Origin of the sequence: Proteus hauseri, from assembly GCF_040139125.1 — a bacterium.
Taxonomy (GTDB): Bacteria; Pseudomonadota; Gammaproteobacteria; order Enterobacterales; family Enterobacteriaceae; genus Proteus; species Proteus hauseri_B.
In genome coordinates this window covers 230687-288357 of sequence record NZ_JBEEUB010000002.1, presented here as the reverse complement: position 1 = coordinate 288357, position 57671 = coordinate 230687, and the positions used below count along the sequence as shown (strand labels likewise).

44 protein-coding genes (1 of these 44 cut by a window edge) are annotated in these 57671 nt (G+C 38.2%); 10 read left to right on the top strand and 34 right to left on the bottom strand.

What is annotated here, in order from left to right; all coding sequences use genetic code 11:
* The 3 genes from sbcD to ABN099_RS04305 all read left to right on the top strand — a co-directional run.
* On the top strand, positions 1–692 hold the 3' portion of the coding sequence (gene sbcD, locus ABN099_RS04315) for an exonuclease subunit SbcD (protein ID WP_349462460.1). The gene continues 541 nt to the left of window position 1, outside the view; the window shows 692 of its 1233 coding nt (coding positions 542–1233); the start codon falls outside the window, past its left edge; it ends in the stop codon at positions 690–692.
* Complete coding sequence (locus ABN099_RS04310) at positions 692–4420, top strand: AAA family ATPase (RefSeq protein ID WP_349462459.1); 3729 nt, start codon at positions 692–694, stop codon at positions 4418–4420. Before sbcD ends, ABN099_RS04310 begins: the two co-directional genes overlap by 1 nt.
* A 131-nt stretch (positions 4421–4551) precedes the next feature.
* Positions 4552–5151 carry a nitroreductase family protein gene (locus ABN099_RS04305; protein ID WP_349462458.1) on the top strand — a complete coding sequence of 200 codons (600 nt, stop codon included), beginning with the start codon at positions 4552–4554 and terminating at the stop codon, positions 5149–5151.
* Between the two features lie 125 nt (positions 5152–5276).
* Here the strand turns inward: ABN099_RS04305 and ABN099_RS04300 are convergent, their stop codons facing one another.
* The 6 genes from ABN099_RS04300 to ABN099_RS04275 all read right to left on the bottom strand — a co-directional run bounded on the left by ABN099_RS04300 (position 5277) and on the right by ABN099_RS04275 (position 11879).
* Positions 5277–5603: a type II toxin-antitoxin system RelE/ParE family toxin gene (locus ABN099_RS04300; protein WP_349462457.1), complete on the bottom strand. Its 327-nt coding sequence runs from the start codon at positions 5601–5603 to the stop codon at positions 5277–5279.
* Positions 5578–5808 carry a ParD-like family protein gene (locus ABN099_RS04295; protein WP_004245167.1) on the bottom strand — a complete coding sequence of 77 codons (231 nt, stop codon included), beginning with the start codon at positions 5806–5808 and terminating at the stop codon, positions 5578–5580. The genes ABN099_RS04300 and ABN099_RS04295 overlap by 26 nt, the downstream gene beginning before the upstream one ends.
* A 327-nt stretch (positions 5809–6135) precedes the next feature.
* Complete coding sequence (locus ABN099_RS04290; protein ID WP_349462456.1) at positions 6136–7758, bottom strand: bifunctional metallophosphatase/5'-nucleotidase; 1623 nt, start codon at positions 7756–7758, stop codon at positions 6136–6138.
* Between the two features lie 19 nt (positions 7759–7777).
* Positions 7778–8554, bottom strand: a complete 777-nt coding sequence (locus tag ABN099_RS04285; RefSeq protein WP_349462455.1) for a ribonuclease T2 family protein — start codon at positions 8552–8554, stop codon at positions 7778–7780.
* 84 nt (positions 8555–8638) lie between these two features.
* The gene (locus ABN099_RS04280) at positions 8639–10594 is read right to left on the bottom strand and encodes a bifunctional 2',3'-cyclic-nucleotide 2'-phosphodiesterase/3'-nucleotidase (RefSeq protein WP_349462454.1); all 1956 of its coding nucleotides are present in this window, start codon (positions 10592–10594) and stop codon (positions 8639–8641) included.
* A gap of 91 nt (positions 10595–10685) precedes the next feature.
* The gene (locus ABN099_RS04275; RefSeq protein WP_349462453.1) at positions 10686–11879 is read right to left on the bottom strand and encodes a porin; all 1194 of its coding nucleotides are present in this window, start codon (positions 11877–11879) and stop codon (positions 10686–10688) included.
* A gap of 1363 nt (positions 11880–13242) precedes the next feature.
* Between ABN099_RS04275 and rdgC the strand changes: the two genes are divergently transcribed.
* Positions 13243–14151, top strand: a complete 909-nt coding sequence (rdgC, locus tag ABN099_RS04270; protein WP_349462452.1) for a recombination-associated protein RdgC — start codon at positions 13243–13245, stop codon at positions 14149–14151.
* 225 nt (positions 14152–14376) lie between these two features.
* Here the strand turns inward: rdgC and ABN099_RS04265 are convergent, their stop codons facing one another.
* Complete coding sequence (locus ABN099_RS04265; protein ID WP_349462451.1) at positions 14377–15078, bottom strand: DAPG hydrolase family protein; 702 nt, start codon at positions 15076–15078, stop codon at positions 14377–14379.
* 93 nt (positions 15079–15171) lie between these two features.
* Between ABN099_RS04265 and ABN099_RS04260 the strand changes: the two genes are divergently transcribed.
* Positions 15172–15810 carry a TetR/AcrR family transcriptional regulator gene (locus tag ABN099_RS04260; RefSeq protein WP_349462450.1) on the top strand — a complete coding sequence of 213 codons (639 nt, stop codon included), beginning with the start codon at positions 15172–15174 and terminating at the stop codon, positions 15808–15810.
* Positions 15811–15884: 74 nt separating this feature from the next.
* Here ABN099_RS04260 and yedF read toward each other — a convergent pair whose 3' ends face one another.
* The 14 genes from yedF to exbB form a co-directional block, all read right to left on the bottom strand.
* Positions 15885–16127, bottom strand: coding sequence for a sulfurtransferase-like selenium metabolism protein YedF (yedF, locus tag ABN099_RS04255; RefSeq protein ID WP_064718982.1), 243 nt, complete (start codon positions 16125–16127; stop codon positions 15885–15887).
* Entirely contained in the window at positions 16124–17350 is a 1227-nt protein-coding gene (yedE, locus tag ABN099_RS04250) for a selenium metabolism membrane protein YedE/FdhT (protein WP_349462449.1), read from the bottom strand. The genes yedF and yedE overlap by 4 nt, the downstream gene beginning before the upstream one ends.
* A 209-nt stretch (positions 17351–17559) precedes the next feature.
* On the bottom strand, positions 17560–18579 hold the full coding sequence (gene hypE, locus ABN099_RS04245; RefSeq protein ID WP_349462448.1) for a hydrogenase expression/formation protein HypE: 1020 nt from the start codon (positions 18577–18579) through the stop codon (positions 17560–17562).
* On the bottom strand, positions 18576–19712 hold the full coding sequence (hypD, locus tag ABN099_RS04240; RefSeq protein WP_349462718.1) for a hydrogenase formation protein HypD: 1137 nt from the start codon (positions 19710–19712) through the stop codon (positions 18576–18578). Before hypD ends, hypE begins: the two co-directional genes overlap by 4 nt.
* Complete coding sequence (gene hybG, locus ABN099_RS04235; protein WP_349462447.1) at positions 19699–19965, bottom strand: hydrogenase maturation factor HybG; 267 nt, start codon at positions 19963–19965, stop codon at positions 19699–19701. The genes hypD and hybG overlap by 14 nt, the downstream gene beginning before the upstream one ends.
* Positions 19956–21185 (bottom strand): hydrogenase nickel incorporation protein HypB, encoded by a 1230-nt coding sequence (hypB, locus tag ABN099_RS04230; RefSeq protein ID WP_349462446.1) that lies wholly within the window; start codon positions 21183–21185, stop codon positions 19956–19958. Before hypB ends, hybG begins: the two co-directional genes overlap by 10 nt.
* 61 nt (positions 21186–21246) lie before the next feature.
* On the bottom strand, positions 21247–21747 hold the full coding sequence (gene hybE, locus ABN099_RS04225) for a hydrogenase-2 assembly chaperone (protein WP_349462445.1): 501 nt from the start codon (positions 21745–21747) through the stop codon (positions 21247–21249).
* Positions 21744–22232, bottom strand: a complete 489-nt coding sequence (locus ABN099_RS04220; RefSeq protein ID WP_349462444.1) for a HyaD/HybD family hydrogenase maturation endopeptidase — start codon at positions 22230–22232, stop codon at positions 21744–21746. The genes hybE and ABN099_RS04220 overlap by 4 nt, the downstream gene beginning before the upstream one ends.
* Positions 22232–23935: a hydrogenase 2 large subunit gene (hybC, locus tag ABN099_RS04215; RefSeq protein WP_349462443.1), complete on the bottom strand. Its 1704-nt coding sequence runs from the start codon at positions 23933–23935 to the stop codon at positions 22232–22234. The genes ABN099_RS04220 and hybC overlap by 1 nt, the downstream gene beginning before the upstream one ends.
* Positions 23932–25113, bottom strand: coding sequence for a Ni/Fe-hydrogenase cytochrome b subunit (hybB, locus tag ABN099_RS04210; protein WP_349462442.1), 1182 nt, complete (start codon positions 25111–25113; stop codon positions 23932–23934). The genes hybC and hybB overlap by 4 nt, the downstream gene beginning before the upstream one ends.
* A complete protein-coding gene (hybA, locus tag ABN099_RS04205; RefSeq protein WP_349462441.1) occupies positions 25100–26113 on the bottom strand; it encodes a hydrogenase 2 operon protein HybA in 1014 nt (337 codons plus the stop codon). The genes hybB and hybA overlap by 14 nt, the downstream gene beginning before the upstream one ends.
* Entirely contained in the window at positions 26110–27234 is a 1125-nt protein-coding gene (gene hybO / locus ABN099_RS04200; protein ID WP_349462440.1) for a hydrogenase 2 small subunit, read from the bottom strand. Before hybO ends, hybA begins: the two co-directional genes overlap by 4 nt.
* A gap of 1921 nt (positions 27235–29155) precedes the next feature.
* The gene (gene exbD / locus ABN099_RS04195; RefSeq protein ID WP_349462439.1) at positions 29156–29584 is read right to left on the bottom strand and encodes a TonB system transport protein ExbD; all 429 of its coding nucleotides are present in this window, start codon (positions 29582–29584) and stop codon (positions 29156–29158) included.
* Between the two features lie 6 nt (positions 29585–29590).
* On the bottom strand, positions 29591–30604 hold the full coding sequence (gene exbB / locus ABN099_RS04190; RefSeq protein WP_349462438.1) for a tonB-system energizer ExbB: 1014 nt from the start codon (positions 30602–30604) through the stop codon (positions 29591–29593).
* A gap of 330 nt (positions 30605–30934) precedes the next feature.
* On the opposite strand from exbB, the gene metC reads away from it, so the two are divergent.
* Positions 30935–32128: a cystathionine beta-lyase gene (metC, locus tag ABN099_RS04185; protein WP_349462437.1), complete on the top strand. Its 1194-nt coding sequence runs from the start codon at positions 30935–30937 to the stop codon at positions 32126–32128.
* Positions 32129–32249: 121 nt separating this feature from the next.
* A complete protein-coding gene (locus ABN099_RS04180; RefSeq protein WP_349462436.1) occupies positions 32250–32912 on the top strand; it encodes a DedA family protein in 663 nt (220 codons plus the stop codon).
* Between the two features lie 107 nt (positions 32913–33019).
* Here the strand turns inward: ABN099_RS04180 and ABN099_RS04175 are convergent, their stop codons facing one another.
* Entirely contained in the window at positions 33020–33277 is a 258-nt protein-coding gene (locus ABN099_RS04175; RefSeq protein ID WP_349462435.1) for a hypothetical protein, read from the bottom strand.
* Between the two features lie 369 nt (positions 33278–33646).
* Complete coding sequence (locus ABN099_RS04170; RefSeq protein WP_349462434.1) at positions 33647–34429, bottom strand: class I SAM-dependent methyltransferase; 783 nt, start codon at positions 34427–34429, stop codon at positions 33647–33649.
* Between the two features lie 190 nt (positions 34430–34619).
* Here ABN099_RS04170 and ABN099_RS04165 point away from each other — a divergent pair, with 190 nt between their 5' ends.
* The 3 genes from ABN099_RS04165 (at position 34620) to ABN099_RS04155 (ending at position 44054) form a co-directional block, all read left to right on the top strand.
* The gene (locus ABN099_RS04165) at positions 34620–35777 is read left to right on the top strand and encodes an iron-containing alcohol dehydrogenase (protein ID WP_349462433.1); all 1158 of its coding nucleotides are present in this window, start codon (positions 34620–34622) and stop codon (positions 35775–35777) included.
* A gap of 25 nt (positions 35778–35802) precedes the next feature.
* On the top strand, positions 35803–36633 hold the full coding sequence (gene dkgA / locus ABN099_RS04160; RefSeq protein WP_349462432.1) for a 2,5-didehydrogluconate reductase DkgA: 831 nt from the start codon (positions 35803–35805) through the stop codon (positions 36631–36633).
* 302 nt (positions 36634–36935) lie between these two features.
* Entirely contained in the window at positions 36936–44054 is a 7119-nt protein-coding gene (locus tag ABN099_RS04155; RefSeq protein WP_349462431.1) for an Ig-like domain-containing protein, read from the top strand.
* A gap of 269 nt (positions 44055–44323) precedes the next feature.
* Here the strand turns inward: ABN099_RS04155 and ABN099_RS04150 are convergent, their stop codons facing one another.
* From ABN099_RS04150 to fkpB, 11 genes are all read right to left on the bottom strand, one after another.
* A complete protein-coding gene (locus ABN099_RS04150; RefSeq protein WP_349462430.1) occupies positions 44324–45967 on the bottom strand; it encodes an ABC transporter ATP-binding protein in 1644 nt (547 codons plus the stop codon).
* Positions 45957–46391 (bottom strand): ABC transporter ATP-binding protein, encoded by a 435-nt coding sequence (locus tag ABN099_RS04145; protein ID WP_349462429.1) that lies wholly within the window; start codon positions 46389–46391, stop codon positions 45957–45959. The genes ABN099_RS04150 and ABN099_RS04145 overlap by 11 nt, the downstream gene beginning before the upstream one ends.
* Positions 46349–47650 carry an ABC transporter ATP-binding protein gene (locus ABN099_RS04140; RefSeq protein ID WP_349462428.1) on the bottom strand — a complete coding sequence of 434 codons (1302 nt, stop codon included), beginning with the start codon at positions 47648–47650 and terminating at the stop codon, positions 46349–46351. The genes ABN099_RS04145 and ABN099_RS04140 overlap by 43 nt, the downstream gene beginning before the upstream one ends.
* Before the next feature lie 201 nt (positions 47651–47851).
* Positions 47852–48745, bottom strand: a complete 894-nt coding sequence (locus tag ABN099_RS04135; RefSeq protein ID WP_349462427.1) for an AraC family transcriptional regulator — start codon at positions 48743–48745, stop codon at positions 47852–47854.
* Positions 48746–48918: 173 nt separating this feature from the next.
* Positions 48919–49062 carry a Hok/Gef family protein gene (locus ABN099_RS04130; RefSeq protein WP_349462426.1) on the bottom strand — a complete coding sequence of 48 codons (144 nt, stop codon included), beginning with the start codon at positions 49060–49062 and terminating at the stop codon, positions 48919–48921.
* Between the two features lie 636 nt (positions 49063–49698).
* Positions 49699–49842, bottom strand: coding sequence for a Hok/Gef family protein (locus ABN099_RS04125; RefSeq protein ID WP_349462425.1), 144 nt, complete (start codon positions 49840–49842; stop codon positions 49699–49701).
* A gap of 482 nt (positions 49843–50324) precedes the next feature.
* Complete coding sequence (carB, locus tag ABN099_RS04120) at positions 50325–53552, bottom strand: carbamoyl-phosphate synthase large subunit (RefSeq protein WP_349462424.1); 3228 nt, start codon at positions 53550–53552, stop codon at positions 50325–50327.
* Positions 53553–53569: 17 nt separating this feature from the next.
* Entirely contained in the window at positions 53570–54733 is a 1164-nt protein-coding gene (gene carA / locus ABN099_RS04115) for a glutamine-hydrolyzing carbamoyl-phosphate synthase small subunit (RefSeq protein WP_349462423.1), read from the bottom strand.
* Between the two features lie 434 nt (positions 54734–55167).
* Positions 55168–55989 carry a 4-hydroxy-tetrahydrodipicolinate reductase gene (gene dapB / locus ABN099_RS04110; RefSeq protein ID WP_349462422.1) on the bottom strand — a complete coding sequence of 274 codons (822 nt, stop codon included), beginning with the start codon at positions 55987–55989 and terminating at the stop codon, positions 55168–55170.
* 245 nt (positions 55990–56234) lie between these two features.
* Positions 56235–57188: a 4-hydroxy-3-methylbut-2-enyl diphosphate reductase gene (ispH, locus tag ABN099_RS04105; RefSeq protein WP_349462421.1), complete on the bottom strand. Its 954-nt coding sequence runs from the start codon at positions 57186–57188 to the stop codon at positions 56235–56237.
* On the bottom strand, positions 57169–57639 hold the full coding sequence (fkpB, locus tag ABN099_RS04100; RefSeq protein WP_349462420.1) for an FKBP-type peptidyl-prolyl cis-trans isomerase: 471 nt from the start codon (positions 57637–57639) through the stop codon (positions 57169–57171). Before fkpB ends, ispH begins: the two co-directional genes overlap by 20 nt.
* Between the last annotated feature and the right edge of the window lie 32 nt (positions 57640–57671).

Here is a 57671-nt window from a genome sequence, read left to right as displayed (position 1 = left end):
TCGCTATTCCGATTATCGCAACTGGGCATCTCACAACAGTAGGCGCCAGTGTTAGCGATTCTACTCGTGAAATTTATATTGGTACTTTAGATGCCTTTTCTGCGACATTATTTCCTGAATTTGATTATATTGCACTGGGGCATATTCACCGCCCTCAAGTCGTCAATAAATCAGAACATATTCGTTATAGTGGTGCGCCTATTCCATTAAGTTTTGATGAGAGCGGGCAACAAAAAAGTATCTGCCTTATCGATTTTGAACAGGGCAAATTATCCCAATTGACGCTGTTACCTATTCCTGAGTTTCAAATTTTACGCACCATAGCGGGCTCACTTGAAGAGATAGCCACACAATTAACCAAACTGAGTAAGCAGTATCAAGGGCAAAACACCACAATTTGGCTGGATATTGAAGTAGCTACACAAGACTACCTCAGCGATATTCAAAGCCGTATTCAAGCGCTAACAGATAACCCACTCTTTGATGTAGTTTTATTAAGAAGAGCCAAACAACAACGCAGCGCACTCACTCAAGATGAAAAAGAGACACTCTCAGAACTCTCAGTGTATGACGTTTTTGACAGACGCTTAGCGCAATATGACATTGAAGATCCGCAAAAAAAACAGCAGTTAAAAACGCTGTTTAAGCAAGCCGTTGAGATGGCAGAACAAGAGGATAATAAAGAAGCATAATGAAAATCTTAAGTCTGCGTTTTAAAAATATAAACTCGCTAAAAGGCGAGTGGAAAATCGATTTTTGCCAAGAGCCTTTTGTCAGCAATGGCTTATTTGCTATTACAGGTCCTACTGGGGCGGGTAAAACAACCCTACTCGATGTGATTAGCTTGGCACTTTATCACCGAACACCGCGTTTAGATAAAGTCACGCAATCACAAAATGAGTTAATGACTCGTCACACCGCCGAATGTTTGGCTGAAGTTGAATTTGAAGTAAAAGGCGTGCCCTATCGTGCATTTTGGGAACAGCGTCGAGCTAACTATAAAGAAGATGGCAATCTTCAAGCCCCACAAGCAGAGCTCGTTAAAATAGATACCACAGGTGGTGACGATAAAATATTGGCAACAAAAGTAAGCCAAGTAAAAGAGATGATCATCAGTATTACGGGGCTTGATTTTGAGCGTTTTACTAAATCAATGCTGCTTTCTCAGGGACAATTTGCTGCATTTTTAAATGCTGATGATAAATCTCGTGCTGAATTACTTGAAGAACTAACAGGCACTGATATTTATCGCCATATTTCACGCACGATTTTCGAGCATTGGCGAGAAGAAGAAAAAACCTTAAGCGCATTAAAACAGCAAGCTCAGATGATGGCATTGCTCGATGAAACAGCGCGCCAAGAGCTATTAACCCAGCAAACACAGTTACACACGCAAGAGACTCAATTACAAAAAGAGCAATTGGAATATCAAACAACCAAACAGTGGCAAGAAAAAGAAGCTGACTTAAAGCTGCAACAAAATGCGGCTCTAATTGGCGTCAATGCGGCACAAGATGCCCTAATTGCAGCACAACCTGATATTCAACGTCTCGAAAATAGCGAACCTGCCGAAAAACTTCGCCCTCTTTTTGATGAAAAGAATCGGCTATTACAAGAACAGAGTTATATCGAAAAACAGTTATTAACGATAAATAATGAAAAACAGGCTCTTGAGCAACAAAGCCTGCCTGTTAATGAAAAACTAGCACTATCACGTGATAACCAGAAAAAACATGAGGAGCAAAAGCAGCAAACACTGCAACTCATTCGTGAAAAAATCACGCCACTGGATAACCAATTAGCACTGTTACAGCAAGACGTTTCAACAAAAACACAGCAAAAAAATAGCTTAGAAAAAATAGCTTCAGATGCTTTAGAACAGATTGCTCAAATGCAGCAGAATTGGGCATCATCACAAGAAAAAGCAGATCAGTTAAATGATTATTTAATTAAACATGCTGCTTATGCTCAATTAGTAGAAAACTTACCTTTATGGCAACATTATTTTGAACAATATGATGACGTTACCGCCAAATACCAAGCAAGCCAACTAAGTGAAAAAAACGAACAAGCAAAAGTATTATCGTTAGCAACATCACTACAAAAAGCCACCAAAACGTTAGATGAACAACAAACTCGCCTCAATTTACAACAGCAACAATTACAAACACACCAGTCTCAGCTTGAAGCACAAGCTAAAGCAGATGTAATTTTTGATATTCAACCTCGTATACAACAGATAAATCAGCAAAGAAACGTGCTGGCAAAATTGGTGGGATTACAAACCCAACTACAGCGTAATACAAAAATAACGCATCAATATCATCAGACACTAACAGATAATCAGCAGAAAATAGCCACACTGACAGAAACAATCAGCAAGAATGAAATGGTGTTAAAAGAGAAAGAACAGCATTTTAATGACTTAAGTGATAAATATCTTCTCGAACGAAAAGTGATTGAATATGAAGAAGAGAGAAAACATTTAATTAAAGATAAGCCGTGTCCACTTTGCGGTTCACTGCAACATCCTTATGTTGAGCAATATGCTGAAATAAAGCCTGATGAAACAAAACAACGATTAGCACAGTTAAAACAACACGTACACACGTTAACCGTGGAACTTGTCGAGCAAAAAACACAATGCTCAGGCTATCAAATACAAAATAAAAAATTAGCAGAAGAGATAAACCAACTTGCTCAAGAAACGACGAATTTAGAAAAACAGTGGCATGAATTAGCAAAAACATACGCATTACCACTTGCTGATTGTACTGAAAACAGCTTGCTTGAATTGGATCAAAAATTAGAGCAAAACGCCAAACAATTGACAGAAAAACAAGAGAGTTATAAGGCGTTAGAAACACAAATAAACCAAGAATATACATTATTATCAAATGAAAAAGAGCGATTTAATCAGCTGCAACAATCCGTCATTCGCCAACAAAGTGACCTAGCGCATCTACAAAAAACTATCGCTTATCAACATCAACAAACCGCTGAACTGCTCCAACAGCAAACAGAGTTAGCACAAGAGATCCAATCTCGCGTTGAACAACAAGGCTATGTGCTGTGCCAATTTGAAGGAAGAACACAGTGGCTCACTGAACGCAAAACAGAAAGCCAACAATATCAATCCACATTAAAAACACATCAAGAATTACAACAGACACTGCGAGAATTACAACTCGCACTTAAAGAGAAACAGCGTTATCTAGCTGAAACTCAAAAAGAGCACGGTGCTCTTTTAACTGACTTACAACAAAAGCTTAAGCAGCAAGAAAAAATCCAGGCAGAACGTCAAACCTTATTTGGCACACAAATTGCCGAAGATGTCAGAAATAAATTAGATAAACAGAGTCATTTATTACAACAGCAGATTGAACAATACAGTAATGAAAAAAGTCAGCTAGAAATTCGACTTAATCAGCTTATCGGGCAATACCAAGAAAATAATAAATCACTTCAGCGCGTTAAATTGCAACTACAGCAAGCAACAGAACAATATCAGCAAGCATTAGCAAATAGCTTGTTTGCAAATGAGAGTGAATTTATTGGCGCACTGTTATCACCTGAAGAGAAAACCCATTTACAGCAGCAACAAAAACAGCGTTTAGATAAATTATTACAAGAGAAAACTCGCTTAGAAACACAAGAAAAATCGTATCAACACCATTTATTGCAGCAGCCATTATTATCAACACAGCAAAATCTTGAACAAATAACAGCGCATTTATTATTGTTAGAAGCACAAGGAAAGCGCTTACAAGAGACAAAATTTCGTATTCAAGAACAGCTTCGCAATGATGAAGAAAAGCGCCAACAACAGAGAAGTTTGCTCACACAGATTGCAGAGCAGCAATCTCATTTTGATGATTGGAGTTACCTAAATGAACTTGTGGGTTCTGCAAATGGCGATAAATTCAGCCGTTTTGCACAAGGCTTAACCTTGGATCATCTGATTTATTTGGCTAACCGTCGTTTAGAAAAACTGCATGGTCGCTATTTTTTACAACGTAAAAACCCTGCAAGTCTTGAATTACAAATCGCAGATACTTGGCAAGCAGATGCACTGCGCGATACTCGCACACTTTCTGGTGGCGAAAGCTTTTTAGTGAGTTTATCACTCGCGCTAGCGCTTTCTGATTTAGTCAGTAATAAAACCCAAATTGAATCACTATTCTTAGATGAAGGCTTTGGCACGCTGGATCCTGATACGCTGGATATTGCACTAGATGCACTTGATAGCCTAAATGCATCAGGCAAGACTATTGGGGTAATTAGCCATGTTGAAGCCATGAAAGAACGCATTCCCGTGCAGATAAAAGTGAAGAAAGCGGGAGGTTTGGGGATAAGCCAGCTTGCTGCTGAGTTTAAATATGAAGATAAAAAGAAATTAAATCAAACCGTTAAAAACTAGGTCGAATATTTTGACGTAACTGATTAAATTTTTTATATATCAATAAATCACTAATAGCACCTATAGTATGTCCATAGATTAGCTCAACAGGCTATACGCATTAAGTGCTCAATATTATCAAGGAGACAACGATGTCTAACGCATTTACTGATTTAATGAAAAAACGTAGAACAATTTATCATTTAGGTAACCAACTTCCTATTAGCGAAGACAGAGTCACTGCGATTATTAAAGAAGCCGTAAAAGAGAGCCCAACCGCATTTAACTCACAAACTTCTCGTGTTGTTGTTCTGTTTGGTGAACAACATCATGCACTGTGGAATATTGTTAAAAACACGCTGAAGAAATTAGTACCAGCAGAAGCATTTAGCGCAACAGAAGCTAAAATTGATAGTTTTGCAGCAGGTGCTGGCTCAATTCTTTATTTTGAAGATACTGACATTGTTAAAGGTCTTCAAGAGCAGTTCCCACTGTATGCGGATAACTTCCCTGTGTGGTCAGAACAAGCGAGTGGTATGGCTCAGCTTTCTGTTTGGACTGCATTAGCAGCAGAAAACGTGGGTGCGTCATTACAACACTACAACCCAATTATTGATGATGAAGTTCATGCAACTTGGGCACTGCCAAAAACGTGGAAATTAAGAGCGCAAATGGTCTTCGGTTCTATTGAACAAGAAGCTGGCGAGAAAAATTACATCGAAGATGACTCACGTTTTAAAGTATTCAAATAAAACATCTTACTAAATTACCCTACAGCATTACCCTCTTTACTTTCATTCCTTTGCCCACAGCCACTGTGGGCTTTTTTTATTACATGCTCACAAAACAAGAGTGGTGACCTTATGCCACCACCCTCTTATGATTTAATCCGTTTCAGATCGGTCTTTCGCTGTTTTTTCTGAGCATCATAGAAATTTTCATGGGATCCTATATGCAGTAGATACAGCTCAACTTTGTTAGCTACCCATGAATAACCTAGTAGTACAATTGATTCATTAAGCCTAAATTTGTGAACTCTAAGGTGAGCAAGATCGCCTTTTTTCTGTTCTCCAATCAATGGATTATCAATTATTTGATCAATTTCATCTTCAATAATTTTCACATCTGATTCAGGCAACTTTTTCATTGCCTTTTCAAATCGAGCTGACTGGTAAACATCAATCTCTTTTTGTGGTTCGGACATATCGAGAAACCTTTTTGTTTTCGACTTCCGCCTGTGCCAGTAACAATTCTTCGATAAAGCTATATGGCAGATCAGGGTTATCTTCAGCTATACGCCCTATTTTAGCCCAGTGCTCAATTTGTTTAGGAACACTTCTGCTTTTCGCTTCCGCATGAATTTTAGCATCAGACACAAAGTCTTCATCTAATCTTACGGAAATAGCCATTACTTACACTCCAAGCCTCACGGCAGTTATAACTTTAGAACTTGATAACATTAAAACGTTATAAGTTTAGATCTTTAGAATGACGACAAAATGCAATCTTTTGTCGCTAAACAATACAATACACCACAAATTATTCCTTGTAAAGGCGTTGACTCTTATGTTTATTCCCCCACATTTGCGAATAAAAAGCATAAAAAAAGAGCAAAGTGCGCAATGAATACAAAGGTAGGGATGGACCCTTTGTGTTCAACACTTTGCTCTCTTTATTTAGTTACGCACCTCTTAACGAGTAAGAGGTGCGATTTTCACAAGGCGTATGAAAATACCTTATTTGCGTGTGATGTTATTTGCTTTTGGTTGAGCAATTGGTGACTGTTCTGCAAAGTATTTCACTACTGCATCAACGTCTGGCACGCTATAAACTGGATCTTTACCTTCTTTCAATACTGAGAAGTTACTACCACCCGTTGCTAAGTATTCATTAGCAACAACACGGTAATTCGCTTTCATATCAACTGGCTTACCATCAATTCTCATTGATTCAGCGATAACACGGTTGCCATTAGGCGCTTTGCTATCCCATGTGTATTGGAAGTTACCTGAAATCGCTAACACTTGTGGACGTGAACGATCCCACTGTTGTTCTAGCAGACGTTTAATTTGTTCACCGGTTAACGTTTGAGTTAACAGTACGTTAGAGAACGGCTGTACAGTGTAGATTGCGTTATAAGAAACGTCACCACCTGTCATATCAGCACGAATACCACCGCCATTCATCAATCCGATTTGTGCGCCACCCATATCTTTTGGTTTTGCAGTGTACAGATGTGCATCAGCGATAACTTGACCTAAACCAGACTCACCTGCGTCGTTAGATTGCTTCGTTAAATTACCTTCTAACTTACCAATAATACGGTTAGCTAATGGGGTAGCAATTTTTTCGTAAGCTTCTAACAGTTTAGTGATTGCGGGATCTTTTTCGTATTTACGGTTATCAACCCAAACGTTTCTTGCTTCAATGTTAACAACGTCTTTGGTTGTTTTATCTAATTTCAGGTCGATACGTGTCAACATTGCACCATTTGATTGTGCAGATGTGACTGATCTACCATTGATAGTACAGTTGTAAGCCTGATGAGTGTGACCCGTTACAACGAAATCAATCGCTGGATCTAATTGCTCAACAACACCTAAGACTTTACCTGTAATACCATTACATGCGTTGATATTAACTGGACCACCATCACGACGCTGCGCTGCACCTTCGTGAATTAACACACCAATCGCTTGAACACCCTTCGCTTTTAACTCAGGTACCAATGCGTTGATGGTTTTAGCTTCGTTATGGAAACTTAAACCTTCGGTTCCTTTAGGCGTTACGATAGCTGCTGTGCCTTCTAAGGTTAAACCGATGAAAGCCACTGGAATGCCATTAAACTCTTTGATGACATATTCAGGGAACAGTGTTTTACCTGTTTCGTTAACAATTACGTTAGCTGCCAGATATTGGAAATCAGCACCTTTAAATTCAGTTGGACCTTGGCAACCCGTTACTGGGTGGCAACCACCATTTTGCTTACGCAGTAATTCGCCCATGCCTTTATCGAATTCATGGTTACCAACTGAAGTCGCTTCCAATCCCGCTAATGATAATGCTTGGATTGAAGGTTCATCGTGGAACATAGAAGATAACAGTGGGCTTGCACCAACCATATCACCCGCTGCAACAACGATGTTGTTAGGGTTTTCTTTTTGCATTTCTTTAATTAATGTTGCCATATGCTCGATGCCACCAGGTTTGTTTGGACCTGGCGCTTTAAGCGCACCATGGAAGTCGTTCATTGCAATAACACGAACGTCAACAACATTAGCTTCGTCGTAATTCTTTGCACAACCTGCTAATAAGACTGAGCTTACTGCTAGTGCAACGAGTTTATATTTATGGTTCATTTAAGTTTTATCCCTAAGATCAAAATTCACGTTTCGGACAATCAATTACTTCGAAATCTTTGCTATAACAGATATAGAATTCATCTCGATTAATTTGAATTTCCTTATCCTTCAATGATGGGTTGTGTTCTTTTAGGAACTTGATCAACTCACTATTTGAAGGACGGCCTTCTGGTAGTACTAACGCATCAAATAACGCTTGTTGCTGACCAAAGAATGCATCAGGAGTATCAAACGCACAGACACCGTGTTTTTCCCACTCGCCTTGTAACAGATCAATACCCGGAGATGAGCACAGATAAGGTTTGATAACTGAATATTCTAATGGCGCTAAATCGCCTTTACATAAACGAGGATGCTTGCGTATATCTTTCCAATCGCGGCATTCGTCCCATGATTTACCATCACAGGTTTCAGCCCACAGCCCATGAACAATCCAGCCAAATTTGTTGTCAGAGAAACACTGGATTTCAAATTTATCAAACTCACGTTTTGCACGATCTTTTTCGTTATCGTTATTTAGACGTTTAATATTGTTACTTTTGTAATCGCAAAAAGCAGGAGAGTAGTTAATCGCCAGCTTAAAATAATCTGTTGATGCAGTGCTGTTTTGACCATAACGATCATTCGAAGCAATGTAGTCGTAAGGTGCTGTCGGTGCAGCAGGTAATACGCAAGATACGCCTTCAACTAACTTAGCTTGAGGTTTTAGCGGTTCTGTTATTTCAGGTGCTTGCGTTACACAACCAGCAAGAATTAAAGCAAATGCAGCGGGTAGTAGCTTCATAAAGCGCATAAGAATCCCTTAGAGAGTATTTAGCCCACTCTTTTGGTTCAAAATGTTAGGAAAACCTGCCCGAATGGGCAGGTATCTATCGGCTTATTTTTTTGCTGTCAGATCGATTTTATAAATTGCAAAACCAATTTCGTCATTTTCAACGAAAGTCATCGGATACTGAGCAAAATCTTTAATAAATGCAGCCGCTTTTTCACTTGGAGAAGTTTCAAAACGAATATCTAACGCTTTATCAGTCTTAATTGGTAAGAAAGACCAGTTGTTAGCCGCTTTCGTTGCGACTTCACCTTTTTCTTTAGTCTCTTTCGCAATGTAAGACGCTAAAATAGCGCGGTTTTCATCTGGAGATGCAAACGCAATGTTGCTTTCACCTGTTCCTGCAAATTTACCGCCGTATCCACGGTAGTTATTTGTCGCAACTAAGAATGTTGCTTTAGGATCGATAGGTTTGCCTTCATAAGTTACTTCTTTAATACGATTTGCATCTTTATTAACGACTTGGCAATCAACGTCGTATTTAGCTGGTTGAGTTACGTCAACTTTATAATTCACACCACTAATGGTGTCAAAGTTATAAGTACGGAAACCATCCCAGTTGATCAGCTCTTGTGGCTTCGTTGAGTTAACATCAACTTGATTCCACATGCCAGCTGAACACTCTAACCACTCAATAACATCAGCACCCGTTGCTTTAACAACCACTAATGTATTTGGATACAGGTATAAGTCAGCAGCGTTACGGAATGTCAGGTCACCTTTTTCAACTTCTACGAAGTCTGCTGGTGCGTTTTTACGACCACCGGCTTTAAATGGCGCAGCTGCACCTAATACTGGCAGTCCATCTAAGTTAGGATCGCCTTGAATAAAGTGTTTGGTGTAATCAACTTGTGCATCATTAACGATTTGTACAGTTGGGTCGCTTTGCACTAATGCAAGGAAGCTGTACATGTTAGCAGACGCTTTACCAATGTGTTTGCCCACGAAATCGCGAGTACCTTGGTGTGCTTTCTCGATGATTTGCGCTAATTCAGCATCACGTTCTACTAATGCTTTTTTGTTCGCTTTATCAAAGATAGGACGTGCTTCACCTGTTGCTTGTGTCATCACCCATTTACCGCTGTCGTTATTGATAACCATATCAACGACACCTAAGTGATCACCCCATTGACCAGGCATAACAGCTGGAACGCCATTTACAGTACCTTTAGCCGTATCAACGCCTTTAATACCTTCAAACTCTTTGCTTGGGAATACGCCATGAGCGTGACCAAACATAATTGCGTTGATGCCTTCAACTTCACTCAGATAATACACTGAGTTTTCAGCCATTGCTTTGTAAGGTTCAGAAGCAAAACCAGAATGAGGAATAGCCACAATCAGGTCCGCACCCTCTTTTTTCATTTGAGGGACGAATTTTCTCGCTGTTTCGGTAATATCATTAACAACGACCTTACCATCCAGATTGGCTTTATCCCAGATTAGGATCTGTGGTGGTACAAAGCCGATATAACCAATCTTGATAGTGTGTTCTTTGCCATCACGATCTTTTACTGGTGTATCTACAATGATATAAGGTGTGAAATAGTTTTCGCCTGTTTTCGCATCAAGAATGTTGGCATTGATGTAAGGGAACTTCGCACCAGCGATAGCTTTTTTCAGGTAATCAAGACCATAGTTAAATTCATGGTTACCAAAGTTACCTACGGTATAACCCATTGTGTTCATCAGCTGATGTGCAGGATGGGATTCCCCTTTTTCGATACCTTTAGCTGCCTGATAGTCAGCCAGCGGGCTTCCTTGGATCAAGTCACCGTTATCAACTAAAACCGCATTAGTTACTTCAGCTTTTGCTGCTTTAATTAAGTTAGCAGTACGGACATAACCAAACTGTTCTGTTGGTTTGTCTTTGAAGTAGTCAAAGTCGATTAAGTTACTGTGAACATCAGAAGTCTCCATAATACGGAGATCAACTGTCGCAGCATTCACATTGAATGCGACAAACATTGCTAATGTTGAAATCTTCAACACATTCTTAACCATTACACACCCCTTATATATTGGTTAACAGGAGAGCAATATCGCTCTCCTTTCGTTTTATCTACTTCTGTCAAACCGACATTGTTTGGCAAGACTAGAAGTACAGACGCATACCTGTTTCGAAGATATACTGTTTTTTATCTTCATATTTCGGGTTTTCGCTACGTGCATCATCATATGCAACTTCAGCGAATAAACGTAAGTTGTTGTATTTAGATACCGCAAAACGTTTATCTACACCCATAGTATAGGTTTCTTTTTTGTAGTTGAAAGTGTTGGCATCGCCATCACGCAGGTAGTAACCCGCATACATACCACTCTCAATACGGTCCCAGTGCCATTTTACACCAACACCATATAGATCAGCTTTCCAATCACCTTTAACTGAGTTCCAGCCACGTGGCGCTTGGTTTGAATACAATGCTAAGCCTGGGTTTTTACCACGAGATTGACCATAGTCTAAACCGATAGAGAATTCACGACCTGGGAAGAAGTATTCCGCACCAAAAGCTAAAATACTGTTTTCAGGTGTTTTATCTTTATTTGGTCCAGTATTGTTTGCTTCACCTTTGGCAGCTGAGTAACCTGCATCAAACTCTAAGCCGAAAGTTGATTTATAGAAACCAACTAATGAGTAAGCACGAGTGATATCACCTGCAACACGGCGACCATCTTCACCAGTTTTACCTGTAACAGTACCCGCTAATTTAAAGCCTTCATAACGGTTAGTTTCTAAGAAAATGGTTTGTGGTAAACGGGTCATAAAGTTGTTTTTACCAACACCATTCGTATTTACATATTTACCATTAACGCTAGTTTCACCACCAGAATAACCTACGGAACGACCTAATACATCGCTAAAGTAGAATACACCGGTATTACCATAGCCGTAGCTTGATTTTTTAACCCAGTCAATTGGGATGTAAGTACGACCAAATTGGATTTGACCATAATCACGATGAGAGAAACCGACATAACCCACACGGTTGTACATTTCAAAGTTTGATTTAGGGTTGTCACTGTTCGTTTTTTGCGTGTCTGAACCCCACTCTAATTTACCAAATACTTTGATATCGTTAGTCAGTTCGTGTGAACCGAAGAAACCGATACGGCTACCATCATCATTCATTTTCATTTCATGATTTTGGCTGGTCACTTGTGTTTTTAAACGGAACTGACCATTTACATCAAAACGTGTACCTTTATCGTTATACACGTTTACTGCGTTTGCTGACCCAGAAAGAACCAGTAAACCAACCAATGCTGCTAAAGGCTTCAAGCTTTTCATGATTAAAATACCCATCTATTTTCTATAGTTTTATGACTTTCTTTAAGGTTAAAAAGAATACCGCCGTAATTTAATTAACCTGTAATTCAGACAAAAAGATCCCTGCCACGAATTTCGAAAAAGAAAATCGCTCTCACAATCGATAATTTTTATGACTACTAATTATTACTCTACTTTTACTCTACTTATTACTCTATAAATCTTCTTAAGGGTTTTAATTTCTTGACACAGACGTAATCACCATTAAGACGTAAAAATAACGTCCTCATATATATTTAAATAAGGGCATTGCTTTTATTTCTGTCTGAAAATGAATTACATCATTGAGTTTTCGCTGGCATGTTACTCAAAAAAAAGCCTAACTTTCGTGATGCAGCCCACAATTACACCAACATACGTTTTCATGGTTACATACCTAAGTGATAATCATCACATTAAAGAGTAAAGATACGTGTTTTTTGAACTTAATCAACTTTTTCAAAATTACTATTTTTAGTTTTTCTTTTATATTTCATCTCGTTATAGCATTCTTTTTTTTGCCAATAAAAAATTTATCCTCTCCTTTAATATATTTAAAAGGAAGTATTAATTTTAACCACTAAATAAATAACACTAAAGGTTTAAATATTATTATTCTGAATTAATAATTTTTTATCTTTATATTCATTTCTTATTTAAATAAAAACAAAGTCGAATTTAAATACAATTTCACTGGTGGTAACGAATAACAACTGCTCATTAAAAGAATAAATAACTAAAAATTCCAACAAAGAAAGCATAATAACGAGATTCAATTACAATATCTAATCAATACGTAAAAGTAACCAAAAAAGCCAAGGAAACATTACAAAAGCTAAACTATAACCATGGTGAATATAAAAAGGCGATTTGTGCGATTATTACTGTATTTGGAAAATAAATATTCAAATTTGTGATCAGTATCACTATAAGATTAATGAAAAATCACCTGTTATATTTTCCTAATTTTGTGATATCAATCACACACAAGCGTCAAGAAGATTTTTGTTTTGTAAATTACTACTGGGATAATTCAGAAAATCATTTCATATTATGAATAAAAAATAGTAATAAAAAGAAAAAATGTGACAGTTATCACATAACAAGTTGTGCTAAAAATATAACTATTTCATTATTAATATTCTTAATTAATTTAAACCAAGTACGAATGCCTATCATTTTCATAAAGTAGTTTTACTAATTATTCGTTTCAGCTTTCCTTAGATTTTCTTAGGTTTTCTATTAAATAATCAAATCAGTCTTTTCTTTTCAGGCATATTACCTTTTAGATACCCCAAACATTCAGTATCATATCGATGTTAATTATGATTAAGGGGAATGTCAGATGCTGTGGTTTAAAAATATTTTGGTCTATCGCTTAAATAAAGAGATAGCACTGTCAATGGATGAGTTAGAACAACAGCTTGCTTCATTGGCATTCACTCCTTGCAGTAGCCAAGATATGACAAGGACAGGTTGGGTTTCACCTATGGGTGATAGAGGCGATGCGTTTATTCATGTTGCCGGCAAACACGTTATGTTGTGTGCACGAAAAGAAGACAAAATTTTACCCGCTACTGTTATAAAGCAAGCTGTACAAGATAAAATAGAAAAACTTGAAGGCGAGCAAGGTCGTAAACTGAAAAAAACCGAAAAAGCCACACTAAAAGATGAAGTGGTTCATACCCTACTTCCTCGTGCTTTCAGTAAATTTAGTCAAACCTTTCTATGGATAGATTTAGAAAAGCAGCTAATCATCGTGGATTCTGGTAGTGCAAAACGTGCTGAAGATAACTTAGCACTGTTGCGTAAAACCCTTGGTTCTTTGCCCGTTGTTCCTTTAAATTTCAATGAATCTGTTGAACTTAAAATGACAGAATGGGTACGCTCTGGTGAATTACCAGCAGGTTTCTCATTAATGGATGAAGCCGAGTTAAAAGCAGTATTAGAAGAAGGCGGTGTTATTCGCTGTAAAAAACAAGCGCTGGTTTCTGATGAAATCGCAACACATATTGAAGCAGGTAAATTTGTCACTAAACTCTCTATTGACTGGGAAGAGCGTCTACAATTTATGCTTTGTGACGATGGTTCAATAAAACGCATTAAGTTTAGCGAAACCCTACGTGAGCAAAATGATGATATTGATAAAGCTGATTTTGCCCAACGTTTTGATGCCGACTTTATTTTAATGACTGGCGAACTCCGTGCTTTAATTGAACGCGTTACTGAAGTCCTCGGTGGCGAAGCAGAGTAATCTGCGCATAAAATCACGGGTAGATCAGCCAATTTGCCGACTACCCGCCATTAACTTTCACACCTTCACTCTTTTAATTTTTTTATCCTCACAAATACTCTAAATAATTCAAGGTGTAGCTAGGCGGCAAGTGAATGAATCGCTAGGAGCATACAATAGTATGTGACTAGTGCGAATAAACGCAGCCAACAACGCTACAACTTGAAGTATGACGAGTATTGAGTATCACCAAGGCAATGCGCCTTTTTCTCCATTAGCATGCTCACCATAATAGAGTGAAGGCAGAAAACGAGAAAGATAAGTAAATTCATTATAACAGTGCTGTAGTAACCCAAAGCCAATTTCATCGGGTAACTCTGTTAACGGATCTGCCAGTGAGTGCCCTAAATAAAAACGGCTTCTTAATACACATCCCCAATCGGTATCTCGCGTTAAATGCACCATTTTTCCATCAGTTGGATCGCCATTTTCATCTATTTTTATATGTTCTCCAAATCCAATAGTGGCACAAACTGCTGCTGAAAGCGCACCAGAATCATAGGCTTGCTCAAGCATTGAGTTATCAAAGAAATCTTTTGCATCATGAAATTTAAGTTGTGCTCCAACTGGTGGAATATCCCCTAAAGATTCAACCGCTTTTATCGATGCACCAATGTAGTTTTTCCCTTTAATCCATTTATCATCCCAGCCATTATGAGCGACATGATCATGTGGATGCCACCAGCGAATATGTTGTGATGTTTCAAAAAAGGTAAACCACCACTCTAGCATCTTCCCTTTACAGCCATGTAAATCGGTACGTACTGCAACCGTCAAATGCCCAGCCTCATCCCTTTCAATTCCCATTTCTAAGCGTAATGGCGCGGGTGATAAAAGTTCATTAATGTCATTTAAAGCCCAAGGTAAATGCAGTGTTTGTTGTTTCATTGTATATTTCACCTTCAATTAAGAAACTAATTTAGTTTCCTAATTGTTTTATGCCTAAAGAGTGATAAAATCAATAAAAAAAGAGGGACTCTAATGACCGATAGCAAGATTAATCAAAAACGAGGACGTCCTGCTCGCCCTGAGCAAGAAATACGCCAAGAAATTTTTCAAGCCACCTTAAGCTTGCTTTTCCAACAAGGCTATAGCGCTACAACAGTGGATGATATTGCTAAACAAGCAGGAATGGCGAAAAAAACACTCTATCGATTTATTACCGATAAAGAGGATTTAGTTGAGCAAATTGTATTGTCATGGACTGACCATTTTATTGAAGTATTTCATGTTGATGCTAATGATTTTGATCAGTTTACAGTGCTGCTATCACACCATTTAGATTGTATGACGCAAACGGTACTTAATCGTGATGCAGTGGGATTATTTAAATTGTTGCAACAAACATTTCCTAGCCGAGAAATTTTGCTAGAAAAATACCAACGTAGCGGTATTTTACGCGGGCGTGAACTATTAACCCAGTGGCTAGAACGACAAGAGAAAAAAGGTATTATCGCCCATTACCATTATGCCTCGTTAAGTGACCTTCTTCTGGCAATGGTGATCGCAGAGCCTTTACGCCAAATAGCGTTAGGAATTATTCCCCCAGCCCCTCAATCTGATTTTACGCCTCGCATTCAGCAGGCTGTTGCATTAGTTTTACCTGTATTAAGACCTTAAGATTATCCATAAAAAAACAGCAAGTAAGGCGTAATAACTCACTCGCTGTCTTTTAATAATAGGTGTAACAGAGGTTATTTTTGAATTAAATAACGAATTGTTGGACCATCTTGCTGAATATCTAATACGGTATAACCGTAATTTTTAGCATCAAGAGGGATATTATTAATGGATTGTGGGCAATCACTTACCACTTCCAAAATTTCACCTTTCTTAAGTGATGGCATTGCTTCTAGTGTCGCCACCGCAGGATAAGGGCAAGGTTCACCCACCATATCAAGACGATAATCAGGGATTATAGTGCTTTTTTCGCTCATGCTATTTCCTTATTAATCGGTGTAGAGATTGATTGTGCCTGTTGCGCTTTTTTGCGGAAAAAGTGTTTTTCCCACCACAGTAACAACACAAATGACAGACCCAGCATAAGATAAGTCACCATTAACCCACCTACTGGTCCAAAAGTATCAAGAAGGTTTATTTTGTCGTAATCTGTTGCCAAGACCGCTGAAAAATCATCCCAATAATACGCCAACAAAGTAGAGCCAATAACGTTGCCTAAACCCACCCACCAAAAGTGAATTTGTCCTTCAACTGCACGATACATCCAACCCGTTTCACAACCACCCGCAAGCACAATACCAAAGCCAAACAGTAAGCCACCAACAACAGCATTTGGTCCAGCCCACATAATTTTAGGTGCTGCACCTAATTGAACATAACTAAAAATACCCACAGCACTGACAGCCATACCGATGATAATCGCTTTTGCCATATGGGTTCTGCCTGTTATCCATAGATCACGGAATGCAGAGGTAAAACAGATTTGTGCACGTTCGATTAAGATCCCAAAACCAATCCCACCCAACATAGCAAAACCCAGTTTTGGCGAATCAAAGAGAATAATTAATGACCATGCAATCATGGCAAAAAAGATAACCATTCCCAGTCTAAAGCGACGTTTTGCGCGCTGTTTATCCTGAGTTAATGGCGATGCTTGGCTCACTTTTTGTAATTTAACCGGAATACGGAAAATCGGCATAAGTGAAAGTTTGGCACCAAAATAGGAACCAATTGCGGTTGCAACGGCGAAAAACCACGCATGAAGCGAGAATTGAGGAATACCCGTAAAGAAAGCAGCAAGGTTACACCCCATTGCCAATCGAGCACCAAATCCGGCAATAATACCGCCTAACACAGCCTGAAGAATACGGATTTTATGTTGAGGATGGCGGAGTTTGACGTTATTAGCCCAAAGTGCAGCCATAATACATCCACCGAACATTCCAATAATCATCACACCATCAATTCGTGTTAATGGCGTTCCTTCAAGACCGATGATTTTAAAATAACCCCATTCCTCAGGGTGAGCGCCAAACCACTGCATAACGTGACCACCCCAGCGAGTAAACTCACCCGTGACAGCCCAGAATGTGCCGGTTAAACCAAAGTAGTAAGTTGAAATGATACCTGCCGCAATAACAGCTGGAAGAGGCTTCCAAAAACGGATCAGGTATTGAGATTTAAATTCTGACCAAGACATGTTTTTTCCTAGAGCTAACCTCTACGAGAGACCCTCTCCACGCAGTAGGATTGGCCGAACATGTTACTCCAATAATTTTTTTATCAAAGAGTCAGTATTCAGATAAATGAGACAAATTTGCGTTATAACAAATTTTTTGTCACAGGCAGGTAACTTATCCCACTTATAAATCTTGCTATTATATCAATCTATAAGTGGGAAATAAGTCATTAACAGATACGAGGAAGTGGCTCGTTATAAGGTAGGTCAAGAATACGGCTAGTACCGAAAATACCCGTTAAACGAATATAGTTATCCGTTGTGACTTCACCAATTGAACAGGCATCTTTACCTAATGGATGTTGATGTAACGCGGCTAATACTTGCGCTTGCGCTTCAGGTGAAACCACTAATACAATTTTACCTTCATTGGCAAAATTAAGTGCTTCTAACCCTAAGAGTTCACACACACCACGTACTGATTGCTTCATAGGAAGTGCTTTTTCATGCACATTCATACCACAACCACTCGCTTGTGCAAATTCATGCAAAATTGCGGTTACACCACCACGAGTTGCATCACGTAGCGCTTTAATTCCTTCAATATTACGCAAAGGTGCGATCATTGGCTCAAGTACCGCACAATCACTTTGTAGATCCGCTTCAAGACCTAAGTTTTCACGTAAATTAAGGATTGTTGCACCGTGATCCCCAATAGTGCCACTGACTAAGATCTTATCACCAGCTTTAATGTTTGATGCCGCCCAATTAATTTTAGTTGGGATCACACCAATGCCAGCTGTATTAATAAAGATCTTATCCGCTGCACCACGAGGCACAACTTTAGTATCACCAGTCACAATTTGAATACCCGCTTGTTTAGCGGCATTTGCCATTGCTGTTACCAGTGTTTCTAATGTCTCAAAAGGCAGACCTTCTTCAAGGATAAACCCACAAGAGAGATAGCGAGGAACCGCACCACCAACAGAGAGATCATTTGCTGTACCACACACCGATAGCTTACCAATATTTCCACCAGGGAAAATTATCGGATCAATTACATAGCTATCAGTACTAAAGGCTAAACGATCACCTAAAGTTGTCAGATCACTTAACGAAATACGTGCCTGATCTTCTTTTTCATTGAGTAACGGATTATCGAAAGCCTTTAAAAAAAGACCTTCGATAAGTTGTTGCATCCCTTGCCCACCATTTCCTTGAGCTAAGGTTATTTCATCAGGTTGTTTCATATATTACCTTCGCGGCGATACTGATAATAAGCCGCACATGCACCTTCTGAAGAGACCATTAATGCACCTAACGCAGTTTCAGGCGTACAACTTTTACCAAATAGTGGACAATCCGATGGTTTGCATCGTCCAGTTAATACATCGCCACAACGAGATTGCGGATTATCAGCAACTTTTTGTGGTGCTGGCATAAAGCGTAATTCAGCATCAAACTGCGCATAAGCAGGTGTAAGTTGAATGCCTGACATAGGAATTTCACCCAATCCACGCCATTCACTGGTTTCTTTCAGCATAAAGACTTCTTGCAGTGCTTTTTGAGCAAGCTTGTTGCCTTCATTAGGAACTATGCGACTATATTGATTTTCAATACTTAAAACGTAATTTGCATTTTCTGCTTTAGCTTTAAGTTGTTTAATGACCATCAGTATAGCTTGTAATAAGTCTAATGGTTCAAATCCTGTTACCACAAAAGGCTTTTCAAATTCGTCACATAGCGGTTGATAAGGTGTACAACCAATCACCATGCTCACATGCCCAGGGGCAATAAAACCATCAATCCGAACATCATCTTGTTCTAACAAGCAACGTAATGTCGGTACGATAGTAATATGCTGACAAAACAGCGAAAAGTTTGTAAGTCCACGCAATTTTGCTTGTTGCAGTGTCATTGCGGTACTTGGCATTGTGGTTTCAAAGCCAAGACCAAAAAAGACCACTTGTTTATCCGGATTTTCTTGCGCGATTTTTAATGAATCGAGTGGTGAGTAAACAATACGAATATCAGAACCGCGACGACGGGCATCAAGCATTGAGCCATTACGTCCCGGCACTCGCATTGCATCACCAAAGGTACAAAAAATAACCCCGGGACGAGCCGCTATTTCTAAACAAGCATCAATTCGTCCCATTGGTAATACACAAACGGGGCAACCGGGACCATGAACAAATTCAATTTCTTCAGGTAATAAGCGGTCTAATCCAAATTTGAAAATTGCATGGGTATGCCCACCACACACTTCCATAATCTGTAATGGGCGTGTAATAGGATGAGGCCATTGTGAGATAGTCTCCCGAATTTGTACTAACAGCGCTTTGGCTAATTCAGGATCACGGAATTCATCAACGTACTGCATCATCAGCCTCTTCAAGGGTGACACCATAGACATGTTTTAGCGCTTCAAGGGTATCTTGAGCTTCTTGCTCATCAAGAATACTCATGGCAAAACCAACATGAATAAGAACCCATTTACCTAATAGCTCTTCTGGTTCACCTTCGCAAACCATTGAAATATTAACCGCGCGCTTAACACCACTCACTTCAGCCCAAGCGAGTTGGTGGACGTCTTCGCCCACCTCAACAATTTTAGCTGGAACACCTAAGCACATAAACGACTCTCCAGCCAAGCCAGCCACTCTTCCATGCCTTCACCTGTGGTTGCAGATAACGCAATGATTTGAATATCTGGATTAACTTGACGAGCAGATTCAATACAAGCATTGATATCGATATTTAAGTAAGGTACTAAATCGATTTTATTGATTATCATTAAATCAGCTGCTGCAAACATATGCGGGTATTTCAGTGGCTTATCTTCACCTTCAGTGACCGAAAGGATAGCGACTTTATGTCTTTCACCAAGGTCAAAACTCGCAGGACAAACTAAGTTACCGACGTTTTCAATAAACAGTACGCTGTTATCTTGTAATCCCAATTGGTGAGTTGCATCATGCACCATTTGCGCATCAAGATGACAACCTTTACCTGTATTCACTTGAATTGCAGGCACACCAGTTGCACGAATGCGATCGGCATCATTGGTTGTTTGTTGGTCACCTTCAATAACCGCACAAGCTACTCTTTGCGCTAACTGTTTTAAAGTTTGCGTCAGTAATGTGGTTTTTCCAGAGCCTGGGCTTGAGACTAAATTCAGTGCCAGCACATTTTGTTTTTCAAAATGTTCACGGTTATGTACAGCGATACGGTTATTTTTATCCAGTACATCCATCTCAATTTTTAACATACGTTTCTGGCTAATACCGGGAGCATGCGTTCCTGCTTCGCCTTGACCATAGTGCATATTTTGATTTTCAATAACTGGACTAAATTTATCTTCATGCTCATGCGTATGGTCATGATCGTGGCTATGCTCATGATCGTGACTATGACTGTGTTCATGGTTGTGTCCATGAGCGTGATCATGCCCATGATGATCGTGCTCATGGTGATCGTGGTGATCGTCATGTCCATGATGATGTTCATGGAAAGCTTGGGGTTCATTAGACTGTGCGTCGCTATGAAAATGAAGATGCACATCGCCACTGTTATGATAATAGTGATGATGAACAATGATAGGCTGACCATTGGTTTCGTAGTTATGCTTATGCTTTTGTTCAGACTTATCAATATATTTATGAACGATATTTGCTGGAGCAGCGTCGTGTTCATGATGGTGATGATCGTGACCATGATGATGATCGTGATCGTGGTGATGACCTTGGTCGTGATGATCATGGTCATGAGAATGATGATGGTGGTGTCCGTGTGAATGAGGCTCTTGACCTTCTATTCTCACATTGCCTTCGCCACAACCGCAAGTGCTACACATATTCTGACTCCTGACTATTCAATAAGAAGAATTTGACTCTGTGTCGCGTAAAATTTCTACCCTATGATCTTAACTGACCACGGAAAAGAGAACGACGACTTAAATCAACTTCTGTTACGGATTGAGTCTGAACAGGAAGAGAAAGTGCCATTTTTACACTATTTTCTGCCAACTCAACCGCCTGCTCACCTTTTAAATGACGATCAAGAGGCGACATTAATGAACAAGCAAGATATTGAATACCACCAGCAAGTTCACCAACCACAAATTTAACTTGACCACAAGGCAGTTCTAACGCAATTCGTTCACCCACTTTGCGTCGAGGCCACTCTTGTGAAGGTCCTGGCAATACCACTAATTCCAACATCCAAGGTGTAAGAACGGTACCAATCCATTGCTTTTCAAATAATGAAAAACTACCTGCTTTAACCGGAACACCCTCTCTAAAAAAAGGTAGATTTTTCATCTCTTTTTCTGCAACTTCGCAAAAAAAAGCTTCCAGTTGTTCAATAGGTGGTGTGTCAAACCCCATGATATCCCAGCTTAATTCTAGTTCACTCATGCGGTTACCTCTTTTGGTGTTACAACAACACCATATTCACGTAAAATGTTCACAACGTGCTCTAACGCAATTTCCATTGACTGATTGCCGATTTCAGAAAGCGACATACTTGGCTCTAAAGATGCAGGCTCAATACCGACTAAAATCAGTTTACGCGGAAACTCATCGGTCATACGTAGTGCCATCAATACATCAGATAAGCCTAGTTGATGAGGGGAAATTTTTTGAGTAAATAGTGCGGGCACATCATCATCATGCAAAATGAAGATACTACCAGGTTCATGATTACTTCTTACTGCATCAGCAACAATCAGTAAGTCTCTTGCTGCGATATCTTGCAAGATTTCCATACCGGATGTGCCACCATCTATAACATCGACGTTCTCTGGTAAAGAGAAGCGCTCTTCGAGCGCTTCTACTATACGAACACCAATGCCTTCATCGCTTAGTAATAAATTACCAATACCTAAGACAAGAATTCGCATTACAATACCTTCACCTTACTCAGTTCTTTACCGGTCAAATCAACCATATGTACTGCACACGCCATACATGGGTCGAATGAGTGGATTGTTCTAACAACTTCCAATGGTTTTTTCGGATCAGCAACAGGTGTGCCAACCAGAGATAACTCATATGGACCCGGCTCATCATTAAAGTTACGAGGACCCGCATTCCATGTAGAAGGAACAACTGCCTGATAGTTAGTGATTTTACCGTCTTTAAACACAATCCAGTGAGATAACATACCGCGAGAGGCTTCTTCAAAACCAACACCACGATATTCTTTACCTGGTTCAAACTCTGGTTTAATAAATGCAGCGGTATCACCACGACCAATATTATCTACCAGTGCTTGCCACAGTTGAGCAAGAGACTCTTGTAACACACAAGCATGGACAGTACGTCCAATAATGCGTCCCCAAGTTGACTCTAACTGTTCTGTCACTAAGGTTTCGTTAGTTAACTGAGTATAGATTTTGTTGATATCGTTATAGTGTTTAACAGTACCTTCATGCTTGCCTGCTAAGCCACATACCAACCATGCTAATGTGCCAACTTCAACAGGTTTACCATAGAATGTTGGTGATTTAACCCATGAGTATTTGTTGTTCTCATCCCAACCAGTATATTTAGGACGAGTTAAACCTTCCCATGGTTTCAGTGGTTCATCATCTTCATACCATGCGTGTTTACCACTCTCTTCAATACCGTCTTTCAGGTTCTGATCTTTCCAGTCTTTAATTGGGCGATAAGTAGAGAAATCAATCCCTTCCATATAACCACCAGAAAGTAAGAACTCTGTGTTATTACCATTAACTGGTAATTCTGGTACGGATAAATAGTAGTTAGCACCTTTACCAATTTTTAACCACTCAGGATAATAAGCAGCGAAAATTGCGGTATCTACTTTATAAACTTGGTTAACGAAATCACCCAGTTTATCGATGAAGCTTTTCACGTACATTAAACGTTCTAAGTTAAGTACGTTTGGCGCATCAAGGTTAATTGGGTTAGCAACACCACCCACAGCCAAGTTTTGGATATGAGGTGTTTTACCGCCAAGAATAGCCACGATACGGTTAGCATCACGCTGACATTCTAGTGCTTGCAGGTAGTGAGCAACAGCAATCAGGTTCACTTCTGGTGGCAATTTCATTGCCGAGTGACCCCAATAACCATTGGCGAAAATACCTAATTGACCGCTATCTACTAAGCCTTGGATTTTTTTCTGTACTTTTCTGAACTCTTCGGCAGAGTTCAGATGCCATTCAGAAACACCTTTTAGCATTGCAGATGCTTTTTCAGGATCAGCTTGTAAAGCTGAAGTGATATCAACCCAGTCCATCGCTGATAATTGATAGAAGTGGACGATATGGTCATGAATAATATGCGAGCCGAGAATTAAGTTACGGATATACTGCGCATTCACAGGAATATCCATCCCTAAAGCATCTTCGACTGCACGTACTGAGGCAATGGCGTGAACTGTCGTACAAACACCACAAATACGTTGCACGATAATCCATGCATCACGAGGATCGCTTCCTTTTAGGATCTCCTCCATTCCGCGCCACATGGTACCGGAAGACCAAGCCTTAACAACTTTTCCGTTATCAATTTCACAATCGACGCGTAAATGCCCTTCAATACGGGTAATAGGATCAATAGTAATGCGTTGGCTCATGATTTAACCTCAGCCTTTTTTAATTGTATATTTGAGTCTGTTTGTGCAGGTAAAACCGGCAGTAAACGGATAATAAGAATGTAAGCTGTTACTTCAAATGCAACGAAACCAATAGAAATCAGCAATTCACTTGCTGTTGGGAAATAGTGGTAACCATTGCCTGGATTGTAAGCAACTAAAGAATAGTTCATACGCCACATTGCTGCACCGATTAAGATAAATACAGCACAGACAAACAACATTTTTGGACTACGGCGATTATTATTTAAATGCATCAAAATAAGAGGAAGTAATAATAATGCACTTTCAGCAATGAATAACCACGAGAACATATCCCCATTTCCGATATAACTCAGTTTATCGTGCCAAATAATTTCACCCCAGCGACATACCAAGAAAGCAATCAGTAACACTTCGATCACGCGAGTTAACTTGGTAAATAGTGGTGTTTCATCATCATTCATGGTGCGACTTGCTTTTAGCAAAGAACCTTCAAAAATAACGATAGTGAAACCAAGGAGAAAGGCGGTTAACAGAGAAAACAGTGGTAACATCTCATACGATTGCCATAGTGGATGTACTTTCCAACCCGCAGAAATCATCAATGAACCCATTGAAGATTGGTGCATCGTTGGCAGTAAAGCACCAAGACCAATAATAAAGAACATCGCTTTGTTTAGTCGTTTCAGAGACACTTTCCAACCAATACGTTCAAGTAACGCGGGTAGGAATTCTAATGCCATCACCATAATATAGATGGTCATACAGGTCGCTGTTTCAAACAAAACAGAGTTAACGTTAAAGTACTGAGGCATAAAGAAGTGAGGCATGTTCCAGTAACGACCGATATCGATGGCGATAGATAAACCACCTAACGAGTAACCGAACAAGCTCGCTAACAATGCAGGACGCACTAATGGGTGAAACTCACCTTTATTAAAGACGTAAACAGCCCATGCAAGTGCCCAACCACCACATGCAAAACCTGTTCCTATCAATAAGTCAAAAGCAATCCAAATACCCCAAGGATATCCCCCATTTAAGTCAGAGACATCGCCAAGGCCCAATACCAAACGCTTACCAATAAGAATAAAACCGAGCACAGCAAGCGGAAGGAAAACTCTCACTGCGAGAGTAAATAACTTACCGCCAAGTGGACGAGGATCATGACTCGACATCGTTATCCTCCTTGTGGTGTTCCTGCTCTTGTTTTTTACTATTACGGTTAACCAAATAGGTGATCCCTGCAAGGGCAGCTATTGGTAATACCATGCCTTTATAAAGCGTATGTTGAATGTGTTCAGAGCGAGCGCCTGTTGATAACGGATCAACTTCTGGCATCCCTAATTTTTCAAAAGGAACCGCAGAAAGCACCATTACCTGAGTACCACCACCTTCAAACTCACCATAAATATGATCCTGATATTCAGGAATATTATGTAGGTAAGTATCGCCACCACTAATGGTTTGACGAGGATAATGATATTCATCACCTGCTTTTTTCGCTAAACGACGTTTAGCTTCTTCTAGCAGCTCTTCACGAGTACCGAAAATGACAGCACCAGTAGGACAAACTTCAACACAACCCGGTAATAAACCTTTATCTAAACGCTCTACACCTTTTTGGTTGCAGAGTTCACATTTATAAAGTTTACCGAAAGGATCGTCGTAGTCATATTTAGGAATATTATAAGGACATCCCACCATGCAATAACGACAACCTGTACAAATATCTGCGTGATAATGAACAATACCGGTTTTTGGATCTTTGGTTAATGCAGAAACAGGACAAACAGAAACGCAGTTTGCATCAACACAATGCATACATTGTTTCTTAATAAAGGCATAACCGTTTTCAAGTTGGTCTTTATTCTCACCTGTACCATCACGCCAAATCTGGATAATGTTATTTGTGTAAGGACTTAGCTTGTCATTGTTTGACCAAATCGGATCACCATTAGCGTAAGTATCCCCACGCTCCATTGGCTCCGGGTGATTAATTTCCTGACATTTAGTGACACATGCTTGACAGCCTACGCAAAGCGTAGAGTCGTAGAGCATACCGAGAGACCCAGGAATTGGGGGACGGTTCTGCGCCGCAGCATGACTCACAGTGGGTGCCATTCCCGCAAGAAGAACCCCACCTGATGCCAGCTTAAAGAAATGACGCCTATTCACCGTTTATCCTCCTGTGAGGCTCCTGTGGCATTTTTGTCACGGCCTAATTGACGCACAGCCATCACACTCACACCAGCAACAGCACCTACAACTGCACCCAGTAAACCTGCGGCACCATAGGATACACCGCCACCTTCTTTCTCGTTCACATCAGGAACTTGTGCTTTTGGTGTTGGTTGATAAACATTCGCTAATTGGAAAATACCTTTAGTAAAGCCGATACCTTCTTCGTTACAACCATAGCAAGGGTGACCAATACCGACAGGCCAAATACCCCCACCAATATCACAGAATTCTAATGTTGGGCAGTTACCGTAAGTCTCAGGTCCTTTACAGCCTAAATGGTATAAACACCAACCTTGGCGGTGACCTTCATCACCAAATTCTTTAGCAAAACGCCCCGCATCAAAATGAGGACGACGTTCACAGTTTTCGTGGATCAGACGTTCATAAGCGAAAAGCGGTCTGTTTTTGCTATCTAACTTAGGCAAAGAATTGAAAGTAATAATATGAGCAACAGTTGCTAAGAAGTTATGTGGGTTTGGTGGACATCCTGGAATATTAATAACCGTTTTACCCGGTAAAATTGCTTCCAGTGATTTCGCGCCAGTTGGGTTACCACCAGTAGCAGGTACACCACCCCAAGCAGAACATGAACCAATAGCAATAATCGCAGCAGCGCCTTCAGCCGCTTCTTTGATATGCTCTAAAATTGGTTTTCCAGCGACCATACAGTAAATACCGCCATCTTTGTCTGGGATTGACCCATCAACAACGAGAACATATTTACCTTTATATTTCTCCATCGCATTATGCTTATTCTCTTCAGCTTGATCACCAAAAGCTGCAGAAAGCACTTCGTGATATTCGAGTGCGATAACATCAAGAACGAGGTTTTCTAAGGTTGGGTGAGTCGCACGTAATAAAGACTCAGTACAACCAGTACACTCTTGCGCGCCAATCCAAATAACAGGTGGGCGCTCTGATGATGCCATTGCTTCAGACATTTCTGCGGCAGCTTTGCCGCTTAATCCCATGGTAGCTGACAACGCAGCACACAATTTCATGAAATCGCGTCGGTTAATACCATGATGGGAAAAAACATTATTCCCCAAGGCCATATATCTCTCCTGATATGATGATTTTTAATTGGAATAATTTTAAAACACCGCCTTTTTAACACTCCGTCATAATAATGACTTGATCATTATCAATCGATAATTCATTAAAAAATAAATTATTCTTTTATGTGAGTAAAAACGTTTCAGCAATATAAGGTTCAACGTGTATTTTTTATATATTTCGTTATTTTAAAAATAAAAATTAGCTATATAATAATGATAAAAGAAATGGAAATAATTATCATTATCGCAAATAATCGTAAGCCAATGCTTTTTAACTCACATTAAATCAATGAGATACAAATAAGACAAAAAACAACCAACTTTTAAGACAATATATTTAAAATAATACAAAAATATTAATTAAATATTTTCATATTCCATTAAAGATTATTCAAATTAAATATAAACTTATTCCTTAATTATATTTATTACTCTTATTTTCATATTATCAACCTTTGTATTACATTATATATAATGTGATAAATTGCATTTTATAAACACTATATAGTCACATTAATATATTTAACTCCAAGTAATGCTCATCATAATTAGACCTACTTTCTCATTCTAGTTTATTTGTTAAACTAAAGACCTAAGATCACTTTTTAACCAAAAATTAACCTGTTTTTCTTATCATTTTTCATATGGTTATATATATATTCATTTTTGGAATAAGAATAATAACCATAAAAACTCGCTATAAAATTAATGATATAGCGATAAATGTAGCGCTATCACTAGAAACATCATCCACTATTACTAATTAATAATTAGATGTAATAATTACATATAGTTATTTTATAACATATCGGTTTTATAACAGAATTTATCTAAAAAAAATTTTAGGTTAAAATTTTGTAGCATTTGTGGATAAAAAACGTCCATTAATTATGGCTAAACAGCCCATATTTATCTCATAATCATTTTTTGTAAAAATAGATAAAAGAAGTGGTCATAAATCTAAAAATTCAGGGCCCTACAAAGGCACTATCATGTTAATAATTTGTAGTGTATGTAGATAAAAGCTGCCAATAAACTTTACTAAAGCGCTTCCCAGTACCAGCATTGAGGCTCATCAAAAAGAAAGATTGAGCCTGAAATAACCAGCAAAAAGAAAAAACACAGGAAAATAAAAAATAAAAAAGCCATAACACAAAAGTGCTATGGCTTTTAAATTTATTAAAATAATAAAATGCTATGTGTAGCTCTCTGCCTTTCACGTTTTATTTTACTTATCTCTTATGGTAAATAAGAGACAGCTTAATAAGTAAAAAATTCTACTTATCAGAAATTGGAATGACTGAAAACAACGGTCTACCTGGTGCAATAAAAAATAAGTTACCAAAGGTGGTTAACTTAGATAATAAACAAATTGGGCGTATTAATATATTACAAAATATTTCATTCTGTAACATGTGTGCATTATATCCAATAAGAATTTTTGCGCAAGTTTTTTTGCACCTAAATCAAATTAATATAAAACATTATAATTCATAAGGTTATAGATTAATTCACTTTAAAATCCAAAATACTAATGAAATAAAAAGTGAAAAAAAATGAATAGTTAATGAATACTAATGTTGTTTCAATGGAAGTAATCGTAACTACTTAGTGTTAATTGATTCAGCTTACAATTACCCAATCAGTTTAATTAATTAATAAGCCCTAAATTTAACCTGCATATTATTAGTTACGCTTAACACTAAAGCTAAATTTTATTCTATCGCAATTTTCGATTTAAATTAATAACGGTAAAAATAGATAAATCATCCTGTTAATTTAATCAGATAAATAAAGGCAAAATTGGAAAAAGACAATAAAAAAAGCACCCTATTCATTATTACCTAATGAATAAAGTGCTTCTTTTCAATAGAGTCAACTTAATCAGCGTTAATCAGCGCATATTATACGTTACTGATTAGCCATCCGCAGAGACTGTTTCCATACCCACAAGCCCAACTTTGAGGTAACCCGCCTTTCTTAACGAGTCCATTGCACTCATCAAAGTCTCATAATCAACGGTTTTATCTGCTTGGAAAAAGATAGTGGTATCTTTGTTTGCCTGAGTTAATGTGTCTAACACATTTGCTATCGTCTCATGCGTAACCATCTCTTCACCGATAAATATTTGTTTATCTGATTTAATCGTCAGATAAACGGGCTTTTCAGGACGAGGCTGCGGTTTTGCACTTGAAGCGGGCAAGTTTACTTTAATATCAACAGTTGCTAACGGTGCTGCGACCATAAAGATAATGAGTAGAACCAACATGACATCAATAAAAGGCGTCACATTGATATCATGCAATTCATTATCATCACCTGAATCATCACCAAGACGCATAGCCATAATTCATTACCTTGCTTTGCTGTTTTCAATATCTAAGTCACGGCTAACTAATGTGACAACCCCTGTTGCAATATCACCGATTTCACCGCGATATCCTGCAATCATACGAGCAAAAATATTATAAATAATAACGGCAGGAATAGCCGCGATAAGACCAATTGCTGTTGCCAATAAAGCTTCTGCAATACCAGGAGCAACAACCGCTAAGTTAGTTGTTTGAGAATGGGCAATACCAATAAAGCTATTCATAATACCCCAAACCGTACCAAATAGACCGATAAAAGGAGAAATTGCCCCTATTGTTGCAAGATATCCATTACCACGCCCTAATTCACGAGCAATTGCGGCAACACGACGTTCCATACGCATTTCAACACGTTCTTTAATACCGGCTGCAACTTTACTCTCTTTAGAATAATCGCGTTCTAAATCAGCATCGGTAAAGAAATCAGCACTTGCGCTTTTATTACCAAACGTTTTGCTTATGACTAAAGCATCGTCTAATGATTTAACATCTAATAATTGTGCAGTTTCATTTCTTAAACGACGACGCAGTGATAATAAGTAACTGCCTTTCGCGAAAAAGAGCGCCCAAGTCACAATAGATGCCAGTAATAAACCAATCATGACGCTTTTAACGACCAAATCGGCGTTACGATACATTCCCATAACAGAGAGATCTTCGGCAAAGCCACCACCAGCAACGATTTCTGGTTGCGCTTCTTGCGTTGTATTTTCTGTTACTAACGTTTCACTATTAGTATTTTCCGTTGTATTCACACCTTCAACTACTGGTGTTTCAGACCCGGTTGCTTTAATTTCACTGCCTGTTGCCGCAGTATTAGCCGTATTTTCTGTTGTAGTTGCTACGCTATTAGTAGTAGCAGTTCCCTGTGTAGAAGCTGTTGAAGAAACGGCAGCAGTAGTTGGCTGTTCAGTTGATGTGGCAGGTGTAGTATCCGCAAAAGCAGAGCCTGTCAGACCGATTGCCAATAGAATAGAAGCTGTCAAATTACGCATCAGTTGGCCTTTTACTCTCTTTTTATCTATTTATATATTCAGTAATGAAGGTTTTTGCTTCACTACTTACCCAATATCGTTCGCTTGCAATAATCCTGTTTGCCATCAGGAAAGAGAAAACGCTCAAATGATATCAAACATGAAGCATTTTGATAGTAATTATCATTACTATTTGGCTATTTTTTTCCCATTTGTCGATTTTTAAGACAAACTATCGTTATTTTACGTAACGTGAAATTTTATCAACTGCCCTGATTCCCTTTTGTACTTGGTCAAAAAATACATTAACGTGAGATAAACACATCATCACATTAAAAGAGGGTATTAAGGATGACGCTAAAAAAACCAGAAACCTCACTTATTCTTGCTGGTAGAGCTAAAAAATATTCGCAATCCGCAGTAAACCCAATTATACAACGAACTTCATCAGTCATTTTTGATTCTGTTGCGCAAAAACGTGAAGCAACAAAAAATCGAGCTGAAGGCGCACTTTTTTATGGTCGTAGAGGAACAACCACCCATTTTGCATTACAAGAAGCGTTAACAGAATTAGAACAAGGTGCAGGTTGCGCACTTTTTCCTTCAGGCGCTGCTGCGATAACACAATCTATACTCGCATTTATTGAACAAGGTTCACATATCCTTGTTACTGGTTCAGCTTATGATCCTACACAAAACTTCTGTGATCAAATATTGCGTAAGTTATCAGTCTCTACCACCTATTTTGATCCTTTAATTGGCAAAGAAATTAGTCAGCTACTACGCCCTGAAACTAACATTGTTTTTCTTGAATCGCCCGGCTCTATCACAATGGAAATACAAGATTTACAAGCCATCGTGAATGCCGTTCGCCAATATAATCCCAAGATCATCATTATGATCGACAACACATGGGCTGCTGGATTATTACTTAAACCACTCACCCTTGGCGTTGATATATCCATTCAATCAGCAACCAAATATATTATTGGTCACTCTGACGGTATGCTGGGATTTGCTATTGCAAATGAACGTTGCTGGCCTCAATTGCGCGAAAATGCGTATTTACTTGGTCAGTGCTGTGATCCTGATACTGCTTATATGGCTGCTCGTGGTCTAAGAACATTAGCAGTGAGAATGAAGCAACATGAACACAGTGGCTTAGAAGTCGCTCGTTGGCTAAAACAGCATCCATTAGTCGATAATGTTTATCACCCTGCTCTTTTATCTTGTGCTGGTCATGAATATTTTCAACGCGACTTTACTGGTAGTAATGGGCTGTTTTCTTTTAGTTTAAAGAAAATTCTAAACGCTGAAGATTTTGCCCTCTTCTTAGATAATTTATCACTGTTTAAAATGGCATTTTCATGGGGAGGGTTTGAATCTTTAATTTTAGGCTATCACCCAAATGATATTAAAGCGATGCGCCAATATGAGTCTCAGCCAGAGTTTAATGGCACACTTTTTCGCATTCATATTGGATTAGAGAATGTCGATGATTTAATTGAAGATCTTGAACAAGCATTTATACGTATTTCTCATTAAATAATGAATCTTTTATTAAAAAAAAGCTATCCCTGTGGTTTCACAGGGATTAAATCAAACGAACATTTTTTTTTTGCGTTAGAATAGCGCCTATAAAGTCCTTTTTTATGCGAGTTCGCGAATGGATACATTAAAAGAGATAATCCACGCACTAATGCAACATGATTATATGGTGCTTGCTGATCCAAATGTAATGTGGGTTATCTATGTTGTTCTTTTTATTATTATCATGCTGGAAAACGGGGTTTTACCCGCCGCTTTTTTACCAGGAGACACTCTACTTGTTCTTTGTGGAGCATTAATAGCTAAAGATGTTTTACACTTTATCCCAACAATAGTTATATTGGGCACAGCGGCAAGCATAGGAAGTTGGCTTGGTTTCTTACAAGGACGCTGGTTAAGTGATACTCGAGTGGTTAAACGCTGGATGTCACAACTACCAGAACAATATCACCAGCGCGCTAATGATCTCTTTCATCGCCAAGGCTTATACGCCCTATTAATTGGTCGTTTTATTGCCTTTGTGCGAACTTTATTACCCACACTGGCGGGTTTATCTGAGCTAGAACAGCGCCGCTTTCACTTATTTAACTGGATAAGTGGATTTTTATGGGTAGGTATTATTGTTTCGTTAGGCTATATCTTAAATCAGATACCTTTTGTTCAAAAACATGAACAACTAGTCATGAATATTTTAATGATAATACCTGTCGTATTACTTACTGCGGGGCTAATTGGCTCTATTGCCATGTATTTTAAGCATCGAAAAAATAATAATAGATAATAAGCAGCAAACACAATAAATAATAAAACACGCCACTATACTTTACTGAATATTGGCGTGTTTTTTACTCTCTATTAAGTAAACTATTTTTATTGGCTTACACTCTTTTAGTACTTAATTCGACGGGCTTCTTGACGAGCATCTTGACGAGTTTGACGGCTATCTTGTCGGCAATCGTGATTACTCTTGTCATCCGTTTTAATGCAATCTCTTTTCTCATCACGAGCATTATCCCTTGCATCTTGTCTTACATCTCTTGCTTCTCTTCTTTCTCTCGCTTGCTCTGTTGCATGTACAACATTAAATATCATCGTTGATGTTAACAGTGCAGCTAACACAGATAATTTATAAAATTTGCTAATCATTTTAATTAACCTTTAAAATATTTAAGATAGAGTAAAATTCTATTTAAAAAATTTTATTGGCTCAATAAAACTTAATAATTAGCACATTTAAAGCTAAAAATGGTTATTTCAATAAGATAATGGCTATTTAGGTTAAAATAAAAAACTTGTTTAATAAATAAAATGCCTCAAATAGACAAGATTATTATTAAGATAAGGTAATCATTTTTGAAGATAGAATAAAAAATACGCCATTATTTTATAAATCATAATGGCGTATTTCAGTTATTTAACACACTAACAAAAGTTCAGTTGTTCATTGTCTTATCTCCTATCAAATTAATATCTTGTTAAATATCCATTTATATTAATCACTATCATACTGTCACCTTAACCCTTAATTGCTTTTGAAGCTAAGAATGTAGGGATATAACTATCCACTAAAAAACGAGCATGAGGTGCAAAATCTTCAACAAAATCTTGTAATAAGAAACCGGCAGTTAATTGCCCACCAATTAAGTCTGTTAAAGAGTGACCAAATACTAAACCGTCCCCTGCGGCAATTTTTGCTTGCAGAACATCTGATGGCAATGAGCGTTGATCACTATAAGGTAAGCGATAAGTTGGTCGCATTAACCCTTGGGCTCGTAATTGTGGATCTCGGTCATCAACAAACACGACAGGGTTATAAAAGCTTGCCATTAATACGCCACCTTTTTTTAATACGCGGTAGCACTCTTGCCAAACAGGGTTTACATCTGGCACATACAAATTAGAAATAGGATGAAATACAATATCAAAGCACTCATCAGTAAAATTACTTAAATCTGCCATATCTCCTTGTGCTGTGACCAAATTTAATTGATGTTTCTCTGCTAATTGTCTGTCTTTACTTAATTGTCCTTCTGATAAATCAAACACCGTTACTTGAGCACCAGCAGCCGCTAGAATAGGCCCTTGTTGCCCACCAGCAGAAGCTAAACAGAGTATTTTTTTGCCTTTAATATCGGCTAACCACTGAGATTTTACCGGCGTTGGCGTGAGATATACTTTCCAATCGCCTTTTTTTGCGGCAATTATCTCTTTATCACTGACAGGTTTAGACCACTGATTTTCTACCGCAGCTTGATTATCCCAATGTGTTTGATTTAATTTTAAATAATGATTTTCCATATCTCTCCGATAAATTAAAAATAACTTATACATAGTATTGTGATTATTATTGAGAGAAAATAGCAACACTCCCATTTTCACAATTTTATAGTTATAGTTTTGTCACTATTATCCGTCTATATACAGAGAAAAGCTTTTTACTTATTTATTGTCATACCACACTACACCAAAAAACAAGGTGGAAACTATAATGCATAACTTTACTTATTACTCGCCAACACGTATTCACTTCGGTCGAGGACAAATAGAAAAACTTCATTCTGAAATCGCAAAAAACGAAAGAATTTTACTCACTTATGGTGGCGGTAGTATTAAACGTAATGGCGTGCTTGACCAAGTTTATACCGCACTACCCGGTTATCAGATTCATGAATTTGGTGGTATTGAGCCAAACCCTTCCTATGAAACGTTAATGAAAGCCGTTTCATATGCGCGTTATCATGGCATTACACATTTATTAGCGGTTGGTGGCGGTTCTGTTATTGATGGGACTAAATTTATTGCTGCCGCAGTGCCTTATCAAGGTGAACCTTGGGAAATCGTCACTAGCCGTGGAAAAGTCGTCGAAAAAGCGCTGCCATTAAGTTGTGTATTAACACTGCCAGCAACAGGTTCTGAAACCAATAGCTTCTCTGTCATTAGTAAAAAACAGACCATGGATAAACAGAGCTTTGCCAGCCCTTATGTCTACCCACATTGCGCAATCTTAGATCCTAGTGCCACATTTTCATTGCCACCAAGACAAACCGCCAATGGTGTCGTTGATGCTTTTATTCATATATTAGAGCAATATCTCACATATCCGGTGAATGCTCGTGTACAAGATGAATATGCGCAAGGTCTTTTACGAATTTTGATCGAAGAAGGTCCTAAAGCGTTGGTGTCACCAACTGACTATGATATTCGTGCTAATATAATGTGGACAGCATCACAAGCGCTTAATGGCATCCTTGGTGTAGGTGTTCCTCAAGATTGGGCAACCCATGCATTAGGACATGAACTTACCGCGTTACATGGTCTTGATCATGCTCAGACTCTCGCCATTGTGTTACCTGCCTTACTTAATGAAAAACGGCAGGCGAAATATGACAAGCTTATCCAATATGCACAACAAGTCTGGGGTATTCACCAAGGCTCTGACGCGTTTAAAATTGAAACTGCAATTAACCAAACTCGGAAATTTTTTGAGGTTATGGGACTTAGAACTCGACTGTCTGATTTTAAAATCAGTGAAGCTGATATCCCAGCCTTAGTGCGAAAACTGCAAGAACATGGTCAAACCGCACTAGGCGAGCATCAAGATATCACGCTAGAAGTCAGTCAACGCATCTATACCGCGGCGCTCTAAGTACTTTAAGTGACTGGAGGCATTAATGGATAAACCTAAATTGATTCAATTATCTGATGGAAAAACCATCCCACAACTCGGGTTAGGTGTTTGGAAAGCCGATAATAATCAAGTTATTAAAGCAATTCACCATGCATTAGATACTGGTTATCGTCTGTTTGATACGGCTGCGATTTATCACAATGAAGAGGGTGTGGGTAAAGCGCTAAAACAAACTACAGTGCCTCGTGATGAGCTTTATATCACCACAAAACTGTGGAATAACGATCAAACGCATGCACGTGGCGCGGTATTAGAAAGCCTCCAGCGCTTACAACTGGATTATATCGACCTTTATTTAATGCACTGGCCTGCACCTTCTCGTGATCTGTATGTTGAAGCATGGAAGCAGATGATCATCTTACAAAAAGAAGGCCTGGTTAAAAGTATTGGGGTTTGTAATTTCCAGCCAGAACATCTGGAACGGATTATTACTGAAACGGGCGTTACACCCGTTATTAACCAAATCGAAGTCCACCCATTAATGCAACAAGGTCAACTACGTGCTTGGAATACAACGCACAAAATTGTGACTGAATCTTGGAGCCCACTGGCACAAGGTGGAGAAGGCGTATTTGGTCAGCCAATTATTCAAGAACTGGCTAAAAAATATAATAAATCACCCGCACAAATTGTATTACGCTGGCATGTAGATAGCGGATTAGTGGTTATTCCAAAATCAGTCACTCCGGCAAGAATTGAAGAGAATTTCCATATTTTTGATTTCAAACTTGAAAAAGAAGAAGTCACGGCAATCACAACACTTGATCAGAAAAAACGTTTAGGTCCTGATCCTGACATATTTGTTGATATATAGCTGTTAATATATCGCTATTAATATATAGTTTTTTATATAGTTATTGATATGTAATTTTACTTAATACTAAAAGCCAATGTAATTCTTTGCATTGGCTTTTTTCAATAAATTCTTATCTAACCTAATTATTGTTTTTTTCTAATTACGACTTATTTATTTTTATTTTGTTTTATCTTTTTTATATTTTTGATCTTGATTTTTTAGATATCTAAAAACTAATGAATTCAAGTTCAGTTTTTGATATCGAAAACTTATATAAGTAAGAGAATCTCATCATTATTTATTTGCGATGAGCTTTTAAAATGACAATACCGAAATATGGGCTAACACCACAGCTATCTGCAATAGCTAAAAAAGTAGCATGGATAAATATCTTTATTCAATTTGCTTTTCCTATCTCAGCCACAATACCTGCTAATGTATTTGCTAAAGAAAATACACAGGAAAATCAATTTATTAATAAACCAATCAATAGGAACTACTATCAAGTTCAAAAAGGTGATACACCTGAATCGATAGCTAAAAACTTTAATATTAAATTATCAAAACTAATTGAAGCCAACCCTGACTATGTCTCTTTAGTTGGCAAATTAAAAATTAAAGAAGGGATTACCCTTAATATTCCTAAAGCTATTTCTCATCGTGGTAAATGGCTAAATTCTAATGAAAAAGAGTTACCTGAAATTTCTGCTGATGGTGAAAAATTAGCACAACTGGTTGTTAATAATGCTTCTTTATTAAATAAAGACACTGATGCAACACAGTATGCAATTAGCCAACTTACCAGCAAAGCCAACACTGAAATAGAACAATGGTTGAGCCAATTTGGTCATGCAAGAGTTTCGCTTTCAACAGATAAAAACTTCACATTAGAGAGCAGTTCCGCTGATCTGTTAATTCCATTATATGATCAAGAGAAAAATTTAGTTTTCTCGCAAACCAGTTATCACCGTCAAGATTCTCGTAGCCAATTAAATCAAGGTATTGGTTATCGCTATTTTACGGATCGTTTTATGCTCGGTGTTAACGCTTTTTATGATTATGATTTAAGTCGCTACCACAGTCGATTTGGTCTTGGTGCTGAAGTCTGGCGCGACTATTTTAAATTGAGTGCAAACCACTATCATCGACTATCAAATTGGCGTACATCTGACGATGTAATGGATTATAACGAACGTCCTGCAAATGGTTGGGATATACGAACTGAAGGTTATTTACCGGTTTATCCCCAATTAGGGGCTAAATTAATTTTCGAACAATATTATGGTGATGAAGTGGGTCTATTTGGCAAAGATAATCGCCAAAAAAATCCTCACGCCTATACCGCAGGGTTAACTTATACCCCCGTGCCATTAATTACTTTTGGTGCAGAGCGTCGATTTGGCTTACATGATAACAGTGATAGTAAATTAGATGTCAGCGTACAATATCGCTTAGGTGAATCACTCTCTTCACAATTAAATCCTGATAATGTTCGTGCTATGCGCTTAATGTCAGGTAGTCGTTATGATTTTGTCGATAGAAATAATGACATCGTCTTAGAGTATAAAAAGAAAACTTTAGTCTTTCTTTCTATCGCCCCTTCTATTATGGGTTATGCCAAAGAGGAGAAAGATTTAGCGGTTCAAGTTCGTTCTAAATATCCTGTAAAACAGATTGAATGGTCAGCAAGTTCTTTGATAGCAAATGGCGGTAAAATTAATCACAATGGCGCGTTTAATTATTCCGTTACGCTTCCTCGCCATATTTCTGGTGCTAACCAAAAAAACAGTTATATCATTAGTGCGGTTGCGATAGATGAACAAGGAAATCGTTCTGATCCGGTTCAAAGCAAAATTGTTGTCGATCAATCCGCCATTAATACAACCAACAGCCAATTTACACCAACCCAATCTCAATTACCGGCTGATGGGCATTCCACGCAAATATTGACCTTATCCGTATTAGATAATGATAATCTGCCTGTTGATATTAACTTGCAAGAGTTGTCATTAGAAACACAGTTAGGTCGCCAAGCAGGGAATAGTAAAGTTTCGCCATTTACACGTATTGATGCGGGTAAATATCAAGCGACAGTCACTGCTGGCAGTGTCACTGAGAAACTGATTTTAACGCCTAAATTCCGCGATAATACCTTTAACCAAGCAGAAATTAATTTTGTTGCAGATAATATTACAGCACATATAGCTAAGGGTAACCTGACTGTTATTAAAGATAATTCATTTGCTGATGGTAAAAGTGAAAATAAAATCAAAATTATTGTTACGGATTTAAATAACAACCCCGTTGCCAACTATCCAATTACACTTTCTGCTGATAATGGCGCCAATATTATCGATTCAACTCATACATCGCTAATGGGTGATGTGGTTATTCCTATTACAAACACCCATACTGGAATGACACATATCACGGTGACAGTAAAAGATGTTGATTACGCAATTAATGTTAACTTTATTGCGGATGAAGAGAGTGCTTATATTCCTAATGACTATTTAATCATTACGCCCAATATCTCATTAGCAGATAATATTTCAGAAAAAGTTATTAACCTTACTGTTATTGATAAGAACAAAAACCCTGTTCCAAATACCAAGGTAACTTTACGTGTAAATAATCAAGCTCAAATTAAAGATGCGGAGGTAATTACAGATAAAGACGGTAAAGCCAGTACTACAATGGTCAGTAAAATCGCTGGAGATGTAACAGTAAAAGCAGAAGTTATCACCAGCCATAAAGTTACTGAGGCGACATCTACTTTTATCAGCGATATTTCTGATGGCAAGATTATTTCAGTTACACCATCAGCCCCACCTTATATTGCAGATGGAAAAACAGAGGTCACCTTTACTGCTGAAGTAAAAGATAACTTTGGTAATCCACTGCCTAATGCCAATATTCTCTGGTCAACCGATCGTGACAAAAATATCGCTCATATCACGGCGGTTTCAGTCACTGATAAACAAGGGATAACTCATGCCCAATTAACCAGTACACAAGCATTACAAGTTACAGTAACCGCAACCACCAATAACAACTCTTTATCAGCAACACCCATTACGTTTATTGCCGATAATCAGCAAGGTTTAATTAAATCATTAACTGTCGATAAAACACAAATTGTTGCCGATGCTCAAGAAAAAGCATCATTAACCGCTATTGTTGAAGATAAATTTGGTAATAAACTTCCTAATGTCGCAATAGAGTGGCAAACCAGTAGTGGATCAATGCTTGATAAACAGCAAACCACAACTGATGTTCAGGGCAAAACCGTTAATCAAATTAGTGCTAATAAAGCTGGATTAACAACCATTACCGCTAAATTAGCAAATGGAGAACAAGCTCAAATAACATTAATGGCAATTGCTGATCCAAATAGTGCCGTTATTACATTGAAGACGCTGAATAATAAAACCAGTGCCATAGCCGATAATAGCGATACCGTTACTGTTGTTGCCGTGATCACGGATGCAAATAGCAATCCATTAGCTCAACACCCGGTTTTCTGGCAATCCACACACAATACATTAAGTAAAGCATTAACCAATACCAATGATAAAGGTGAAACCCAAGTTGATATAAAGGGTACTCAAGCCATTTTAACTACGGTAACGGCGAACTTACTGAATAAACAACAAGCTTCAAAAGATATTACTTTTACCCCAGATCAAGCTAGCGCTCAGCACAGCCATCTAACGTTAGATCCACAATCTATTATTGCTGATGGTAAAACATTCTCGGTTGCTACCATTTTATTAAACGATAAATTTGATAACCCAGTTCCTAAGCAAGACAAAAAAATAGCCTTAAAAGGTGATAACTCAACCATTACATTTAGTGCAATAAAAGAAATTTCACCGGGTGTTTACCAAGCGAATATCAGTGGTCAAAAAGAAGGGATAAGCACTATTTCTGCCACATATCAGGGAATATCTCTTACTCAGCCATTAGGTTTTATCGCTGATAAACAAAATGCAAGGATCCAATCCGTTACCGTTGTTCCACCTAATACAGCAATAGCAAACGGTAGTGACAAAGTGACTATTCATGCAAAAATTACTGATACTCAAGGTAATACCGGCATGGAAGGTATCAATGTTGGTTGGATAACCACTTTAGGTACGTTATCACCCATCAGTAAAACAGACAGCACAGGTGTTGCAGAAATAACGCTCTCAAGCACGCAAGCGGGTACTGCTCAAGTGACGGCAATGCTTGATAGTACACAGTTCCAAAATGCAGATAACACCATCACCTTTACACCAGATGTTATTTCAGCGGATAACTCTACGTTAGCTCTTTCACCAACTACAATTACGGCAGGTGATGGAACACATTCCTATGATAAATCAGATATTGTTATCACATTAAAGGATAAACAAGATAACTTATTGACTGGACTAAAGGATGAAATTAACGCGAAATACTCTGTTAACCTCAACCTTACAACAAGTGCATTTAAAGAGGTAAAAGATGGCGTTTACCAAGCAACGCTTTATGCCAAAAAAGCAGGTAATACTACGGTTAGTGCACAGGTAAAAGGCGTTACTTTAACGCAAAATGCTTCGCTTACTGTTATTGCAGATAACCTAAGTGCTAAGGTTGATCACTTTGATATTAGTGATACAGCACCTAAAGCAGGCGATACCATCACCTATACGGCTTACTTAATTGATAATTATGATAATCCTGTCAGTAGTGGTGTGCCTGTTACTTGGACATCAGACAATGTCAGTGTATTAGCTAACGCCTTAACATTTACTGATGATAAAGGTGCAACGCAAACTCAATTAACCAGAGGTCCTGCTGGTTTAGCAAAAGTAAGTGTGGTTTTAAAATCAGGAACCTACCCTGCTAATGACGTTAATTTTGTTGCGAGTGATGTGGATGAAAACAGCTCTGAATTAACGCTGTTACCCGCAACCATTATTGCTAATGGTAAAGATAAAGCGCTCCTCACCTTATTAATCAAAGATAAAGGCGGAAATATTCTACCGGATCAAACCGTTAAAGGCGTTTCTAATAATTCAACCATTGTATTTGGAACTGCTAAACAGGTTTCACCAGGTAAATATGAAATAGACGTAACGGGTACCAAATCGGGTACTGCCGATATTAGTGTTAGCGTTAATGACACTCCATTTAAGAAGCAACTGCCATTACAACTTAAAGCGGATGCTTCAACATGGAAAATAAAAGATACCAGTGTCAGTAACACGACAATAATTGCAGGTGATACCAACGGAGTAACCTATCAGGCAACAGTGGTTGATGCTAATGACAATATTTTACCTAATGTTATTGTGTCGTGGAAGTTGCGTGGATTAGCTGATGATTATGATTTTAGTACCTACACTGATGCTCAAGGTATTGCTAAAACAAAAGTCACTAGCCATGTTGCCGGCATTTTACAAATGAGTGCTTATTTAGACTTAAATAACCATAAACCTATTGATGATGTAACAGTACAACCTGCTGCTATTGATGCCGACAAATCTAGCTTAAGCAGTAATCGCCAATCTATTAAAGGGGATAATCAAGATAGCGCGACACTTACCGTAAAATTAGTCGATAAATATGATAATGCGATAGCAGGTAAAAAAGTAACACTTTCAGCAACAACGAAAGTCACTTATTCCAAAGATCCATTAGCAGATATTGGTAAAGGGGAATATCAAACTGATGTTGCATCAAATATTCAAGGTGATGTCACCTTTACGGCAAAAGCAGAAAGTACCTCGTTAACAAATTCATTAACGATTAATGTTACAGCACCAAAACCTATCATTGTGTTTGATGAAAAACTACAACAGGAAGTTTATTCATCAACGCCGGTTGATGCCCTTGGTTATACAGGATTGCCCTCTAACCTTAAAACAATGTGGTCAAGTTCAGAACCTACGGTAGCGACTATTGATGCTTACACAGGGAAAATCACTCTATTAAAAGCGGGTAAATCATTGATTACCTTACAAACAACAGGTGATGACCATTTTTTACCAGCAGAAAATAGTTATCCACTGCTAGTTGAGAAAGCAGATCCCGGATTATCAGTAAAAGATCCACAAATAAACTCAACTTGGGATGATGGTATTACCCAACAAATTAGCGCTACGTTTAGTAACAGTGATAGTGCAAAAAATCCACCACCATTACAATTTAGCAGTGCGAATAAATCTATATTAACCGTTGATAATCAAGGGAGTATAACTGCAGTAAAACCCGGTGATACCACCATTAATGTGACTTCTGATGCAACTGATCAATTTAAAGTAGCAACAACTACGGTAAATTATCATCAAGAAAAAGGGGTACTTAATTATACCTTTAAACTTAAGACAGTCTTTTTATCCGATAGCGATACTGATGATGGTCCAATACCTGCTCAAGAGACAGAAGCTCCTGTTCCTAGCCAAGCACAAGCAACATGGAGTAGTGATAATCCACAATTTGTCACTGTTACACCAGAGGGTATGATTACTTATTTAAGTGATGGTAGTAGCTACTTAACGCTCGCAGTAAAAAATAATGCCTATTATCAAGATTATAGTGAACGCTATGAAGTTAGCGTAAGAAAAACACCTAAGATTAAGATTGATCAAATTGAATTTACTTCAATGGGTGATAAACAAAGTGAAACAAATCTTAGTAATATAAATTGGCATCCTCTATATGTAACAGATAATAGTTTTACCGTTAAATGGAGCAAAGTAGATGAATTACCATTGGCTATCGATTTTGTATTAACAGATAGTAGTGGAAAGGAAATAGACACAGTTCGGAGACATAATTATGTAGCTGGAGGAAACCCTGATGACAATAATATAAGTGACCCTGTTATATTTAATAATGTTCCCAAAATTTATTTGACTAATAATAAATTAACATTAGAAGTCAAAGTTTTTGATGGTAATAATAAATCCGCCTCTAAATTTTATACTATTAATACTTCAGAAATAGATGCAACCGATGCAATAAGCCTAATGAGCATTCGTAAAAATTCAATATACTTTGACACTCATAATGGCTCAAATACATATAAAAGCTGTGAAGCTCCTGGAGAAAATAGACCAACGCATTTATTTATACAAGTAGATGTCTTACGTAAAAAGAATGATACAGCATTGCTCTATCCTATAGATATAAAGGCACAAATTAAAAATGTCGTGCTTGAAAATAGTGTAGCTGTAGCAGGTGATATTCGTAGCAATGTCGATTATCCAGGAATTAAGCAATTTTATCAAAATGTAAACGAGGATATTACATTTTATGAAACATCTTCTAAATACGCTATTGATACGGAATGTAAATACAATGACTCGGGTAAAGGCGATATAATTATTACTCTTACTATAAACGGAAAATCAACTCAGATAAAAAATAGCTTTATTTGGAGTGGTGTGGCAAATGTTACACCATAAATTCATTATCAACCGATAATAAAACACCCATTCAATATTAAATATTGGATGGGTGTTTTCTTTATATTTAATTATTGAAATTTAAATCACTTTATATTTTTTGAGAACTCATATTTATCATCATCACCAATAATATACAAAAAGCAATTATTACTGCCAAGTAAAACAATAATAAGGCACTCTATTGCCTTAATTTATCGCTTAAAATCATCGTACCTACAATTGATGAGAATTTTTGTATCTCATTGATGTGAGACAACCCAGCAATTTTAATGACAAAATTGAGCAAACCATACTGATGATGACAATAATTCTGTCGGTGTTCCCTGCTCAACCACCTCTCCTTCATCTAAAACAATTATATAATCAGCACATTTAGCAAGTTCAGGATTATGGGTGATAACAACACGGGTACAATTTAGTTGTTGTAAATAATCTGCTGTTTTTTCAGCGCTAACTGCATCAAGATTAGCGGTGGGTTCATCTAAAAAAAGTATTTCGGGTTTTGCCAATAATGAACGCGCTAAACATAACCGCTGTTTTTGTCCACCAGAAAAATGGTCTCCTTGATTTCCTACATCATTATCAAGATCAGACACCGTTAAGGTTAAATTTAACGTTAAAAGTAGCTGCAAAATTTCATTATCCGAAATCGTAGAAAACTCATTTTGTAATAACGACCAACGCAATGAACCTTTCAATAACGAGTTATTTTGAAAAACCACTTGCCTTATTTTTGCTAATACCGATTCAGAAAGCGCGGTAACCGCTTTATCGCCATAATAGATTTTCCCATTATCAGTATCAATGAGTCGTGAAAGTAAGCGTAATAATGTGGTTTTACCTGCACCAGATGCCCCCACAATAGCCGTCATTTTCTTATCAGGGCATTGAAGTGAAATATTAGAGAGAATGGTTTTTCCTGCACTATTATAAAAACTCAGTGCTTGGCAACGGATCTCGCTACTACTTGGTGATTCACTCTGCTTAGGACTAATCAAGGTGTGAGTTTTTAATACATCTTCAATTTGCTTTAACGCTTGTTTGCTTTGGCGTAATGCTTGGTCGATATGAGAAAGCTGATAAAGCGGTTCAATAAATCGCGCTATTAATACCACTATCGCTAACCATCCCGTTAAACTTAGCCCATTGCTATTGATACTCCAGACACCACCAACTAAAACAATAATAAAAATGGTTTGAATACAGAGAGAAAAAGCAATGTGATAAGGCAAACTACGCTGCAATAGACTCACCTGCTCGGTATGTTGTATCTGTAAATCTTGCTGTAATTGCTGTGAAAACTGACTATTGCGTTCACTTTTGCGTAATAGTGCTTGGTATTGAGCAAAATCAGATAACGTTTTTGCGGCAACACTATCTGCCTTTTGCAAGCGACCTTCTTGTTTATACAGCCCTTTTGCACTTATTCGTATCACAATAATTAATAACAGTGCGGCGGCAATAAAAACCATTGCTGTCGTCATATCGTAAAAAAATAGCCCAACAATCACAGTAAGTGGTGTTATTACTGTGCTGATTATGGGTGCTAATAAATGAGCCGGAATACTCATGGCACTCATTGCCGCACCAGAACAGAGTGTTTCTGCTTGTACTGGCGGAGCTAGACTTCTAGGCAGGTGTTTAATTAGCGCTTGAACTAATATTTTCATCACGCTACTCCCCGCTAAAAATCCTTTCAGTGTTGCGATATATTGAAAGAGCAGTGTTACCAACGTTAACCCAGCCAACATCCATAAATATTGGCTAACACCTTCATGCCAATAAACAATAATAGGCAGTAAGAGCAAGCCACATAAACCTTCAAGAATGGCACTAATCACCATAAAAAACAGGGTGTATTTTAAGGTGAAAAGTAATGACATTGAGGGATTAGAAGGATTAGTCTTCATCTTGCTCTCCTTGGTTTTGCACAAAATCATGATAGGCAGAACAATGAGTTAGTAGCTCATTATGATTTCCTATCGCAATTAACTTACCTTTAGCCATAAACATAACTCTATTAGCTTGTTGGGCTAACAATAACGAGTGAGTCACAACAATACGTGTCATGGTCTTATTTTTTATGGCATTAAAAATCCTTTGCGCATTATTAGGATCAAGTGCTGAAGAGGGTTCATCAGCTAATAACAGCGGACTATTGGCAATAAAAGCCCGAGCAATAGCAAGGCGTTGAGCTTCACCACCAGATAATGAAATTTCATCACCAATAACCGTTGATAAACCTTGAGGTAAATGAGCCACCACTTCAGAGAAATTAGTTTCACCTATCGCTAATTGAAGCTGCTGCTCGCTACAATTTGGATTAAATAACAATAAGTTATCGCGAATAGAATAAGGTAATGCACACTGTTTTGCATAACAACAGTGGTTATTTGATTTAATGCAGTGCGTGAATAACGATGAATAGGACAATCTTCAATAAATATTTCACCTGACGTTGAGTCCATAAACCGAGCAATTAGCTGTAATAACGAGCTTTTTCCTGCACCAGAAGGACCAACAATAGCAATAAACTCACCTTTTTTAATCTCAAAGCTGATATTACTTAGGATATTTTTATCACCATAATTAAGTGATAGTGACTGTGCTTTTAATGAGATTGCTTTAGGAAAATGTTCAACAGAAACATCGCCATAATGCATCTCTTTCTCTTGCAATAGTTGATGTATACGTTGAGATGCTTTTTTAGCTGCACGTAATGCATCACCACCATGTCCCATCGCCATAACAGGTTCGGCAATACGTCTTAGTAATAAGATAAATAGCAATAAATCAGCTAAAGGTAATGCCTGACTTAAAAATAGTGCTCCTAATAACAACCATCCTGTTAATAATGTTGCACTTAATAAAAGCTGAGTGAGCGTACCTAATAATCCCACTCTTTTTACCCAATTTTGAAAGTGGTAAACAAAATTAAGCAGCGACTTTTCAGTTTTATCGATAATACCAGTCTGAGGATATTGTCGAGCCACTAACGGATTTTCAGCTAGTATTTGATAATCTTCAAACAGTGTTTTCATTGCGCTATCACGTTGCTCACAATAAGTCTGATAACGAGAAGATTGTGTTTGTTTAAAGCAGAAATAAGCAACAATAAGGGGAATAAGTGAAAAAATCAGCAAAGAGAGATTAATAGAACCCAATATGATAATAGCAATAACAGGAACGACTATTATTTGCACCACATCAGCAGGTGCATGAGCAATTAATTGGTGTAGTGCTTTGATATCTCGTTGTACATATTGATTAACCCCATTTTTACCTTGGCTTACAAACCAATTCAACGGTAATTTTTGCATTTTTTCTGATAACGCTAACCGTAATTGATAAGTTAAACGAGCATCCATTAAATGCGTTAAATGAAAAGCTAACGTTTGTGATATCAGCCAACTAATACCACTTAATATAGCAACCGTTAGCCATAGGTTATTTTCATTAGGGAAAGTAAGGGTTAACTGATATAGCGCTAACCAAGGAACTAAAGAACAGAAGCCAGCAATCACTTGTAGTAATAGTGCACTCACTAAAAGAGTGCGAAAAGGTCGTAATAACGTCCATAATTCATTATGCATAATAGTCTCCACAACACACGGTGGCACTATAACTAAAAGTTTTTTTTGCCTCTAGCAACAAGGCTTTAGATTGGGCGACTATTTCTTTCGATTTAGAAGCAATTTGATTATTTATTAATCACAAGAGAAATTGTGCTATTTAATACAGAGTGAAAAGAAGAGAAAACAGCGATACAAGCGTTATTATCCTAGCAAAATCGATTATGGAGTAAAGTGCCCTTTTCTTATATCGCCCGGTAATATGCCAAAACGTTTACGAAATGCCACTGAAAAATGCGCCGGTGTATAACCCACAAAATAAGCAACGCTAGAGATAGATCCCCCTTCATTTAGCAACATATTATATGCGGTTTGTAAGCGATATTCTTGTAGCCAACCATAAACAGAGTTACCAAATAATTGACGAAAGCCTTGGGTAAGTTTTCGTGTATTTAATCCCACACGAGTCGCTAATATCTCAAGCTTCGGCGGTGTTTCCATTTCAGCAATTAAAATCTCTTTCGCCAGTTTTAAGCTGTTCTTTTCACGCTGGCTTAATGGTCGATTGGCTGGCTCTTGTGCATGACATAAATATTGCAAACTTAATGAAGCAAATTCGCACGCTTTGCCAGAGTAATAAAGTGGTTTTAAAGAGTCGTGAACCGGATTTTGGAATAACTGCATGGTTAAAGCCAAAAAAATGTTATCCATAGTCAGATGATGCAACATTAGTGATTGATTTTGTTTCAGTATTGGAGGTAATAAAATATGTTGTTGCTCAAGCCACTGAGATGATAATTGCAATAGTGTGTATCTTAGAGGATCGCCAGATTTAAATTGATTCAATAAAGAATAACGCTCAACACTATTAGCAATAAAAATACTCGGTGTAACTATCTCTATTTTCTGCCCATTGACACTTTCACTAATCACACTTCCGCTATGAACAGCCACTAAATTGAAACCGGCTTGATAAGTCTCTTCAATATGTAGATCTTCTGTGGTTTCTAATACACCTTGGCGTAATAATATTTGGTCTTGGAAACGATATTCTTCAACCTGCTGATGCTTAGGTTGATAACCAATATATGAATAGAATGAAGAGTGTTGAGGCATAATAGAAAGATATCAGTAGAGTAAATAATCATCTATGTTGGCAAAAAACAGTCTAAATAGCAATAATTATCATTTTCATATCAATAATTACGCTATTTATTAGACAGGGTGCTTGTACCACAAATCTAACAACTTAAAGAAAAATTGCGGGGGAGAATAACTCCCCCACCAAACTATTTATCACACATCAAAATAGCTTGAACGACTGTGTTTCCATTACTAATGTTAAGCAAACATAATCGTTCACCTACAATCATTGTGAAAAAAATAACGGTCGCACAGATAACAGTAATGCCAAATAAGGTTATTTTCGTCAATTTTATTGACTCCTTTCGGAAAAGGAGACAAAATCAAATTGTTGAGGTTTGAGTCTGTCCCCGGATTTTATGAAAATAGAATTCGGGGCTTTTCTCTTTTTGGCGCTTGCAAAATGCTTGAACCAAAATGATCCAAGCACCCACAAACATAGTAACAGAAATTTCGCTATTCCCTATACCTTACCAGTGGTAGATGATGGATATTTTTCAATTAAAACAACGCGTTAATTGGCATCGTAAAATAATCTCTTCTTGACTCAAGCGACAAAAAAAGACAAAATAAAACCGCTAAAACAAAGAAATCAACATGTTTATTTTCTTGGCTCCTTACTCGAAAAAAAAGATCCGCACCCACTTCTTTGTTTTACACTCGCCCCAAATAAACGTATTTGGGGCTTCTTTTTTTCATAAAAATAGAAAAATAAAAAATCCCGAATATGAATCGCCCCATATTCAGGATTAATATTACGACAACAATTAAACTTAAATTTTACTTATCTTTTTATGCATTGCTTGGACTGAAATCACAAAATCTCTGTTTATCAGACATAAGCTAAATCTTAAAGACAGGGTGCTTGTACCACAAATCTAACAACTTGAAGAAAAATTGCGGGGGAGAATAACTCCCCCACCAAACTATTTATCACACATCAAAATAGCTTGAACGACGGTGTTCCCATCACTAATGTTAAGTGAACATAATCGTTCACCTACAATTAGGGTGAAACAGAGTACGCTCAAACAGATAACAGTAATGCCAAGTAAGGTTATTTTCGTCAATTTAATTGACTCCTTTCGGAAAAGGAGACAAAATCAAGTTGTTCATGTTTGAGTCTGTCCCCGGATTTTATGAAAATAGAATTCGGGGCTTTTCTCTTTTTGGCGCTTGCAAAATGCTTGAACCAAAATGATCCAAGCACCCACAAACATAGTAACAGAAATTTCGCTATTCCCTATACCTTACCAGTGGTAGATGATGGATATTTTTCAATTAAAACAACACGTTAGTTGACATTGTAAAATAATCTCTTCTTGACTCAAGTGACAAAAAAAGACAAAATAAAACCGCTAAAACAAAGAAACCAACATGTTTATTTTCTTGGCTCCTTACTCGAAAAAAAGATCCGCACCCACTTCTTTGTTTTACACTAGCCCCAAATAAACGTATTTGGGGCTTCTTTTTTTCATAAAAATAGAAAAATAAAAAATCCCGAATATGAGTCTCCCCATATTCAGGATTAATATTACGACAACAATTAAACTTAACTTTTACTTATCTTTTTATGCATCTCTTGGACTGAAATCACCTCAGCAGTAGGATCTGCACTTAATGACAACGTAGTGGCAAAACCACCATTTAATGTGGTGTCATAGTGAACCTTATATTGCAATGCGCTGCGACGAATAAGCTTTGAATCTTCAATTGCTTGGCGACCCGCAGTGGTATTGACAATATAGTCGTACTCACCATTTTTAATTCTATCTTGAATATGTGGTCGTCCTTCATGGACTTTATTGACTAAGCGCGGATTTATCCCTGCTTCACCTAATACAATCGCTGTTCCATGTGTAGCATCTAACTCAAAGCCGTATTTCAGCAATTTAGTGGCTAAATCTACCACACGCTTTTTATCGCCTTCACGCACTGAAAGTAATGCTCTACCTTTTTTCTTCATGGTAGAACTACTTCCTAACATCGCTTTAGCAAAAGCTTGTGCAAAAGTAGCCCCAACGCCCATCACTTCGCCTGTAGAACGCATTTCAGGCCCTAAAATTGGGTCTACACCAGAAAATTTATTAAATGGTAAAACCACTTCTTTTACAGAGTAATAAGGCGGTATCACCTCTTTTGTTACCCCTTGTTCTTCAAGACTTTGACCAATCATTACACGAGCGGCAACTTTAGCTAATGGCACGCCAGTCGCTTTTGAAACAAAAGGCACAGTACGTGCAGCCCTAGGGTTAACTTCAATTAGATAAACATCGTTACCTTTTACTGCGAACTGCACATTCATTAAGCCTTTTACGCCTAACTCAAAAGCGAGTTCACGGACTTGTTGGCGCATTACATCTTGAATTTCTTGACTTAACGTATAGGCAGGTAGTGAACAAGCTGAATCACCAGAGTGAACACCCGCTTGTTCGATATGCTCCATAATGCCGCCAATCACGACTTGTTTGCCATCGCAAATAGCATCAACATCAACTTCTATTGCATCATCAAGAAAACGGTCTAACAACACTGGAGCATCATTAGACACGCTAACTGCGGTTTGGAAATAACGACGTAAATCTATTTCGTCATAAACAATTTCCATCGCTCGCCCCCCTAAAACATAAGAAGGACGAACTACCAGCGGATAACCAATAATCTGTGCTTTCTCTACGGCTTGCTCTAATGCGGTAACGGTTGCATTTTCAGGCTGTTTTAAACCTAGTTTATCGACTGCTTTTTGAAAACGTTCGCGATCTTCTGCTTTATCTATTGCATCAGGACTGGTTCCAATGACAGGTACTCCCTCAGCCTCTAGTGCTCTCGCTAATTTTAGTGGTGTTTGACCACCATATTGCACAATCACCCCTTTAGGTTTTTCGATGCGGACGATTTCAAGCACATCTTCAAGAGTAACAGGTTCAAAATAGAGTCTATCTGAGGTGTCGTAATCCGTTGATACCGTTTCAGGGTTACAGTTCACCATAATGGTTTCATAACCATCTTCACGTAGCGCTAATGCGGCATGTACACAGCAATAATCAAACTCAATACCCTGTCCTATCCGATTTGGACCACCACCTAACACCATCACTTTTGGCTTATCTTGATGAGGATTAGACTCACACTCTTCTTCATAAGTGGAGTACATATAAGCGGTATCAGTAGAAAATTCAGCCGCGCAGGTATCAACACGTTTATAGACAGGATGTAATTGATACTGATGACGTAATTGACGAATAACCTGTTCTTTAACACCCAGCACTTGGGCTAAACGTGCATCAGCAAAACCTTTACGTTTTAATTGACGTAAAAAATCCGCGGTTAAGCCTTTTATTCCCACTTCACTGACTTTTTCTTCAAGACGGACAATTTCTTCAATTTGTACTAAGAACCAACGGTCGATATTAGTAAGATTAAATACACCATCAACCGATAAGCCAGCACGGAAAGCATCCGCGATATACCAAATTCGGTCTGAACCCGCTTCTTTTAACTCACGACGAATTTTGGTCAATGCTTCAGGATCATCTAAATTCACTTTAGGATCAAAACCTGTTGCACCCACTTCAAGCCCACGTAAGGCTTTTTGCATCGACTCTTGTTGAGTTCGACCAATTGCCATCACTTCACCAACAGATTTCATTTGTGTGGTTAATCTATCGTTAGTACCGGCAAATTTTTCAAAATTAAAGCGAGGAATTTTGGTTACAACGTAGTCGATAGAAGGCTCAAATGATGCAGGAGTCCGACCACCAGTAATATCATTAATTAACTCATCAAGGGTATAACCTACAGCCAGTTTTGCGGCAATTTTAGCAATAGGAAATCCAGTTGCTTTAGAAGCTAAAGCCGAAGAACGAGATACCCGCGGATTCATCTCAATAACAATTAAGCGCCCAGTTTTAGGATCAACGGCAAATTGAACATTTGAGCCACCGGTTTCAACACCAATTTCACGTAATACCGCCATCGAGGCATTACGCATAATTTGGTACTCTTTATCGGTTAACGTTTGCGCAGGTGCAACCGTAATGGAATCACCCGTGTGAATTCCCATCGCATCGACGTTCTCGATAGAACAAACGATAATGCAATTGTCGTTTTTATCGCGCACAACTTCCATTTCATACTCTTTCCAACCAATAAGTGATTCATCTATCAATAACTCATTCGTTGGCGATAAATCTAATCCGCGAGTACAAATCTCTTCAAATTCTTCACGGTTATAAGCGATACCCCCACCAGTACCACCCATGGTAAAGGACGGGCGAATAATGCAAGGGAAACCGACATCTTCAGCGACCGCAAACGCTTCTTCTAAGTTATGTGCAATACCAGAACGTGCAGTACCTAAACCTATTTTTTTCATTGCTTTATCAAAGCGTTGTCTATCTTCCGCTTTATCGATAGCATCAGCAGTTGCACCAATCATGGTAACGCCAAATTCGGCTAAAACGCCGTGACGCTCTAGCTCAAGTGCACAATTTAAAGCGGTTTGTCCACCCATTGTGGGTAATACCGCATCAGGACGCTCTTTTTCAATTATTTTTCTAACTACTTGCCAATGAATTGGCTCGATATAAGTGGCATCTGCCATTTCAGGGTCGGTCATTATGGTGGCTGGATTTGAGTTCACCAGTACCACACGATATCCCTCTTCACGTAATGCTTTACAAGCTTGAGCACCTGAATAGTCAAATTCACACGCTTGACCAATAACGATTGGACCCGCACCTAAAATCAGGATTGTTTTGATATCTGTTCTTTTTGCCATTTTCGTTCGCTCCTGATTTATTTGATTGTCACTGTTTGCGTGTTTTTACGATAGTGTGCGATAAGCTCAATAAAGTGGTCAAAAAGAGGGGCGGCATCATGAGGTCCGGGGCTTGCTTCTGGGTGGCCTTGAAAACTAAATGCAGGTTTATCAGTGCGGCGAATACCTTGAAGAGAACCATCAAAAAGCGATTTGTGGGTGACCCGTAAATTAGCAGGTAATGAGGTTTCATCAACAGCAAAGCCATGATTTTGCGCGGTTATCATCACAGTATTGTTATCGAGATCTTTTACCGGATGATTGCCGCCATGGTGACCAAATTTCATTTTGATGGTTTTGGCACCACTTGCTAATGCTAATAATTGGTGACCCAAACAGATGCCAAAAATGGGAATATCGGTAGTTAAAAAAGTATTAATTGCGCTAATCGCATAGTCACAAGGCTCAGGATCACCAGGACCATTAGAAAGAAAAATACCATCCGGTGAAAGTGCCAGTACCTCTTGTGCTGAAGTTTCAGCTGGCACAACGGTAACTCGACACCCTCTATCCACCAGCATACGTAAAATATTGCGTTTCACACCAAAATCATAAGCCACAATATGCAAGGGTAATTCATCTGCTGATTTAGCGTTAGGAAGTTCACTTTCTAACGCCCAGCTTCCTTGTGTCCACAGGTAAGGCTGTTTAACGGTGACTGTTTTCGCCAAATCCATTCCCTTTAAGCCGGGAAATGCTTTTGCATTTTCCAGAGCAAGCTCTACATCAAGGTTATCGCCAGCAATGATACAGCCACTTTGTGCACCCTTTTCGCGGAGCAGACGAGTGAGCTTACGAGTATCTATATCAGCAATGGCAACAATATTATGGCGTTTTAGATAATCAGATAAGCTCTCTTGAGCGCGGTAATTACTCATGACTAACGGTAAATCACGAATAATTAAACCTTGAGCATGGATAGAATCAGATTCTTCATCGGAAGAGTTAACGCCAGTATTGCCAATGTGGGGATAAGTAAGAGTAACTATTTGTTGAGAGTAGGAAGGGTCGGTTAGAATTTCTTGGTAACCGGTCATTGAAGTATTAAAAACGACTTCACCAATGGCGGCGCCTTGTGCGCCTATCGACTTGCCGTGGAATTTGGTCCCATCTTCGAGAACCAGTATAGCTGATTTGTTCAAAACGCCCTCCTGAGAATAATAAATCACATTTCATGCATATTAATTCAGATTTAAAGCTTTAAATCAATGCCAAAAAAATAAAATAGGGCAAATTTTTGGCAAATTGGGCGCATTCTAAAGATCGAACAGAGTGATGTCTATAAAAAATACATTTTTAATTAAAAAAATATCATTCATTAACATTTTAATCAGCCAAGTTATCATTAATACAAGCTATCTTACAAAGTTAACCGTTTGCCTACCAAGATAAGTTAAAAATGTGATTTTTTTGAATAACAAATAGAAATTTAGGATATTTCAGGCAGGAAAAACAACAAAAAAGAGATATAAATAAAACAAATAACAACAATTAACAAAACATAGACCAAAGCCAATAAAAAACTCAAAGTTATAAAATTAACCCTGAGCTTTCAATTATTTATAAAATAAAATTATCACAAATCTTCAAGTGAAAGCACATCTTTCATATTATAAAGACCTTGCTTTTGAGCAACTAACCAAATAGCAGCCTTTACTGCGCCATTTGCAAAAGTCATACGACTAGAAGCTTTGTGGCTTATCTCTACTCGCTCGCCGATATCTGCAAAGATAGCAGTATGCTCACCAACAATATCTCCTGCACGAATGGTAGCAAAACCAATACTTTGAGGATCTCGTTCACCCGTATGACCAACACGCTCATAAACAGCACAAGTTTTTAAATCTCGCCCAAGTGCATCTGCAATAGATTCTCCCATTGCTAAAGCGGTGCCTGATGGCGCATCTACTTTGTGACGATGATGCGCTTCTACAATTTCAATATCACTGTAAGAACCCATCACTTTAGCCGCTTTTTCCAGCAATTTAAGCACTAAATTAACGCCAACACTAAAGTTAGCAGCAAAGACAATAGGAATAGATTTCGCAGCATCACTTATGGCTTTTTTACCTTGGTCATCAAAACCTGTTGTGCCAATAATCATACCTTTATGATGCTCGACGCAAAAATCGAGATGTAAAAGCGTGCCTTCAGGGCGAGTAAAATCGATCAACACATCAAAGTTAGCTGCTTGCTCTAATAAATTATCAGTTACCGTAACACCAATATGGCCGATACCAGCTAATTCACCAGCATCAGTGCCAATTAGCGACGAATTTGTGCGTTCAAAAGCAGCGCCCAAGACCGTTCCTTGTTGTTGAGAAATTGCCTGAATTAATTGACGTCCCATACGTCCACCAGCACCCACAACAGCAAGACGAAGTTCTTTTGCAGACATAATCTCATTTCTCCTTAACAATGCTCATAATCTTTATTTGTTATTTACAGATTAGCGATGTCATCCCTTTGATGCCAGCATTTAACGCTGATGATAAGAAAAACACACTAAAGCACGATTATTATCAGTAAAACCAATAATTAGCATGTTTATTCACTTTTATTATATTGGATCATTATAGAAAAAAGAAAAAAGCAGAGGGATTAACTCTGCTTTTAAGAAATTGATGATTAACGACAGAAAAGTTATTCAATAACTTTATAATCGAGGCGTAACTCTTTAGGCACTTCAAAAACAATATTCTCTTCTCGCCCTGAAAGCTCAATAACTTCATCAGCGCCAAAAGATTTAAGTTGATCTAATACTTGTTGTACAAGAATATCAGGCGCTGAAGCACCCGCCGTTACACCTACAATATTGACATTAGCGACCCAAGCTTCATTGATATCTTCATAGCTATCAATTAAGTAAGAAGGTTTTCCTGCACGTTGTGCAAGTTCTGCTAATCGATTTGAGTTAGATGAATTTTTTGAACCCACTACAAACACAACATCAGCACGCTGTGCGAGTTCTCTTGCCGCTTCTTGGCGATTAGTGGTTGCATAGCAGATATCATCTTTACGGGGACCCACAATTTTAGGGAATCGCGTATTTAAGGCATCGATAACCTCTGAAGTATCATCAACTGAAAGCGTGGTTTGTGTCATAAAGCAAAGATTGTCTTCATCTTTTACTTTAAGTTTCCACACATCATCAGGTGACTCGACTAAATACATTCCCCCTTCAGGGTTATTGTATTGTCCCATAGTGCCTTCAACTTCAGGATGCCCCGCATGACCAATTAATATTGCCTCTTTGCCTTTACGGCTTGCTCTAGCGACTTCCATATGGACTTTAGTCACTAATGGGCAAGTTGCATCGTAAAGCATAGTCAAATTGCGAGAACGCGCCTCTTGGCGAATAGCCTGAGAAACACCATGAGCAGAGAAAATTAAAATTGCGTCATCGGGTACTTCTGAAATTTCTTCAATAAAGATAGCGCCACGTTCACGCAAATCATTGACGACATAACGGTTATGCACGACTTCATGACGCACATAAATTGGAGCGCCATAGATTTCAAGTGCGCGTTCAACAATGCTGATAGCTCGGTCAACACCCGCACAAAAACCTCGTGGGTTAGCCAGCAATATTTGCATCTGTTACGTCCTCCTGCGCATCAGCACTTATTACTTCAATATCAAAAGTAACCTCTTGAGAAGCTAAGGGATGATTGAAATCAACAGTCACAGAGTCTTCTGTTATTGCTTGTACAATACCGGGCATTTCACTGCCATTCATTGCTGTAAATAGCATAATAGTGCCAACTTCTGGCACACCAGATTCAGCAAAGTCAGAGGGCATAAAATACTGAAGAAGATCAGGATTATATTTACCAAAAATATGCTCGCCCGCTAACGTAAAGGTTTTCTTATCACCTTCAGCAAGCCCTATCAACTGCGCTTCTAATGCCGGAGATAAACTTTCATCCCCAAGACGAAAAAGAGCTGGTTTACCATGAGCTTGTGTAGATTCAGCGACAGAGCCATCTGCTAACTTTAAGGTGAAATTCAGCAACACTGCGCTGTTTTTGTGCACCTGCATAACCATGCTATTACCTTTCTATTAAGCGTAACCCCCGC

Excerpts from the sequence above, each read along its gene's own strand:
- hybC (WP_349462443.1), bottom strand. The coding sequence starts at position 23,935 with ATGAGCCAACGCATTACTATTGATCCTATTACCCGTATTGAAGGGCAT.
- exbD (WP_349462439.1), bottom strand. The coding sequence starts at position 29,584 with ATGGCTATGCGTCTTGGTGATGATTCAGGTGATGATAATGAATTGCAT.
- ABN099_RS04305 (WP_349462458.1), top strand. The coding sequence starts at position 4,552 with ATGTCTAACGCATTTACTGATTTAATGAAAAAACGTAGAACAATTTAT.
- yedF (WP_064718982.1), bottom strand. The coding sequence starts at position 16,127 with ATGAGCGAAAAAAGCACTATAATCCCTGATTATCGTCTTGATATGGTG.
- ABN099_RS04280 (WP_349462454.1), bottom strand. The coding sequence starts at position 10,594 with ATGGTTAAGAATGTGTTGAAGATTTCAACATTAGCAATGTTTGTCGCA.
- ABN099_RS04135 (WP_349462427.1), bottom strand. The coding sequence starts at position 48,745 with ATGCCTCAACACTCTTCATTCTATTCATATATTGGTTATCAACCTAAG.
- metC (WP_349462437.1), top strand. The coding sequence starts at position 30,935 with ATGACGCTAAAAAAACCAGAAACCTCACTTATTCTTGCTGGTAGAGCT.
- ABN099_RS04290 (WP_349462456.1), bottom strand. The coding sequence starts at position 7,758 with ATGAACCATAAATATAAACTCGTTGCACTAGCAGTAAGCTCAGTCTTA.
- ABN099_RS04260 (WP_349462450.1), top strand. The coding sequence starts at position 15,172 with ATGACCGATAGCAAGATTAATCAAAAACGAGGACGTCCTGCTCGCCCT.
- dkgA (WP_349462432.1), top strand. The coding sequence starts at position 35,803 with ATGGATAAACCTAAATTGATTCAATTATCTGATGGAAAAACCATCCCA.
- ABN099_RS04220 (WP_349462444.1), bottom strand. The coding sequence starts at position 22,232 with ATGCGAATTCTTGTCTTAGGTATTGGTAATTTATTACTAAGCGATGAA.
- hypE (WP_349462448.1), bottom strand. The coding sequence starts at position 18,579 with ATGAAACAACCTGATGAAATAACCTTAGCTCAAGGAAATGGTGGGCAA.
- ABN099_RS04265 (WP_349462451.1), bottom strand. The coding sequence starts at position 15,078 with ATGAAACAACAAACACTGCATTTACCTTGGGCTTTAAATGACATTAAT.
- fkpB (WP_349462420.1), bottom strand. The coding sequence starts at position 57,639 with ATGGTTATGCAGGTGCACAAAAACAGCGCAGTGTTGCTGAATTTCACC.
- hybE (WP_349462445.1), bottom strand. The coding sequence starts at position 21,747 with ATGAGTGAACTAGAATTAAGCTGGGATATCATGGGGTTTGACACACCA.
- ABN099_RS04150 (WP_349462430.1), bottom strand. The coding sequence starts at position 45,967 with ATGAAGACTAATCCTTCTAATCCCTCAATGTCATTACTTTTCACCTTA.
- ispH (WP_349462421.1), bottom strand. The coding sequence starts at position 57,188 with ATGCAAATATTGCTGGCTAACCCACGAGGTTTTTGTGCGGGTGTTGAC.
- ABN099_RS04295 (WP_004245167.1), bottom strand. The coding sequence starts at position 5,808 with ATGGCTATTTCCGTAAGATTAGATGAAGACTTTGTGTCTGATGCTAAA.
- hypD (WP_349462718.1), bottom strand. The coding sequence starts at position 19,712 with ATGCAGTACGTTGATGAATTCCGTGATCCTGAATTAGCCAAAGCGCTG.
- rdgC (WP_349462452.1), top strand. The coding sequence starts at position 13,243 with ATGCTGTGGTTTAAAAATATTTTGGTCTATCGCTTAAATAAAGAGATA.
- carB (WP_349462424.1), bottom strand. The coding sequence starts at position 53,552 with ATGGCAAAAAGAACAGATATCAAAACAATCCTGATTTTAGGTGCGGGT.
- hybG (WP_349462447.1), bottom strand. The coding sequence starts at position 19,965 with ATGTGCTTAGGTGTTCCAGCTAAAATTGTTGAGGTGGGCGAAGACGTC.
- yedE (WP_349462449.1), bottom strand. The coding sequence starts at position 17,350 with ATGTCTTGGTCAGAATTTAAATCTCAATACCTGATCCGTTTTTGGAAG.
- ABN099_RS04310 (WP_349462459.1), top strand. The coding sequence starts at position 692 with ATGAAAATCTTAAGTCTGCGTTTTAAAAATATAAACTCGCTAAAAGGC.
- ABN099_RS04300 (WP_349462457.1), bottom strand. The coding sequence starts at position 5,603 with ATGTCCGAACCACAAAAAGAGATTGATGTTTACCAGTCAGCTCGATTT.
- ABN099_RS04175 (WP_349462435.1), bottom strand. The coding sequence starts at position 33,277 with ATGATTAGCAAATTTTATAAATTATCTGTGTTAGCTGCACTGTTAACA.
- ABN099_RS04155 (WP_349462431.1), top strand. The coding sequence starts at position 36,936 with ATGACAATACCGAAATATGGGCTAACACCACAGCTATCTGCAATAGCT.
- ABN099_RS04285 (WP_349462455.1), bottom strand. The coding sequence starts at position 8,554 with ATGCGCTTTATGAAGCTACTACCCGCTGCATTTGCTTTAATTCTTGCT.
- hybB (WP_349462442.1), bottom strand. The coding sequence starts at position 25,113 with ATGTCGAGTCATGATCCTCGTCCACTTGGCGGTAAGTTATTTACTCTC.
- ABN099_RS04180 (WP_349462436.1), top strand. The coding sequence starts at position 32,250 with ATGGATACATTAAAAGAGATAATCCACGCACTAATGCAACATGATTAT.
- hybO (WP_349462440.1), bottom strand. The coding sequence starts at position 27,234 with ATGGCCTTGGGGAATAATGTTTTTTCCCATCATGGTATTAACCGACGC.
- ABN099_RS04165 (WP_349462433.1), top strand. The coding sequence starts at position 34,620 with ATGCATAACTTTACTTATTACTCGCCAACACGTATTCACTTCGGTCGA.
- ABN099_RS04170 (WP_349462434.1), bottom strand. The coding sequence starts at position 34,429 with ATGGAAAATCATTATTTAAAATTAAATCAAACACATTGGGATAATCAA.
- exbB (WP_349462438.1), bottom strand. The coding sequence starts at position 30,604 with ATGCGTAATTTGACAGCTTCTATTCTATTGGCAATCGGTCTGACAGGC.
- dapB (WP_349462422.1), bottom strand. The coding sequence starts at position 55,989 with ATGTCTGCAAAAGAACTTCGTCTTGCTGTTGTGGGTGCTGGTGGACGT.
- hypB (WP_349462446.1), bottom strand. The coding sequence starts at position 21,185 with ATGTGTAGCACTTGCGGTTGTGGCGAAGGCAATGTGAGAATAGAAGGT.
- ABN099_RS04275 (WP_349462453.1), bottom strand. The coding sequence starts at position 11,879 with ATGAAAAGCTTGAAGCCTTTAGCAGCATTGGTTGGTTTACTGGTTCTT.
- ABN099_RS04140 (WP_349462428.1), bottom strand. The coding sequence starts at position 47,650 with ATGCATAATGAATTATGGACGTTATTACGACCTTTTCGCACTCTTTTA.